A 57,671-nucleotide genomic window follows, 5' to 3' on the forward strand; every position below is an offset into this window, starting at 1 on the left:
CGCGATCTTCGCGAGCGAGCCGCCGAACTTGCCTACCGCCGTACGCGCGGCCGATACGATCACTACGTCAGTCATTTCAGTTTCCTTTTGGCATCGAATGTTAATGCGGTTCAAACCGGCGCCATGCGCTCTCGCGCACACTCACAGGCGCCGCTCAGAAGTCGCGTTCCAATACGTAACGGCCGGGTGCGGCCTCGATGACCGGGTGAGCCTTCGATCCCTGCGCGGCGCCCGCCTTGACCCGCTCGCCCGCGTTTTCGGCGAGCCACCTCGACCAGGTTGGCCACCAGCTTCCGGGATGCTCGGCCGCGGCCTCGAACCACGCATCGGGGTCCTCCGGCAGATGCTCGTCGTCGCTGTCGATCATCCAGAAGCTGCGCTTGTTCTTCGACGGCGGATTGATCACGCCCGCGATATGACCGGACGCGCCGAGCACGAACGTCTGCGGGCCGCGAAGAATCGGCGCGGATGCATAAGCCGATTTCCACGGCACGATATGGTCTTCCCGCGAACCGTAGATGAAGGTCGGCAGCGTGAGGCGCGACAGGTCGATCGGCTCGCCGCACACCGTCAGCGCGTTCGGCGTCCTCAGCTTGTTCTCGAGATACGTGTTGCGCAGATACCAGACGCACATCGGGCCCGGCAGGTTCGTCGAATCGCTGTTCCAGAAGAGCAGATCGAACGCTTGTGGCGTGCGGCCCTTGAGGTAGTTATCGACGACGTAATTCCAGACCAGGTCGTTCGGGCGCAGATACGAGAACGTGTTGGCGAACTCGATACCGCGCATGAGACCGGCAGGCGCGCCGCCCTTGCCGCCGATTGACTGCTCGCGCATCTGCACGTGCGCCTCGTCGACGAAGACGTCGAGCACGCCCGTATCGGAGAAATCGAGCATCGATGTGAGCAGCGTCATCGATGCGGCCGGCTCCTCGCCGCGGGCTGCCGCCACCGCGAGCGCGGTCGCGAGAATCGTCCCGCCGATGCAGAAACCGAGCGTATTGATCTTGTCCTCGCCGGTGATCTCCTGCACGACGCGGATCGTCTCGAGCGCGCCCTGTTCGACGTAGTCGTCCCACGTCTTGTGTGCGATCGACTGATCCGCATTGCGCCACGACAGGATGAACACCTGATGCCCTTCTTCGAGCGCGTAGCGCACGAGCGAGCTCTCCGGCGACAAGTCGAGGATGTAGAACTTGTTGATGCACGGCGGCACGATCAGGAGCGGCCGCGCATACACGGTCGGCGCGAGCGGCTTGTACTGGATCAGCTGCACGAGCTCGTTCTCGTAGACGACCGAGCCTTCCGTAGACGCGATGTTCTTGCCGACGAGAAAACGTGATTCGTCCGACTGCGAAATCTTGCCGCGCTGCATGTCGTTCAGCAGATTCAGCATGCCCTGGCGCAGGCTTTCGCCCTTGCTCTCGATGAGCGTCTTCTGCGCATCGGGATTGAACGCGAGGAAGTTGCTCGGCGCGGCCGCGGCTGCCCATTGCTGCACGGTAAAGCGGATGCGCTCGCGCGTCTTCGGATCGCTTTGCACCGCATCTGCGAGTTCCTGCAGATAGCGTGCATTCAGCAGATACCACGCCGCGGTGAACGCGTAGGCGGGCGTGGTTTGCCATGAGGTATCCGTGAAGCGCCGGTCCTTCAGCGCGGTCGGATCGATGCTCTGCGCGCCCGCCTGCTTGAGCAGTTCGGCGGCATCGCGCGAATAGCTGCTCTGTAACTGATGGAGGCGCTCGGGCGAAATCGCGGCGGTCGGAATCTTCGGCAGCGTGGGCAACCCTTGCATCGCGGAGCCGAAGCCCGGCATGCTGCTCGCGAGCTTCGCGAACTCCACCATGCCGTTCATTTTCGTGAAGTCGGGCATCTGCGGCATGGCGCCCGGCGACGGAAACGCCGCTGGAAATGCCCCGGACGGAAATCCGTTCGGCAACCCGTTGGCGAACGCGGCGAATGCAGCGAACGGCGATGCGGCCGCGTCAGTAGCGGTATTCGTCTGTTGAGTGAATTTCGACCATTGCGCGGGGTCGGCAATGCTGCGCCACGCGTTCAGCCATTGATCGAACGCCTGCTGTACGCCAGTCGTATCGGCAGATGATGCCTCGGCCGAGGTGCTGTCGGTACGGGAGCGGGAAGATGAGGAAGTAGTTTTGGAAGCCATACCCGCTATTGACCTGTGAGTCTCGCAAGACTTGGATTGCTAACGCAGGCATCGCCGGGCTTTCCTCGACCAGCGCGCAAGTTTTGGTGCGCCTTATGCGCGTGGCAAGTTTGAGCCTTGCTACGCCGTGCCCGGATTGAATGAATTCCAGGAACATTCTTGCTCCAGGATGTCAGGCATGTCAATGCTTCGTCCCGATTTTGCCGCAGTGCGATATTTTTTTAATTATCGTTTTCCCCCATCCGAAATATTGCATTTCGGCTGAAATATCGTCATGGCTGAAACGGGTCTCGGGTGCGTTCAAATACGAGCGCCAACCGTCAGTCGGATAGCCAGATCATCGCGGCCATTCGGCCGGTCACGCGATCCCGACGGTACGAATAAAAGCGCTCTTTTTCGGTGACGGTGCAATGCGTGCCGCCGTGGATTCGCGCGGCATCCATGCCGAGGTCGGCGAGACGCAGGCGCGCGAGCGCATAAATATCCGCGAAGTATTTGGCAGGCGTGCCGCCTGCGGGCCTGAATGCAGCTTTCGTCGCGTCACGGCGATGTGCCTGCGCCGCCGCGACGAAAGCATCGAGCACGTCCTCGCCCACTTCGAACGCTTCGGGCCCGATGGCCGGCCCGAGAAACACATTGAGCCTCGATGCGCAGACACCCGCCAGCGTCGCGACGCGCTCACCCGTTTTCTCGACGATGCCGCCGGCGAGACCGCGCCAGCCCGCGTGCGCTGCGCCGACGGCGCGACCGTCGTCGTCGCAAAAGAGGACCGGGAGGCAATCGGCCGTCATCACGACGCACACGACGCCCGCGCGATCCGTCACGCTCGCATCGGCGCGCGTGCGCTCGCCACACGCCAGGCGTTCGATGACCGCGTGCGCATCCTCGACCTGCGTGCCGTGGATCTGTTCGAGCCAGGCGGCGTTGCGCAAGCCCGTCGATGCGAGCGCGCGACGGCGGTTTTCCTTCACCGCCTCGGGCGCGTCGCCCGATGAGAAGCCGAGATTGAGACCGCCCGCGCCGGACGTGCCGCCATCGTAGGGCGCCTCGCTCACGCCGCCTGCGCGCGTCGTGACGAAGGCGCGCACGCGCGGCGATACGCGCCATTGCGGCAACACGCAGTCTTTCGTTTGCAGTTCGGCGGCGTCATTGGTCATGCTTCGTCGTCCTCGCTCTCTTCGTCGTCCCAGTCGTCTTCGTCGCCCTCACCCATCTCGTAGACTTCGACGAACTCCTCGTCCTCATCGAACTCGATTTCCTCGTCCTGTCCGAAGCCGAGCTCTGCCGCGAGCGCGGCGATATCCTCGGGTACGTCCGCGCGCCAATGCACCTCTTTGCCCGTCGCCGGATGAATCAGGCCGAGCCGCCACGCGTGCAATGCCTGACGCGCGAAATCGTGAGGCAGCGGTCTCACGGAACGCTTGCCGCGCGCGTGTCCGTACACCGGGTCGCCGAGCAGCGGATGCTGGACATGCGCGCAATGCACCCGAATCTGGTGCGTGCGACCCGTTTCCAGATCGCAGTGGATCGCGCTGACGGGCTGACCGTGCCACGTCGTCCGGTCGATGGTGCGGAAATGTGTACGTGCGGGCTTGCCAGAGGCAGTCTTCACGACCGCCATGCGCGTGCGCTCGCGCGGATCGCGGCCGATCGGCGCGTCGATCGTGCCTTCGTCGGGCATGTTGCCCCACACGAACGCAACATAGCGGCGCTTGACCGTGCGCGCCTGCAACTGGCGCACCAGGTCGGTCTGCGCCTCGAGCGTGCGGGCGACGACCATCAACCCGGACGTTTCCTTGTCCAGCCGATGCACGATGCCCGCGCGCGGCAGGCCGGCGGCGGCATCGCCGTAACGATGCAGCAGGCCATTGAGCAGCGTGCCGCTCCAGTTGCCCGCGGCCGGATGAACCACCATGCCCGCGGGCTTGTTGATGACGACGAGTGTTTCGTCCTCGTACACGATATGCAGCGGCACCGGCTCCGGCGCGAATGCGAGCTGCTCCGGCAAGAGGTCGGGCACAAGCGTGATCGTCGCGCCGAGCGGCACCGGCTGACGCACCTTCGCGCCCGCGCCGTCGATGCGCACGCGCCCGTCCTCGATCCAGCCCTGCATCCGGCTGCGCGAGAACTCGGGAAAAATTTTCGCGAGCACCTTGTCGAGCCGTTCGCCCGCAAGTTCATCGGGCACACGCGCCTCACGCGGCGCTTCGCGGGCCGCGCCGCCCATCGAATCGGCCGAGGCCGAGTCGTCGCCAGTGGCGCATGGGCTATAATCTTTGAGTTGGTCTTTGGTACGACGAGTACTTGAGCGGGTCATTTGAACGAGATTCGGCGGCGTGAATCGGAAGCCGCGCCGGAAACACAGCTAGTACAGCGAGAATCAGCCAGGAACAGCAAGCACTGATGCGAGCCTTCAACACCATTCATCACTCGATGCTTCAATCGATCAAGTATCTGGCCCTGGCCGCGAGCGTCGCCATCGTAACGGCCTGTCACGGCCTGCCCGAGAAGACCGACGAAACGGCAACGTGGAACAACAACAAATTATATACGGAGGCTCAGGACGCGCTATCCGGCAGCGACTGGGGCAAGTGCGCGAAGTATTTCGAAGCGCTCGAAGGCCGTGATCCGTTCGGCCATTTCGCGCAGCAGGCGCAGATCAACGTCGCGTACTGCAACTGGAAGGATAGTGAGACCGCCAACGCCGATCAGGCCATCGACCGTTTCATCAAGCTGCACCCGGATCATCCCGAGATCGCGTACGCGTACTATCTCAAGGGCATGATCCACTTCAACGACGACCTCGGTCTCTTCGGCCGCTTCTCCGGTCAGGACATGAGCGAGCGCGATCCGAAGTCGCTGCGCGAGTCCTATGACGCATTCAAGGTCGTCGTCGACAAGTATCCGCAAAGCAAGTACGCGCCCGACGCCGCGCAGCGCATGCGCTATATCGTGAACGCGCTCGCATCGCACGAAGTGCACGCCGCCGATTATTACTATCGCCGTGGCGCGTATGTGGCCGCGATCAACCGTGCGCAACTCGCGATTCGCGAATACAGGAATGCGCCGGCGACGGAAGACGCGCTGCACATCATGATGCTGTCGTACCAGAAGCTCGATCAGCCGCAACTCGCCGACGACACCAAGCGCGTGCTCGCCGCGACGTTCCCGGACAGCCCGTATGTGACAGGCAAACGCCGCGCGGGCACCGACAAGCCCTGGTACCAGATCTGGTAAGGCAGGCAACAAAAAAACGGCCGGTTGATAACCGGCCGTGTTTTTACGTCGATGGAAAATGAGGATTCCGACAGTTACTCCGCCAGCTCCGTTTTCCACTTCGCCGCATCGCTGAAGAATTCCCGCACCACGTCGAGTTCGCGCGTGCGCTTGAACGGCGGCAGGCTTTGCCAGATGCGTCGGCCATAAGGCTTGTCGACGAGGCGCGTATCGCAGATCATCAGCACGCCGCGATCCGTCTCCGCGCGAATCAGGCGCCCCGCGCCCTGCTTCAACGTGATGACTGCCTGCGGCAACTGATGCACGGCGAACGGGCTCAGGCCTTTCTTCGTCAGCGCGTCGAGACGCGCGGCGAGCACCGGATCGTCGGGCGGCGCGAACGGCAGCTTGTCGATGACGACGAGCGACAGCGCATCGCCACGCACATCGACGCCTTCCCAGAAACTCTGACTGCCCACGAGAATCGCGTTGCCGTAGGCGCGGAACCGGTCGAGCAGTTCCGTGCGGCTCGCGTCGCCCTGAACAAGCAGCGGATTCTCCCAGCCACGCCGTTCGATGATGTCGCGCAGGCGCGTCGCAATGCGATCCACCGCGCGTAGCGTCGTGCACAGTACGAAGACGCCGCCGCCCGCCGCCTCGATCACGGGCAGCGCCGCCTCGAAGACGGCATCGGTGAATTGCGGCGACGAAGGCTGCGGCAAATTGCGCGGCACGTACAACAAACCTTGCGACGGGTAATCGAACGGGCTCGGCAAGGTCATCGAGCGGCGCGCGTTCAGGCCCATCTGCGCCGCGTAATGCGTGAAGTCGCCGCGCACCGACAGCGTCGCGGACGTGAAAATCCACGCGCGCGGCACGCCCGCACGCTGCTTCGCGAAGATCGGCGCGACCGACAGCGGCGTCTCGTGCAATTGCACCGTGTGCGAGAACACTTCGATCCAGCGCACCATCTCGTTCGGCTCTTCCCTCGCCGCCGTTTTAGCCGTGTCCTCGTCCGCGACGACTGCGCGTTCGAGCGATGTCGGCGGCGTCGTCCAGCCCGCGAGCAGATCCTGCAACTCGCGCGCGCGGCGCACCAGCGCCTGCAGCGATTCTGCCCGCTCGGCATGCGACGACAACATCGCGGCGAGCGCCGAAAGATGCGTTTCCAGGGTGTCGAGCGCTTCGAAGATCGGATGGCCGTCAGGCAACTGGCCGAGCGACAGGCGCACCGAATCCTCCTTGAACGCAAGCCGCACATCGCGCGCCGCACGCTCGAGCGCCGCGCCGAGCTTGGTCCAGTCGGCCGCATCGCGCGCGTGCGAGAGCCCTTCGGCGACGCTATCGCGTGCGAGTTCGAGCAACTGCGTCGTCGAGAGCGTTTCGCCGAAAAAGAGGGTCGCCGTCTCGGGCAACTGATGCGCCTCGTCGAAGATGATGGTGTTCGCCGTCGGCAGCAGCTCGGCCATGCCGGTGTCGCGCAGCATCACATCGGCGAAGAACAGATGGTGATTCACCACGACGATGTCCGCCTGCTGCGCTTCCTTGCGCGCCTGCATCACGAAGCATTCCTTGTAATGCGGGCACTCCTGGCCGAGGCAGTTGTCGCGCGTGGAGGTGACCATCGGCCAGACGGGCGAATTCTCCGGCACGCTTGCAAGCTCGGCCTTGTCGCCGGTGCGCGTGATCTTCGCGAAACGAATGATTTCCTGCAGATGCGAGGTGTCCTGGCGCGACGGCAGGCGGCCGTTGTCGGCGGTGCGCTCGAGGTAGTAATGGCACAGGTAGTTCGCGCGGCCCTTCAACATCGCGACGGACACCGGTACCGCGAGCGCGTCGCGCACGGTCGGGATGTCGCGCTGGAAGAGCTGATCCTGCAGATGCTTCGTACCCGTCGACACGATGACCTTGCCGCCCCACAGCATGGCCGGAACGAGGTACGCATAGGTCTTGCCGGTGCCCGTGCCCGCCTCGACGATGAGCGTGTTCTCGCCGCCGTCGATCGCCGTTTTCGCCGTCGCAATGCCGATGTCGTCGGCCGGATGCTCGTTGGGCGCGTAAGGTTTGTCGGAGGGTCCGAGCTTGCGCGCAGGGCGGCGCTGCGCCTCGAACATCGCGGGTTCGGGCATGGCGCGGCCAGATGCTTCCATCGCAGCCGCGACCGAGCGCGCCATTTCGATCTGCGACGCGCGCGGCCGATAACCGTCGATCGCGCGCGCGAGCAGGCCCTGCGCGGAAAAGATGGCGTCGAGCTCGACGCCGCGCTTGTCGGTCAACGCGAGCGGCGCGCCGGCGTCGTCACTGGATTGTGCGGGTGAGTTCAAGGCGTGCTAAATCCTGCGGGTTTCGGCGCGGCCGCGCACGCGAGGCGCCGACGCCAGCACGAGCCCGCGGCCGGCGCGTTGAGTTCAGTGCGCGTCCGAGTCCAGCTGCAATTGCAGCAGGAGAATGGTGTCCTTCACCTTGAGCTTGCGCTTTTTCAGGCGCCTCAACTCCAGGTCGTCGGTGCCGGACATCTTGTCGATCAGCGTGTCCAGGCTGTGATGCTCTTCCTGCAATTGCGCGATGCGATCGCGCAGCACAGCGGCATCCATGGCGGGTTGTCGGGGTGCGCGCGTGGATTCACTCAAACGCTGCTGCATGCTCACCTCCTTTCATCCTCTTTGCGCGGGCCCGCACGGCGAGCCCGACTGCCCTATTTACCTTGCTGCTGTTGTTGCTGCTGCAGTTTCAGTTGTTCCTGGCGCTCCTGCTCCTGCTGCTGCGCCTTTTCCTGCGCCTTCCTGGCGGCTTCCTTCTGACGCGCTTCGACTTCCGCGCGATGCTGCGCGGCTTCCTGCTGCTTCTGCTCGTAGCGCTGCGCCTTCTGCTCGCGCTCCTGCGCGTCCTGCACGCCGCGAGCGCGCGCGTCCTCGAGCTGCTTCTGGTAATCCGCCTGCTTGCGATCGTACGCCGCCTGGTTGGCCGCGCGCTGCGGCGCCTCGGCGTTGCGCTGCGCGGCGGCCAGCGCGTTTTGACGCTGCTTGTCCTCGTAGGCCTGCTGGCTCGCCTTCTCGATCGCCGCGCGCTGCGGCGCTTCCGCCTCGTATTGCGCCCGCTTGATGGCCGTCTGCTGGTCGCGTTGCTTCGCCCGCTCGGCGCGCTGCTCGTCGTCGAGCGCGAGTTGTTCCTGGCGGATCTGCTGACGCGTTTCGCGCATTTCGTTGCGCGCGTTGTCGATGCAGTGATTCACGAAGAACTTGCTGTAGCAGTCGTGCTGCTTGACGCCGTAGCGGTAGTTGTTTTCTTCGGTGCGATGGTCGAGCACCTTCTGGCGCTGTGCGAACTCGGCTCTCTGCGCGTCGTCGGCAGTTTGTGCAGCCGGCGCGCCCGACGGCGCAGCATCGAGCACGCGCGCGCTCACGGACGTGCCGGAATCGATCGGCTTCGCGGCCTGGGCAAGCGCATGCTGCGACGCGAATGCGCCTGCCGCGCAAAGCAGCGATACCGCCGCGGCGGCCGGCACGTTGGAAAGGCGGAAGTTGGGCAAATGGATGAACGGCAACGTGATAAAGAATCAGGCGCGAAACGGCTTGTGCGATGCCCAAATTCTATCACCGCGGGCCGGAGCGCTCCGCCATTTATGGCAAAATGCCCCGCTCCAGCAACCCGGTCCGAACCTGGCTCGTTGCACGGTCGCCCGCCCGCGGCGCCTCGCTCACGCGAGCCTGGCGACGCGGCGCGGAGTTCGCCGGCGAGCCGCAGACAGCGCAGAAACATGACGGAAACCGTAGCACTCAAGATCGTACAGCGCATTGCCTCCGAACTCACCGTGCAGCCGCGCCAGGTCGCCGCCGCCGTGGAGCTTCTCGACGAAGGCTCGACTGTCCCGTTCATCGCCCGGTATCGCAAGGAAGTCACCGGCAATCTCGACGACACACAGTTGCGCACGCTCGAAGAGCGCCTGCTGTATCTGCGCGAACTCGAAGACCGCCGCGCGACGATCCTGCAAAGCATCGACGAGCAAGGCAAGCTCACCGCCGAGTTGCGCGGGGCGATCGAGGGCGCGGACAGCAAGCAGGTGCTCGAAGACCTCTACCTGCCCTACAAGCCCAAGCGCCGCACGCGTGCGCAGATCGCCCGCGAAGCCGGTCTCGAGCCGCTCGCGCAGGCGCTCTTCGCCGATCCCACGCTCGATCCTCAAGCCGAAGCAGCAAAGTTCGTCGATGCGGACAAAGGCGTCGCCGACACCAAAGCCGCCCTCGACGGCGCGCGCGACATTCTCTCCGAGCAGTTCGGGGAAACCGCCGAAATCCTCGGCAAGCTGCGTGACCATCTGTTCAACCAGGGGCTCGTCACGTCGAGCGTGGTGGACGGCAAGCAAGGCGAGGAAGGCGAAAAATTCCGTGACTACTACGACTACAGCGAGACGATCCGCACCGTACCGTCGCACCGCGCGCTCGCGCTGTTCCGTGGACGCAATGCGGGCGTTCTGAGCGTCAAGCTCGGTCTGGGCGAAGAACTCGACGCGCAGATTCCGCATCCGTGCGAAGCGATGATCGCGCAGCACTTCGGCATCGCCAATCGTGGCCGTGCCGGCGACAAATGGCTCTCCGACGTGTGCCGCTGGTGCTGGCGCGTGAAGGTGCAGCCGCATATCGAAACCGAACTGCTCACGCAATTGCGAGAAGAAGCCGAGCATGAAGCCATTCGCGTGTTCGCGCGCAATCTGAAGGACCTGCTGCTCGCGGCGCCCGCTGGCCCGAAGGCCGTGATCGGTCTCGATCCGGGCTTGCGGACCGGCGTGAAGGTCGCGGTCGTGGATCGCACCGGCAAGCTCCTTGCAACCGACACCATCTATCCGCACGAACCGCGCCGCGACTGGGACGGCTCCATTGCGAAGCTCGCCCGCATCGCGCACGCGACGCAGGCCGAACTCGTGTCTATCGGCAACGGCACCGCATCGCGCGAAACCGACAAGCTCGCGAGCGAGCTCATTGCGAAGCATCCGGATCTGAAGCTCCAGAAGATCGTCGTGTCCGAGGCGGGCGCGTCGGTGTACTCGGCATCGGAGCTCGCCGCGAAGGAGTTTCCGGAGCTCGACGTGTCGCTGCGCGGCGCGGTGTCGATCGCGCGGCGGCTGCAAGACCCGCTCGCCGAGCTCGTGAAGATCGAGCCGAAGGCGATCGGCGTCGGCCAGTATCAGCACGACGTCAATCAGCGCGAACTCGCGCGCTCGCTCGATGCGGTCGTCGAGGATTGCGTGAACGCCGTCGGTGTCGATGCCAATACGGCGTCGGTCGCGCTGCTCGCGCGCGTGTCGGGGCTGAACGCGACGCTCGCGCGCAACATCGTCGACTATCGCGATGCCAACGGGCCGTTCCCGTCGCGCGCGCATCTGAAGAAGGTGCCGCGCCTCGGCGACAAGACTTTCGAGCAGGCGGCCGGCTTCCTGCGCATCAACAACGGCGAGAATCCGCTCGATCGCTCGTCGGTGCACCCGGAGGCGTATCCGGTCGTCGAACGCATTCTCGCGAAGATCAAGAAGCATATCGGCGATGTGCTCGGCAAGCGCGAAGCGTTGACGGGCCTCTCGCCCACTGAATTCGTCGACGATCGTTTCGGCCTTCCGACCGTGCGCGACATTCTCGCCGAGCTCGAAAAACCGGGCCGCGATCCACGCCCCGAGTTCAAGACGGCGACGTTCCGGGAAGGCATCGAGAAAATCTCGGATCTCGTGCCGGGCATGATCCTCGAAGGCGTCGTGACGAACGTCGCGGCGTTCGGCGCGTTCGTCGATATCGGCGTGCATCAGGACGGTCTCGTGCACGTTTCGGCCATGTCCACGAAGTTCATCAAGGATCCGCACGAAGTCGTGAAGGCCGGTCAGGTCGTCAAGGTGAAGGTGATCGAGACCGATGTGAAGCGCCAGCGCATTTCGCTCACGATGCGTCTGGACGACGACTCCGCCGCCTCTTCCGCGAGTGGCAGCGCGGCCGGGGCGCAATCGCGTGGTTCGCAGGATCGTCGTTCGGCCCAGCGTCCGCAGCAGCGCCGCGAACCGGAACCGGCCGGCGCGATGGCCGCGGCGTTCGCAAAACTGAAACGCTGACGCTTCACGCTGCCAACAAAAAACCCCACGTTCTGCGACGTGGGGTTTTCTTTTTGCGCTTCCGAAAAACGAAGCGTCAGATTTCGATCTTAGTTCCCAGCTCGACGACGCGATTTGCGGGAATGCTGAAGAAATCGGTCGGTTTCGCCGCGTTCTGATGCATCCACGCGAACACGCGCTCGCGCCACACGGACATGCCCGGCAACTCCGTCGGCACGACCGTCTCGCGCGCCATGAAGAACGACGTGTCCATCAGCTCGAAGGTCATCGCGTGCGTGCGCGTGATCTGTTCGAGCACGGCCTTCACGTCCGGTGTCTCGTTGAAGCCGTATGCCGCCTTCACGAGGAACAGACCGCCGCCGATGTCCTTCACTTCGAGACGATGCGCATCGTCGACATAAGGAATGTCGCGCGTCTTGAAGTTCATGAAGATGGTGCGCTCGTGCAGCACCTTGTTGTGCTTCAGGTTGTGCAGAAGGCTCACGGGCACGAGCGAATCGCTGCCGGTGAGATAGATCGCCGTACCCGACACGCGATGCGGCGGATGCGCAAGCAAGCCCTGGAGGAACGGCATCAACGGGATACCGTCCGCGGCCGTGCGATCCTTCACGATCATGCGGCCTTTGTACCAGGTCATCAAAAGGAAGAAGAGCGCCCCGCCGATGCACAGCGGCAGCCAGCCGCCCTGCTCGATCTTGAGCAGGCTCGCGCCGAAGAAACCGATGTCGATCATCAGGAACACGGCGATCATGCCGCCGACGAGAAAGCGGTTCCAGCCCCACAGATTCACCATCACGACCGACACGAGGATAGTGGTCGTGAGCATGGTCGCGGTGACGGCGAGACCGTAAGCGGCGGCGAGATTTTCGGAACTCTTGAAGCCGATGACGATGCACAAAATGATGAAAAGCAGCATCCAGTTGACGAGCGGAATATAAATCTGGCCGATAGCCAGCTCGGACGTATGCATGATCTTCATGCGCGGCACGTAGCCGAGCTGGATCGCCTGGCTCGTCAGCGAATACGCGCCCGAAATGACCGCCTGCGACGCGATCACGGTCGCGACCGTCGACAGAATCACGAGCGGCAGCAAGGCCCAGTCGGGCGCAAGCAGGAAGAATGGGTTCTCGATGGCCTGCGGCGAGTGCATCAGCAACGCGCCCTGACCAAAATAGTTCAGCAACAGCGAGGGCATCACGAAGCCGTACCAGCCGTAGCGAATCGGCTTCACGCCGAAGTGACCCATGTCCGCGTACAGCGCTTCCGCCCCGGTCAGCACGAGCACGACCGAGCCCAGCACGATATACGCCTGCAGGACGTGCTGCGCCATGAAAGAAAAGGCGTAATAGGGATTGAGCGCGACGATGATGCGCGGCTCCATGACGATATGCGCGGCGCCGAGCACCGCGAGCGTGGCGAACCACACGACCATGATCGGGCCGAAGAGCTTGCCGACCACCGCCGTGCCGTGGCGCTGAATCCAGAACAGCGCGATCAGAATGACGATCGTGATCGGCAGCACGTACGGAGTTAGCTTGGGCGCGGCGATCTCGAGACCTTCGACCGCCGAGAGCACCGACATCGCCGGCGTGATGACCGCATCGCCGTAGAACATGCACGCGCCGAAGATGCCGAGCATCATCAGCACGCCCGAAACCTTGCCGGACTCCTTCACGCTGCGCAGCGCGAGCGTCGTCATGGCGAACACGCCGCCCTCGCCGTTGTTGTCGGCGCGCATGACGAAGAGCACGTATTTGACGGCGACCACCATGACGATCGCCCAGAAGAGCAAGGAGATGACGCCGAGAATCGACGCCTCTGACAAGCCGATGCCATGCGACGGGCTAAAGGCTTCCTTCAACGAGTAAAGTGGACTCGTGCCGATGTCGCCGAAAACGACGCCAATGGCGGCGAGCGCAAGCGAGTGCAATGGCTGTTTATGCTCGTGCGCGTGAGTCGTGTTAGTCATAAAAGCGATATATCCGTCCAGAGCGGAAAAAAACGAACGCCATTCTATCTAACGTTGCACGCGAAGACGCCTTCTCGCGTGTTGCTCGAGCGCCACGAGAGACGCGTGTGAGAGTGTAGCATCGCGCCCCGCGTGCGTCGGCGGGCGCGCTCGTCGCGATTTCATGCAGGTCAGTCCGCCTTCTCGCAAAAACAAAAAACGCCGTTGCGCCCGGCTTCGTGCCAGGCGAACGGCGTATGTCGCGCGAAACGATCAGGCGTCGATCAAGCGCCCCGTCCGTTTTGCGTGCCGCGCTTGATCCACGCGCCCAGGTTGTGCGGTCGCACCGTGTCCCACTCCTCGAAAGGCTGATGAATCCACGGATTCGTTTCAAGATGCTGAACGTGATAGTCGGGCTTGACCTTGGAGCACGCCTTGTACCAGAGCACCGCCGAGCGCACCGATGTGATCCCCGGATAACGCTCCTTCAGATGCTCCTGCACGCGCGCGAGCGTGACGCCCGAATCGACCAGATCATCGACGAGCAGCACGTTGCCGGACAGATCGCCGCGCGTCATCGTGATGTACTGCGCGATGTCGAGATCGCCCTGCTCCGTGCCCGCTGCTTCGCGGTATGAGCTCGTCGCGAGAATGGCGAGCGGCAGGTCATAAATGCGCGACAGCTGATCGCCCACGCGCAGGCCGCCGCGCGCGAGGCACAGGATCTTGTCGAACTTCCAGCCCGACTCGTGCACCTTCAGTGCGAGGAGTTCGATCAGCCGGTGATATTCATCCCAGCCGACCCAGAGATTCTTGTCGTCGTTGCGCGGGTCCGTCATCGCGATCATGGTGAGGCTCTTTCAAATGCTTAGGTTATATACGAAATGTGGCCGCAGGAGGCGGCCACATTCTTTACAGCGTCCGGTTCTGGTCGAGGCTCTTTAAGCGCTCAGACCTTGAACGGATGGCGAAGCAGGATGGTTTCGTCACGGTCCGGACCGGTCGACACCATGTCGATCGGCACGCCCGCCACTTCCTGCACGCGCGTCAAATACTTGCGCGCGTTTTCCGGCAGCCCGTCCCATTGCGTAATGCCGATGGTGCTTTCCTTCCAGCCGCCGAAGGTTTCATACACAGGCTCGCAGCGCGCCACTTCCGATGCGCCGCGCGGCAGGATGTCAACGAGCTTGCCGTCGAGCGTGTAGCCCGTGCAGAGCTTCACTTCGTCGAGACCGTCGAGCACGTCGAGCTTGGTCATGCACAGGCCCGAGATACCGTTGATCTGGATCGAACGGCGCAGCGCGGCGGCGTCGAGCCATCCAGTGCGGCGCGGCCGGCCGGTGACCGAGCCGAATTCCTTGCCGACAGTCGCGAGGTTCAGGCCCACCTGATCCTGACGCTGGGCGTTATCCGCGTCATACAGCTCGCTCGGGAACGGGCCCGAACCGACGCGCGTGCAATACGCCTTGGTGATGCCGAGAATATAGTTCAGACGCTGAGGCCCGATGCCGGCGCCGGAGGTCGCCGCGCCCGCGACGCAGTTGCTCGACGTGACATACGGATACGTGCCGTGGTCGATGTCGAGCAGCGTGCCTTGCGCGCCTTCGAACAGCAGATTGCGGCCGGCGTGATTTTCGTCGTAGAGACGGCGGGAGACGTCCGTGACCATCGGCGCGAGACGGTCGGCGTAGCCGAGCATCGTGTCGAGCGTTTCCTGGAAGTCGACAGCCTTCGCGCCGAGGTACTGAGTCAGGACGAAGTTATGGAAGTCGAGCGCCTCGCGCAGACGTTCCTCGAACACTGCACGATCGAACAGATCCTGCACGCGCAGGCCGCGACGGGCCACCTTGTCCTCGTACGCCGGGCCGATGCCGCGGCCGGTCGTGCCGATCTTGCCGGCGCCGCGCTTGGCTTCGCGCGCCTGGTCGATGGCGACGTGATACGGCAGAACGAGCGTGGCGGCTTCAGAAATGAACAGGCGCTTGCGGACATCGACGCCAGCCGCTTCCAGTTCGTCGATTTCCTTGAACAGCGCTTCCGGCGACAACACGACGCCATTGCCGATGTAGCAGGCTGTGCCCGCGCGCATGATGCCCGAGGGAATGAGGCGCAGAATGGTCTTCTTGCCGCCGATGATGAGCGTATGGCCGGCGTTATGACCGCCCTGGAAGCGCACGACGCCCTGGGCGTGGTCCGTCAACCAGTCGACGATCTTGCCTTTGCCCTCATCACCCCACTGGGTGCCCACCACGACGACGTTGCGCCCCGGGTTCACATTCACTGCACTGGCAGACATGTTGATTCGTTAGCTGGTTAAAAACGTATTTTACCTATGTTCGCGAAAGGTTCCGAGTTTTTCGGGACGTGTTTCGCGATTTCGTCACGGTCGCGTGATTGGAATGGGCTAAGCAAATTCCCTTATCGATCAAGCGACTGTATTCATCGTCCCGCTTCAGGCGCGCGTTTCGACCGTCCATTTGCCGTCACGCTCGACGAGCACACGGTCGAACGCGAATTCGTCCAGATCGTGGTCGTGGCCGGGCAGCGCCTGGATGACCACTTCGCCCGCGTCGCGCAGTGCGAGAATCGCCGCGCGCAGCGGCTCATCGTGTTTCCACGGCGCGAGGATCGCGCTGCCGCGTGCGTCGACGGGCGAGATGCGCGCCACTTCGCGCAGATCGAGAGAAAAGCCCGTCGCGGGTCGCGCACGGCCGTAGGCAAGACCGACATCGTCATAGCGGCCGCCGCGCGCGACCGCGTTCGGCACGCCATCGACATAGGCTGAGAACATCACGCCGCTGTGATACGCATAGCCGCGCAAGTCCGCGAGGTCGATCATCAGTTCCGCGCCTTCGACCTGGCCCGCGAGGAACGCGAGATCGTCGAGCGCGCGCGCGATCACGGGCAGATTCGGCAAACGGCCACGGGCGATCTGCAGCACCGAAGCGTCGCCATAGAGCGACGGCAATGCCCGCAGCGCCTCGCGCGGCACCTGCCCGAGGTGCGCGGTCAATTCATGCAGGCGCGGCACGTCTTTGCTCGCAAGCGCGTCGTAAAGCGCTTCGCCGAGCGATGCCGCCGCCGGCTCGAGTTCCAGCAGCGCGGCAAGCACGCCCGCGTGACACAGATCGAGACGCACTTTCGTCAGACCTGCGAGATGCAGCGAGTCGAGCATCAGTTGCTGGATCTCAAGATCCGCTTCGAGCCCCGCGTGCCCATAAATTTCCGCGCCGATCTGAATCTGCTCGCGTGTCGCATGCAACCCGCGCGGGCGCGTGTGCAGCACGACGCCCGCGTAGCACAGCCGCGTCACGCCCTGCCGGTTCAGCAGATGCGCGTCGATACGTGAAACCTGCGGCGTGATGTCCGCGCGCAGGCCGAGCGTGCGTCCGGACAATTGATCGACGAGCTTGAACGTGCGCAAGTTCAGGTCGCTTCCGCCGCTCGTCAGAAGCGATTCGAGATACTCGAGCATCGGCGGCATCACGAGTTCGTAGCCGTACGAACGGAAACGGTCGAGCAGGCGTCGGCGCAGCTCTTCGATCTTGCGGGCTTCCGACGGCAACACGTCGGCGATATTCTCGGGAAGTAACCAGGTGGACATCGATACGTTTCCTACGGGACGAGAAGGCTTGGCGCTGGTCGCGCGGCGCTCACGGACTTGAACGGTCAGGGACGAATGAATAAGGACAAGATAGGCGAAATGGCGGCGGCCTGCCGGACGAGGTTCACGTCGCGATCAGCAGCAGAATCAGGCCGAGCACCATGGCGATCAGTCCGCCGATGCGGATATGGTGCAAGGGCCGCTCCGCGATGCGGCGAAAGGTATCGCGCCACGCGGTCGGAAAAACGAAGGGAAACATGCCTTCGATAATCAGCATCAACGCAAGAGCCAGCAGGAACGTCTCGGCCATGTCCAAGGTTTTTTTGATGCCGCGCGACCGGCAAGACGCGGTGCGCGGCGCGGACGGGAATCAGCGCTTCGCCGTCGCCGGGGCCGACGTGTCCGCCGCGCCGCCGGTCGGGCTCTTCATGAAGCGGAAGAAATCGCTGCTCGGGTCGACGACGATCACGTCGCCTGGCTTGAACGTCTTCTTGTACGCTTCGAGGCTCTGATAGAACTGGTAGAACTGCGGATCGCGTCCGTACGCATCGGCCGCTATGGCCGCCGCCTTGCTGTCTCCTTCGCCCTTGATCGACTGCGCCTGGCTATAGGCGTCCGCGACGATGGCCTGCTGCGTGCGCTCCGCATCGGCCTTGATCTTGTCCGCGTCCGCCGTGCCCTTCGCGCGCTCGTTCGCCGCGGCTTGCTGTCGCGCCGCGATCATGCGCTTGTAGACCGAATCGGCGACCGCCGACGGAAAGTCGATGCGCGTCATCTGCAAGTCGACGAGCTGCACGCCAAATGCCGCGGCCGCGCCTTCCACGCTCTTTTGCGCGTCGGCTTCGATTGCCTGCTGATTGCCTAGCGCGTCAGTGAGCGGGCGCTTCGCAAAACTGCTCGCAAGCGCCGCGCGCGCGAGCGCGGTGATGCGCTCCTCGGCCGTCTGCGTGTTCTTCTCGTTGCTTTCGAAGAGTTTCAGGGGATCGGCGACACGATACTTGATCACCGCGTTGACCAGCACTTCGTTCTTGTCCGCGGTCGAGAAACGGTCGGCGCCCGATTCGTCGATGGTGAGCGTGCGTGTGTCGATGAGCGTGAGTGTCTGGAACGGCGGCGGCAGCTTGAAGTGCAGACCGGGGCCTTCGAGACGCGGATTGCCTTCGCCATGCGCGGCGACGACGGCGGCATGTCTTTCGTCGACTGTGAAGATCATCGACGAACCGATGAACAACACGATGACGACGGCGACGACGAGCGCAAAGATTCGATTCATGTTCGCGCTCCTTATTGCAGGTCTTCCGACCGGCTGCGGGAGCGGAACGCATCGCGCGAGCGCAGCGGATCGCCGCCGGCATTCGCGCTTGCGCCGCTGGCGGAGCTTGCCGCGCTGGCGGGTGCGACCGCAGCCGGCGCCGATGCGCTCGCCGTGCCCTGCGCGCGCGCCTGAGGCCCGTCAGTCGCGGCGGCCGCGCCCGACGCAGCTGCGCCGCTCGCGCCTTCGGCCGCGTCCTTCGCCTGCTGCCTGTTGGCTTCGACGAGCTTGTCGAGCGGCAGATAGACGACGTTATTGCCGCCCTTGCTATCGACGAAAACCTTCGTGGTGCGCGAGTAGATCTGCTGCATCGTGTCCAGGTACATGCGTTGACGAATGACCGCGGGCGCCTTCGAGTATTCCGCGTAGACCTCCTTGAAGCGCTCCGCATCTCCCTGCGAGCGCGTGACCTCGCGGTTGCTATAGGCGCGGGCCTCGTCGATCAACTTCGCCGCGTCGGCTTTCGCGCGCGGCAGCAACTGATCCGCATAGGCTTGCGCGGAATCGCGGGCGCGCTCGTTGTCCTGACGCACGCGCGCCGCTTCCTCGAACGCCGACTGCACCTGTTGCGGCACCTGCACGCTTTGCACCGCCACGCCCGTCACCTGAAGACCGGTGCGATAAGTGTCGAGCGAACGCTGAATCGTCTCGATCAGGCGCGCGCGCAGCGCTTCGCGATCCTTGTAGAGCATGTCGTCCGTCGTGAGGCCGCCAGCAATTTCGCGGATCGCCGACTGCGCGGCCTGCGTCACGCTGTCGTCCGCATTGACGCTGCGAAACAGGAAATCGGTCGGCGACTTGATCTGATACTGCACGGCAAAGCGCACGTCGACGATATCCGCGTCGTTCGTCAGAAGCGACGCGTCGCGCACGTTGCCTTGCGACAGCGCGGTGCCGCGCCCGACTTCGACGGAACGAATCTGCGACGTATCGACGATCTCGCTCGACTGGAACGGATACGGCAAACGCCAGTGAATGCCTTGCGAGACCGTCTGACGATACTTGCCGAACTGGGAGACGACGCCGACATGCCCGTCCTGCACGACGAACACGCCGCTGCCCAGATAGATGGCGATCAACACGCCGATGACGATGCCGAGGCCGATCTTCGTGCCACGGCCGTTCTCGCGCGGCGCGCCGTTGCCAGGTTTGCGGCCGAACACCCCGGCGAGGCGGCGATTGAACTCACGCCACATCTCGTCGAGATCGGGCGGGCCTTCGTCCTTGCCGTTGGGGCGCTTGCCGTCTTGCGGGCGCTTGGAGTCGTTTTTCACGCCATTGCCGTCGCCCCGCCCCCAGCGCGGATCGTTGATCGAAAAGACGGCATGCTCAACTTGCCGGATAGTCCGCTCTTTGTAGTCGTTCACTCGGTGATTCACCATTAGACAGCCGGGGTCGATGCCGGGTCGATGCAATTCCGAAGCAACTTAATGTCCGTGCTCGGGGACCTTGTGATCGTCACGTTCGACGGCCTGCCGGTGGTCGTCCGGCTGCGCGTTCGTGTCGTGTATGGCGTTTGACTCGGACTGCGTGGATTGCGTTGCTTCGGACGCCTCGTGCGGCTCCGGAAATTCGGCGAGCACGCTGGGTAGGCCCGCATCGATTTCACCGGTTTCCGCCGTGGCGATTTCGGCGATGGCAGCGCGCAGCGCATCGAGCCCCTGACCCGTGCGTGCACTCAAGAAAACGCGCGAAATATTACCATACTCGTCCCTTTCAACCGCCTCGTCGCGGGCCGCGAGCTCGGGCACCGCATCGATCTTGTTGAAGACGAGAATCTGGCGAATGTTGTCCGCGCCGATGCCGCGCAACACCTCGTTCACCTGATCGATCTGATCGAGGCGCACCGCACTCGACGCATCGACGACATGCAGCAGCACGTCCGCGTGAATGGTTTCTTCGAGCGTGGCGCGAAATGCGGCGACGAGCTGGTGCGGCAATTCGCGGATGAACCCGACCGTGTCCGACACGACAACATGCCCCGCTTCCTCGCCGAGGAACACCCGGCGCGAAGTGGTATCGAGCGTGGCAAAGAGTTGGTCGGCCGCGTACGCCTGCGCCTTGGTGAGCGCGTTGAACAGCGTGGACTTGCCCGCGTTCGTATAGCCGACGAGCGACACCGACATCGTGCGATTGCGCACGCGCTGACGCCGTTGCGTGCCGTGCTGACGGCGCAGTCGTTCGAGCCGCGACTTGAGGGCCTTGATGCGCTCGCCGATCAATCGGCGGTCGGTTTCAAGCTGCGTTTCGCCCGGGCCGCGCAAGCCGATGCCGCCCTTCTGGCGTTCGAGGTGAGTCCACGCGCGAATCAGGCGCGTCGACAGATATTGCAGTTGCGCGAGTTCGACCTGCAGCTTGCCTTCGTGGCTGCGGGCGCGCTGCGCGAAGATATCGAGAATGAGGCTCGTGCGATCGACCACTCGGCGATTCAGCGCGACCTCGAGATTGCGCTGCTGCGCGGGCGCGAGCGCGTGATTGAAAATGACGAGTTCGACGTCATTCGCTTCGCACTGCAGGCGCAGTTCTTCGACCTTGCCGCTGCCGATGAACATTTTGGCATCGGGGCTCGAGCGGCGGCCGGTGAGCGTGACGGCGGGATGAGCGCCCGCACTTTGTGCGAGCAGACTAAGTTCTTCCAGACTGGCTTCGAAATCGATCTTGCCGAAGTCGATGCCGACGAGCGCTGCGTTAATCAAATTGATGTGTTCACGTTTTTGAAGCGACCGGCGAGTTGCTTAATGTTCGCTTTAGAATGGGCAGTTTCGCGCCGGCCGCGACGAGGTTTAGGACGATTCAGCGTCCGGGTGGAAATTCACCGGGCGGGCAGGCACGACCGTGGAAATGGCGTGCTTATAGACCATCTGGGTGACCGTATTTCGGAGCAACACGACGTACTGGTCGAAAGATTCGATGTTTCCTTGAAGCTTGATGCCGTTGACCAAATAGATCGAGACGGGCACGTGCTCTTTACGCAGTGCGTTCAAAAACGGGTCTTGTAACAATTGCCCTTTGTTGCTCATAGCAAACTCCGTGTTTTTTTGCAGGTTGGATATATTGTGGACGAAGAAAAAGAGATCCGCCGACAATCGCTACACTATAGCCGATTTTCGCTGTTTTACGTTTTCCGCACCCCTCGGCCAAATGGCTGACGGCGCCGAAACGTAAGGCTTCACGCGGCTCTCACTCCTTGTCCGCGTAAGGGTTTCGGCTCGACCGAAACTCTATGCGAAGTGGAGTGCCGGCGAGTCCAAAAGTTTCGCGAAAACGCCCTTCCAGATAACGCTTGTATGTCTCCGTCACCGCGTCGAGCGCGTTGCCGTGCACCACGATGATCGGCGGATTTTGCCCGCCCTGATGCGCGTAACGCAGTTTCGGCCGCACCGGACCGCGGCGACGCGGCTGCTGAAATTCCACGGCATCGATCAGCGCGCGCGTGAGCTTCGGCGTCGGCAGCTTGGCCATCGCGGCGGCGTAGGCATCGTCGACCGATTTCATCAACGCGCCGATGCCCGTTTTCTCGAGCGCGGAAACGTAGTGGAATTTAGCAAAGTCCAGAAACTTGAGCTTGCGCGTCAGGTCCGCCTTCGTGCGCTCACGCACATGCGAGTCCAGACCGTCCCACTTGTTCACGCCGACGACGAGCGCGCGGCCCTGCTCGACCACGAAGCCCGCGATGTGCGCGTCCTGCTCAGAGATATCCTGCTGTGCATCGAGCAGAAGGATCACGACGTTGGCATCCGCGATCGACTGCAGCGTCTTCACGACCGAAAACTTCTCGATCGCTTCGAACACCTTGCCGCGGCGGCGCAGGCCGGCCGTGTCGATCAGAGTGTACTTGCGGCCTTGTCGCTCGAAATCAACATAAATCGAGTCGCGCGTGGTTCCGGGCATGTCAAACGCGATCACGCGCTCCTCGCCAATCAGCGTGTTCACAAGCGTCGACTTGCCGACGTTCGGACGCCCGACGATCGCGATCTTGATGCCGTGCTGCGCCTTCTCCTCTTCCGTTTCCTCCGGCTGATCCTTGTACGCGATGTCGAGTGCGTCGTTGATCATCTCGACGACGCCGTCGCCATGCGCGGCTGAGATCGCGCGCGGATCGCCGAGACCGAGCTCGTAAAAGTCCGATGCGACCGCCGAGTACTTCATGCCCTCGGCCTTGTTCACGACCAGGAAGAGCGGCCGGCCGGTCTTGCGCAGATAGTCGGCGATCGACTTGTCCTGCGGCGCAAGTCCGTTGCGGCCATCGACGATGAATACGACGATATCGGCCTCTTCGACCGCCTGACGCGTCTGCCGCGCCATTTCGTGCAGGATGCCGTCCTTCGCCACGGGCTCGAACCCGCCCGTGTCCACGACGAGATACGGGCGTTCACCGCCCACGCGACCTTCGCCGTAGTGACGGTCACGAGTGAGGCCCGGCAAGTCGGCGACGAGCGCGTCGCGCGAGCGCGTCAGCCGGTTGAAAAGCGTCGATTTCCCAACATTGGGGCGCCCGACGAGCGCGATCACGGGTTTCATCTGATTTTGTTCAAGGTTGAACGCAAGGCGAACGCGGAACGGGCGGTGGAAACGTCTCGTTGCGTTCCGCTACGCCGCGCAATGGCTGCGCTTGTCGAAAATTAGCATGGATTCGGCTTGCCGCACGCGAGGCGTGTCGATCGGCCGGATCGTCGGCGGTCGTGCGCCGGTCTTGCCTCGTTGGAGGCTCATCTTGCGCGGCACCTTCGCGCGCCGCGCTCATTCTTCTACCCTGCTTTTGCAGGCGGGTTTTATCGCGATGCGCGCGTGGCGCAACGCTTCTTTCTCGTGCGGTTCGTCGTGGGTGGCGAACCTGCCGCACCGCCGGACCTCGACGGCGCGCTTGCTGCTGACGGCCGCAAGAGCATGTCACGCGCTCCGCGGCCTGCTTTCACTCAGTTGCCCGGTCGGAAACCATAAAGGTCGCCGTCATGCGTCTGAACGACGAGCGTGCTGCCCGCCAGCACAGGCGCCGCGGTGATCGCGCTGCCGTCGGTCGGTGCGCGGCCGACGAGCTGGCCGTTTTCCGTGTTCAGGAAATGCACGAAGCCCTGATAGTCGCCCACGACGACCGCACGGCCCAGAATGTACGGCACGCTGACACTCCGGTTCTTCAACGCATCCGTCTTCCAGACCTGCGAGCCGTCCGCCGCGCGGAACGCGTTGACGACCGACCAGTCGTCGCCCGCCGCGACGATCTGCTCGTCTTGTGCGAGGCCGCTGTCGCTCGAGAAGCTCTTTTCCCACACCGGCTGGCCCGAGTTGGCATCGAAGCAACCGATGCGGCCCTGGAACGTCACCGCGCAGGTCTGCGCACCGACGAGCCCCGGCGCGCCGGTCACGTCGTTGATGCGCTCGACTTCGGTCACACCCTTCGGATACGACACCGGCGCCTGCCAGTAGGCGTCGCCCGTCTGCAGGTTGATCGCCGCGAACGTCCCGCCGGGGAAGCCCGCGAGCACCGCCTGATTGCCGGCGAACGTCATGCCGGCCGCGACCCGCAGGTTCAGCGGCACCGCGCGCAACTGGAAGATCCACTTCTGCTCGCCCGTCTGCGCGCTGAACGCGATGACCTTGCCGTCGATGGTACGCACGATCACGAGATCGTTGCCGACGAGCGGCGGCGAGACGATCTCGCCGGGCGCCGTGGCCGTCCACAACAGCTTGCCGTCGGCACCGAGCACGTCGACCTGGCCCTTCAGACCGCCCACTGCCGTGAGATTGCCATCGCTGCCGACACCCGCGGACAAATCGTCCTTGAGCTTGGTGCGCCAGACGTCCTGACCGGTCTTCGCGTCGATCTTGGCGACGGTGCCGTTCGTGCCCGCGGCGAAGACGTAATCGCCGACCGCGACCGGCGAGAACAGATAGCGGCCCGCCTTGCCGACGCTCGCCTTCCACGTCTGATTGACGTTCAACACCGGCTTGAAGTCCGCGAGCGGTGTCGGCACGCGGCGTTCATCCTTGGTCGACGAGCAAGCGGCCAACAAGACGGTCGTCGCGCAGGCGAGCGGCACGGCGTAGCGTTTCAAAAAAGTCATCGGTGGACGCAACATGAATTGGTGAATTGGGTTGATCGGCGCCGACCGACGCGCCGCTGCATGGCGACGCTGTGGCGGGCGGCTTGATGGACTGATGTGCTAAATCGATCGAAACCGATTGGAACGATGCGGATCAGCCGCCGAGCGCATCGAGCTTGAACTGAACCAGTTGACGCGCGGACGTGTCGTTCTCGGGCAGCGTCTCGAGGGCAACCTTGTAGGCTGCGCGCGCATCGTCGCGTTTGCCTTGTGCCGCGAGCAGGTCCCCGCGACGATCCGCGATCACGCCCTTGAACGCATCGAGCGGTTGATCCGCGAGCAGCTTCAGGCCCGCGTCGTAGTTCTTCTCGTCGAGCAGGACGAGCGCGAGACGCAGCTTCGCGATCTGCTTGTACTCGTCATCCTTCGCGTGATCGATGGCCCATTGCAGTTGCGCCTTCGCACCCGCCGTGTTGCCCGCCATGTAAAGCGACTTTGCGGCCGCGAGCGCGGTCATCTGCGCGTAGCCCGTGCCGCCGAACTTGTCTTCCATGTCCGTCGCCACGCGCGTGACCAGCGCCTGATCGTTGGCGTTCACCGCCTGCTGAAGATGGTCGTAGAGCACCGACGCTTCGGCCGCCTGACGGCGCTGCCAGAAATTCCATCCGTTGTACCCGGCCCCAATGATGAGCGCCACGAGCACAATCCACGTCGTGGTGTTACCCCATTTGGCCCACCAGGCCTTTACGCTTTCAAGTGATTCTTGTTCGTCGTGATAGCTCATCGTCCAGCTATTCCTTCCTGCGTTTCAGTTCCCTCAACGAGCGCCGCGCGCGATCCCGGATCAGTTCGATCCGGCACGCGACGCACGGCAATATGCCTGTACTCAGGCACCCTCGTCATCGGCGGTTGCAACCATCGCATTGATTAGGTATTCGGTCAAGTCTTCCGCCGGAACGTTCACTTGCTCGTTCTTTTGGCCGTCGGATGTTTCGTCGCCCGAACGACGCAGCGGTTTGACGCCGATCATGCCTTGTGCGAGCTCGTCCTCGCCCAGCACCACCGCGAAGGCCGCGCCGCTCGCGTCGGCCTTTTTCATCTGCGACTTGAAGCTCGCGGACGCGCCGTCCGGGCTGCAATGCAGGATGACGTCTAGACCCGTATCGCGCAGACGCTCGGCGACGATGAACGCGTGCTCCGCCGCTTTTTCGCCCTGATGCACGACATACACATCCGTGCCTTCGGCTTCGGGCACGAGTTGTTCCTCCTTCAGCAACTCGAGGATGCGCTCGACGCCCATCGCCCAGCCGCACGCGGCCGTCGGCTTGCCGCCGAGCTGCTCGATGAGGGGATCGTAGCGACCGCCGCCCGCGACCGTGCCCTGCGCGCCGAGCTTATCGGTGACCCACTCGAACACGGTGAGGTTGTAATAGTCGAGACCGCGCACGAGGCGAGGATTGATCGTGAACGGAATGTTGTTCGCCTTGAGCAGACGCTGCACGCCTTCGAAGTGCTTGCGCGACGCGTCGCCGAGAAAATCGACGAGCTTCGGCGCATTCTGCGCGATCTCCTGCAGCGCGGGATTCTTCGTGTCGAGCACGCGAAGCGGGTTCGTATAGAGACGGCGTTTCGCTTCTTCATCGAGCGAATCGACATGCTTCTCCAGATACGCGATCAGTTCCTTGCGATGCGCCGCCCGCTCCTCCGCCTGACCGAGCGAATTGAGTTCGAGGCGGATGCCGGTGAGGCCGAGGTCGTCCCAGAGACGCTGGCACATCATGATGATCTCGGCGTCCGTATCCGGGCCCGCGAAGCCGAGCGCTTCCACGCCGACCTGATGGAACTGGCGATAACGCCCGCGCTGCGGACGTTCGTGACGGAACATCGGGCCGACGTACCAGAGGCGCTTCGGGCCGTCGTAAAGCAGGTTGTGCTCGATGACCGCGCGCACGACCGCCGCGGTGTTCTCCGGCCGCATCGTCAGATGCTCGCCGTTGAGCGCATCCGTGAAGCTGTACATCTCTTTCTCGACGATATCGGTCACTTCGCCGATACCGCGCGTGAACAACTGCGTATGCTCGACGATCGGCGTGCGGATGTTCTGATAGCCGTATGCGCGCAGCATCGACTTGACGGTGGTTTCGAAGAAATCCCACAACGCGGCATCCTGCGGGAGGATGTCGTTCATGCCCTTCACACCGCTCAGTTTCTCGAGCCGTTTCTTCTGTTCAGTCATCTGTCTTCAAAGGGTTGCGGTGGACGTCTCTTCACGCTTGCCTGCTTCTTGCCCGTAGGTGCGCTCGACATAATCGCTGACGATTTGCTGGAACTCCTCGGCGATGCGTTCGCCGCGCAGCGTCTTCACCTTCACGCCGTCGATGAACACCGGTGCCGCCGGATTTTCGCCCGAACCCGGCAAGCTGATGCCAATGTTCGCGTGCTTGGACTCGCCCGGTCCGTTGACGATGCAGCCCATCACCGCGACGTGCATCTTTTCCACGCCCGGGTACTGGTCGCGCCAGGTCGGCATCGAACTGCGCAGGTAAGTCTGAATCTGCGAGGCGAGCTCCTGGAACAGCGTGCTCGTCGTGCGGCCGCAGCCGGGGCACGCGATGACCATCGGCGTGAAGGAACGCAGGCCCATCGTCTGCAGGATTTCCTGGCCGACGACGACTTCGCCGGTGCGCGCGCCGCCCGGTTCGGGCGTGAGCGAGATGCGGATGGTGTCGCCGATGCCCTCCTGCAGCAGCACCGAAAGCGCCGCCGTCGACGCGACGATACCCTTCGAGCCCATGCCCGCTTCGGTCAGGCCGAGGTGCAACGCGAAGCTGCAGCGCTTTGCGAGTTCGCGGTACACGGCGATCAGATCCTGCACGCCGCTGACCTTGCACGACAGGATGATCTTGTCGCGGCCGAGACCGAGTTCGACGGCGCGTTCCGCGGAGCCGATCGCCGATTGAATCAGCGCCTCGTACATGACGCTCTGCAGTTCCCACGGCGTCGAACGCGCCGCGTTCTCGTCCATCATGCGCGCGAGCAAATCCTGATCGAGACTGCCCCAGTTCACGCCGATGCGCACCGGCTTGTCATATTTGATCGCGGCTTCGATCATTTGCGCGAACTGCGTGTCGCGCTTCGCGCCCTGGCCGACGTTGCCCGGATTGATGCGGTACTTCGACAGCGCTTCGGCGCACGCGGGATAGTCGCGCAGCAACAGATGGCCGTTGTAATGAAAGTCGCCGACGAGCGGCACGGTCACGCCCATGCGATCGAGCTGCTCACGGATATGCGGCACAGCGGCGGCCGCTTCGGGCGTGTTCACCGTGATGCGCACGAGCTCGGAGCCGGCTTGCGCCAGTTCCTTGATCTGGATGGCGGTGCCGATCGCGTCGGCGGTGTCGGTGTTGGTCATCGACTGGACGCGCACAGGCGCGTCGCCGCCGATCGTCACGAGCTGTCCGCCCCAGCGCACATCGACCGCGTGCGATGCGCGGCGCGTCAATGGACCGCCGAAGACCGGCTCGGTCGAACAAATCTTGCTGCTGATCAGGGATTGAGCTTCGGATTGCATCGAAAGACCCTTTGGCAACCTTGGCGCCGATGCGGCGCCGGGTGGCGTGGATGAAACCTCAAACGGGCGTCACGGCTTGCACCGTGACGCCCCTGACTTGTCCGGCGCGCACTGAACCGATCGACCTCGCCGACTCAAGGCAGCGAGAGGCGCGCGACGTTTCCGCGTGCGGATGAATAGCGCTTGGCATCGACGGGTTCGTCGTCGACCGACAACGATTCGACGCCCTTCACGTTGCCCACGGTCACCTTGAACGGCGCCTCGCCCTGCACGCGCTGTGTGCTGCCCGCGTGAACGAGACCGGAAAAGAGTTCCTTGCCGTCCTTGCCGCGCACGCTGAACCAGCTATCTTCCTTCACTTTCAATTCGATTGCGCTCGAGCCGCCGCCCGAGACGGCCGGCGCGGACGCCACCGCTACCGCCGGCGCGGTTTTCGCTGCCGATGCGGCCGGCGCGCTCGCGCCCTGCACCGCGGACAGCGTCGACGACGAAGCCGGCAGCGCGTTCGTGCCGAGCGGACGCGGCATCGGCTGCTCGCCGGGCGCCGCCGCCACTTCGGGCAGCGACGCTTCGCCCGTGTTCGCTGCGGCTGCCTCGTCCGGGGTCGGCGCAGACGGTGCGCCCGCAGAGTCGTTCGATGTCGCCGGCGACGTCGACGACAAGCCCATGCCCGTCGTCGCTTTCAGGCGTGCAAGCCAGTTGCTCGATTCACCGCCGGTATGCCACATGACGAGCGCCACCAGGACGGCGATGATGGCCAGTACGCCCCACATCCACGAGCGCTTGCGACCCGACGAATTACCGAGCGGCACCGACACGCGCCCGCGCGGCAGACCCGTGCCTGCCGACGCCGGCACTTTCAGATTGTGCTCGATGTCACCGCTATCGCGCCGGAACGCCTGCGTGAAGAGCGCCGGATCGGCACCCAGAATTTTCGCGTAACTGCGCACGATGCCCGCGGCAAACGTGCGGTCAGGCAACTGACTGATATCGCCCGCTTCGAGCGCGAGCAATTTCGGCGGCGACACCTTGAGGCGCGCGGAGACGTCGTCGATCGACCATGCTTTCGCCTGGCGAAGCTGCGCGAGACGCGCGCCAACCGCCGGTATCGAGTCCAGAGGCCCAGCCTGGCTCGCATTCGACGCCGCCCCTTCCGCGCCAGCCTGACCGTCGTACTGACCGCCGGACCGGTTGCCGGAATGACTGCCGAAAGGCGTCGGGTGCTGCGGCTCACTCATGCCAAATTCCTCGCATCGTTTCTTTCATATAGCGCTGTTGCGTTCTTCGGTTCAAAAACCACGTGAACGATACAACTCCAGCGCCATTGCAGACCGCTTTATAACAAAATGTTCGGCTTTTAGTACCGCATCCAGGCGCTCATTTCGCCTTTTCGCTGCGGCTTGTTCAGTTTTGACACACCGTCAGATCGCCCGCACCTCGATCGTTTTGCTGCCCGCACGGCTCATGCGTTCGGCAAGACGCGTGCGGTCCTGCACCGCACCCGCGAGCTGCCCGCAGGCGGCGTCGATATCGTCCCCGCGCGTCTTGCGCACGGTGGTGACGACACCCGCATCGATCAGAACCTGCGCGAATCGCTTGATCTGCTCGTTCTTGGAGCGCGTCAGGCCCGATTCCGGGAACGGATTGAACGGAATGAGGTTGAACTTGCACGGCACGTCGCGCGTCACGGCGAGCAGTTCGCGCGCGTGCGCTTCGGTGTCGTTGACGCCGTCGAGCATGCAATATTCGAACGTGATGAAGTCGCGCGGCGCGACTTTCAGATAACGCTGACACGCGGCCATCAATTCGCGCAACGGGTACTTCTTGTTCAGCGGCACGAGCATGTCGCGCAGCGGATCATTCGGCGCATGCAGCGACACCGCGAGCGCCACGGGCAAATCGGCGGCGAGACGGTCCATCATCGGCACGACGCCGGAGGTGGACAGCGTCACGCGGCGGCGCGACAGGCCGTAGGCGTTGTCGTCGAGCATCAGGCGCATGGCCGGCACGACGGCGTCGTAGTTGAGCATCGGCTCGCCCATGCCCATCATCACCACGTTCGTGACGACGCGCTCGCCCTTGCCCGGACCGCCGACCTCGCGCCCGAGCGACTTGCGCAACGCGAACTCCGCCATGCGCAACTGGCCGATGATTTCGCCCGTCGTCAGATTGCGGGAGAAGCCCTGCTTGCCGGTGGAACAGAAACGGCAGTTCACCGCGCAACCCGCCTGCGACGAAACGCACAGCGTCCCGCGCGTTTCTTCGGGGATGAACACGGTTTCGACCGCGTTGCCATTGCCGACGTCGATCAGCCACTTGCGTGTACCGTCGGTGGAAACATGGTCGCTGATGATATCGGGCATCGCCATATTGGCGCGGCCCTTGAGTTTCTCGCGCAGCGATTTCGCGAGATCCGTCATGCCGTCGAAGTCGTCGGCACCGTATTGATGGATCCAGCGCTGCAATTGCTTGGCGCGAAACGGCTTTTCGCCCAGGCTCGCGCAGTACGCGGTGAGCCCGGCGGCGTCCAGATCGAGAAGATTGACGGTGGTGCTGCTCGTCATGTCGAGTTCTGCCATTTCAGATTGCGAAGCCCGGACTGTGTCGCCCGGGACCGTTCGCGCCAATTTCTGCTGCTTTCTTACTGCTATTTTTTGCGTCGAGGCGCGATGCGCGCGACGGCCAACAGACCGGCGCGCGGTACAACGCGAAAATTAACGCGAATAGACGTTCACTTCCGGGAAGAAGAACGAGACTTCCTGGCGCGCCGTTTCCGGAGCGTCCGAACCGTGCACGGCGTTAGCGTCGATGCTGTCGGCGAAGTCGGCGCGGATCGTGCCCTTGTCCGCCTTCTTCGGGTCGGTCGCGCCCATCAGGTCGCGATGCTTGGCAATCGCGTTTTCGCCTTCCAGCACCTGAATCACGACCGGGCCGGAAATCATGAACTCCACGAGGTCCTTGAAGAACGGACGCGCAGCGTGCACGGCATAAAACTTTTCCGCGTCGGCGCGCGACAGATGAACCATGCGCGACGCAATGATCTTCAAACCTGCGTTCTCGAAACGGCTGTAGATCTGGCCGATAACGTTCTTTGCTACCGCGTCCGGCTTAATAATCGACAGGGTGCGCTCGATCGCCATGAAAAACTCCAAATAATGAACGGTTTACGGATTAAAACGAATCGACAATTGTAGCACGAAGCAAGGTATGATTGCGATTGAAACCTTACGACGCCGTAAGGATCAAATCCAGCGAGGACTTAACGGTTCGAACGGCCGAATCAGCCTTTGGAACTATTGAATTCGGCGCGTGCCGGGGCCATATTGGAGCCGAACGTTGCGTTGCGACGGGAACCCCGCCTTCCGGCGTACGCACCAAAGTGATCCTCATACTGGCTTAAGTCCGCGCACCTTATCATTCGTGTGTGACGAATGTCGCGGGAAGACCGAACGACAGACAATTGGAGCAAGGAGAAACCATGAACGAATCACCCTACAGCTTTGGCCGTAATGGCAGCGTCACCTCGGTCGAGGTGCGCAACCGCGTGCTGCGCAACACCTACTGGCTGCTCGCGCTCTCGATGGTGCCGACGGTGCTCGGCGCATGGGTCGGCGTCGCGACGGGCTTCTCGCTGTTCGCGGCCACCAGCCCGGCGATGAGCTTCATCGCATTCCTCGCGATCGCATTCGGCTTCATGTTCGCGATCGAGAAAACGAAGGACAGCGGCATGGGCGTGGTCGTCCTGCTCGGCTTTACGTTCTTCATGGGCTTGATGCTCTCGCGCCTTCTGAGCTTCATTCTCGGCTTTTCGAACGGGCCACAGCTCATCATGATGGCTTTCGGCGGCACCGGCGTGATCTTCGCCGCAATGGCGACCATCGCCACCGTCAGCAAGCGTGATTTCTCGGGCCTCGGCAAGTTCCTGTTCATGGGCGTGATCGTCATTCTGCTCGCCGCGTTCGCGAACATCTTCCTGCAGTTGCCGGCCCTGATGATGACGATCTCCGTACTGGCCATCGTGATCTTCTCGGCATACATGCTGTTCGACGTTCAGCGCGTGGTGAACGGCGGCGAGACGAACTACATCAGCGCGACGCTCGCTATCTACCTCGACCTGTACAACGTGTTCACGAACCTGTTGGCGCTGCTCGGCATCTTCGGCGGCAACCGCAACTGATCGGCGGTTTCGAACCGTAGCAACGAAAAACCGGCCTGCGGGCCGGTTTTTTTGTGTCTGAAGCCTCAGCGGCCCGCTCAGTCGCGCTCGAATAACGCGATTGACTCGACGTGCGACGTGTGCGGAAACATGTTCACCACGCCGGCGCCCTTCATCCGGTAACCCGCTTCGTGAACGAGCAGGCCGGCGTCGCGAGCGAGTGTGGCCGGGTTGCACGACACATAGACGATGCGTTCCGGCAACGGGCCGTCGCCGGACTGAGCGATGTCCGCGAGCGCCTTCGAAACGGCGAGCGCGCCTTCGCGCGGCGGATCGATGAGGAATTTGTCGAAGCGGCCGAGCGCGCGCAGATCGTCCGCGGTGACTTCGAACAGATTGCGGCACGCGAACGACGTGTGCCCGTCGACGCCGTTCGCCTTCGCGTTTTCCAGCGCGCGCGCTGTCAGCGCCTCGCTGCCTTCGATTCCGACGACTTCGCGCGACACGCGTGCGAGCGGCAGCGTGAAGTTGCCGATGCCACAGAACAGATCCAGCACGCGATCCGACTTTCTCGCCGCGAGCAGACTGAGCGCCCGGCTCACCAGCACGCGATTGATCTGGTGATTCACCTGCGTGAAATCGGTCGGCTTGAACGGCATGCGGATATTGAATTCCGGCAGCGTGTAAGCCAGTTCGCGATCGAGCGGATAGAACGGATAGACGGTGTCCGGCCCCTTCGGCTGGAGCCACCATTGAACGTCGTGTTCGTCGGCGAAGACGCGCAACAGCGCTTCGTCGGCTTCGGTCAGCGGCTCCAGGATGCGCAGCACGAGCGCCGTCACGTCCGAGCCGACCGCGAGTTCGATCTGCGGCATGCGGTCACGGATCGACAAGCCCGCCACCAGATGACGCAGCGGCACGAGCATCGCGGAAACGTGCGGCGGCAGCACTTCGCAACTCGTCATATCGGCGACATAGCTGCTCTTGCGCTCGTGAAAGCCGACCAGCACGCCGCCCTTCTTCTCGACGTGCCGCACGGTCAGGCGCGCGCGATAACGATAGCCCCACGACGGCCCGTGAATTGGGCGGAACATGGTTTCCGCACGCAGTTTCGACAGATGTTGAAGGTTGTCTTCGAGCACACGCTGCTTCACGGCGATCTGCGCGCGCACGTCGAGATGCTGCATCGAGCAGCCGCCGCAGGTGCCGAAAAACTGGCACTTCGGCTTCGCGCGGATCACGCTCTCGCGCAGCACGCTCACCACCTGCGCCTGCTCGAAGCTCGGCTTCCTGCGATAGCTCGAATAGCTCACTCGTTCGCCGGGCAGCGCACCTTCGACGAAGATGACCTTGCCCGGCTCGCCGTTCTCGTTGACCGTGCGGCCGACGCCGCGCGCTTCCATGTCGAGCGACTCGATTTCGAGTTCAGGCGCGACGAAGTCGGGATCGGGGGTAACGAACTTCGCCGGCGCGGCGCGGCGGCGATTCTGGGATTTTCGAGCGGCTTCAGACACCTGCGTACTTCCTGGCTAACGAATGGGCAAAGGCGAGATTGTAGACGAACGTCACCACGCCGCCGTGGCTACTTCCCGAATGCCGCGAGATATTCGCCCCAATGCGGCGACGATTCCTGCGCGAGCGCGTTCTTCACGAAGTTGATTTCATCGGTGTATTCGTCGGGCGTGAAGCCGCCGCGCATCATCTGAAAACGACAGTACATCAGATACGTGTTGACGACATCGGTCTCGCAATAGTTGCGGATTTCGTCGATCTGGCCGTCGCAATACGCGTCCCAGACCTTGCCGCCGTCCATGCCGAGCTTGCCGGGAAAGCCGCACAGCTTTGCGAGCGCATCGAGCGGCGCGTTAGCGCGCGCCTGATACATCGCGAGCACGTCCATCAGGTCGATGTGCCGCATGTGATAGCGGCTGATGTAGTTGTTGAACTTGAATTCGCGGTCGTCCTGACCGAGATCCCAGTAGCGCGGCGCCGCAATGCCGTGCACCAGCGCGCGGTAGTGGAGCACGGGCAGATCGAAGCCGCCGCCGTTCCATGACACGAGTTGCGGCGTGTACTTCTCGATCACGCGATAGAACGACTGGATCAGCGCGGCCTCGCCGTCGGCGGTGGTGCCGAGCGAGCGCACGCGAAAGCCGCTGTTGTCGCGAAACACGCAGGAAATCGCCGCGACGCGCTGCAGATGATGCGGCAGAAAGTCGTTGCCGACGCGCTCGCGCCGCGCTTCGAACGCATGTTCGGCCACCTCGCGGTCGGAAAGATCGTCGGGCAAATCTTCGAGACGGCGAATGCCGTCGACATCGGGGATCGTTTCGATGTCGAAAACGAGAATCGGAGTCATTGAATCCTGGAGCGCGACGCCCTGCCGGGCGTCGCCAAAGCGTTAAAGCACGGCGTCCTTGCGAACACCGTTGGATGCAAAAAAGCGCTTGAGCCGCACGAGCGCCTCTTGCTGGATCTGGCGCACACGCTCGCGCGTGAGGCCCATTTCGTCGGCGAGCTCTTCGAGCGTCGCAGGCTCGATGTGGTTCAAGCCGAAGCGCCGCTCGATCACATGCCGATGTTTGTCGGACAGGCGCGACAGCCACAGGCGCGTCAGCGATTCGAGCTCGCGATGCTGCACTTCCGCGTCCGGCGACTGGCTCTGGTCGTCGGAGAGAAGGTCGAGCAGGCTGCTGCCCGGGTCGAGGTCGAGCGGCGCGTCGAGCGAAGCCGTGTGCTCGTTGAGCGCGAGGATATCGGTGACTTCCTCCGGCGTCTTGCCAGTGAGATACGCGATATCGTCGATGCTCGCGTCGCGCCGTTCGGGCGCAACGCTGTCGTTCGAATTGGCGGAATTTTTTTCCAGATGGCGCTTCGCGCGCAGCACCTGATTGAGTTCGCGGATCACGTGCACTGGCAGCCGCACCGTGCGCGCCTGATTCATGATCGCGCGCTCGATGCTCTGCCGGATCCACCAGGTGGCGTAGGTCGAAAACCGGAAGCCGCGCGTCGGATCGAATTTCTCGATGGCGTGCATGAGGCCCAGGTTGCCTTCCTCGATCAGATCGAGCAACGGCACGCCGCGGTTGAGATAACCCTTCGCGATGCTGACGACGAGCCGCAGATTACGCTCGATCATCACCTGCCGCGCCTCGAATTCTCCCGCCTTCGCCAGCCGTGAGTAACGCTGCTCTTCCTCGACGGTGAGCAGCGGCTTCACGCTGATTCGATTCAGGTAGTGCTGAATAGTGTCGGCCGTGAGTTCGGCCTGCAGAAGCGAGCGGAAATCGTCGGCGTCCGGTGCGGAATCGTTTGCGCCTTCACCCGGCTCGTCGCTGCTCTTCCCGCGACTGCCGCCTTCTTCCTCGGAGTCGACATCGACATCGACGTTATCGATGTCGTCATCATGAGTCGAAGCACCGTCCTCCACCGACACTTGCAAAGGTCGGCTGATCGTCTCAGTCTCGGCTTGCGGCAGGCGGCGCTTCGTTTTTGGCATGATGGTTTCGCTTTATTGCGGCGGCAAATACTTCAGTGGGTCAACAGGTTTTCCCTGCCGGCGAACTTCGAAATGCAACATCACGCGGTCCGAATCGCTGTTCCCCATCTCAGCGATCTTCTGCCCTTTAGTTACCGCGTCCCCTTCTTTTACCATCAAAGCGCGATTATGTGCGTACGCGGTGAGAAAAGTCGCGTCATGTTTGATGATAATGAGATTGCCATAGCCGCGCAGCCCATTTCCGGAGTAAACCACTCGGCCGTCCGCCGATGCGTTGACCGTATCTCCCACCGCACCGCCAATATTCAAACCCTTGTTCTTCGCGTCATCGAACGTGCCGAGAATCGGTCCTCGCGCAGGCCAGATAAACGCCGGCTGGCCCGTGGGCGCCGTCGCGTTCGCATCCGCGCCGGGCACGCCGGGCGCCGCTGCCGCGCCCGTCGCCGCACCGGGAGCGCCAGGCGTGGCGCCCATGCCCGAATTCGCACCGTAGTACGGCGGCTGCGCGGTCGCGCCCGGCTGCGGCGTCGCGTACCCGTTCGCGCCGTTGAGCGGCTGCGTCTGCACGCCGCCGCCTACGATCGGCGCGGTGGCCACGCCGGGCGTCGCCGCCGCGACATTCGCACCCGGAGGCGCCACGCGCATCAGCTGGCCGACTTCAATCTGATTCGGGTTGGTCAGGTTATTCCACGTCGCGATGTCGTGATAATTCTGACCGTTTTCCAGTGCGATCCGATATAGGGTGTCGCCCGGTTTCACACGGTAATAGCCCGGCGGCGGCGGACCGTTGTCCGGGGTCTGGGCCGCCGTCGTGCTGATGGGCGCGCCCGTTCTGTCGACGACCGGCGCCATGTCCATGCGCGTAGAACACGCCGCCAACGCGGACAACGCCAGCACACACACGCCGCGCTGCGCCGCGCTCAGGCGTTGGCCTGCACTTCCCTCTTGCAAAGCACGCAGGATACTCATCGGGTCAAATCACTCCGGATTTTAAGGGTACAAAAAAGACGCGATCGAGCTGCGCTTCCCGCCATTGCGTCGCCGACACGCGCGTGACGAGCGTCAGCACCTGCGATTGCGCGGCCTGCGATCCGACCGGCGCGACAAGCTTGCCGCCCACGGCCAGTTGATCGAGCAGAGCCTGCGGCACGTCGAGGCCCGCGCAGGCGATCACGATGGCGTCGAAGGGCGCGGCGGCGGGCAAGCCCAGGCGGCCGTCGCCGTAATGCAGCCTGATGTTCGGCACGCGCAGCGGCCGAAGGTTGAGCTTCGCGCGCTCCGACAACGGGCGCACGCGCTCGATCGAATAAACCTCAGCGGCTACCTGCGACAGCACCGCCGCCTGATAGCCGCAACCGGTGCCGATCTCCAGCACCTTGTTCAATGCGCGCCCCGTCGCGACCAGTTCGATCATGCGCGCCACGACGGACGGCTTCGAGATGGTCTGGTGATGGCCGATCGGCAGCGCGGCATCTTCGTAAGCCTGCGCCGCAAGCCCCGGATCGACGAACATGTGGCGCGGCACCACCGACATGGCGTTGAGCACGCGCGGATCGGTCACGCCGTTCGATCGCAGCCGTTCGACCATGCGCTCGCGCACCCGTTCCGATGTGAGCGTCTGCGTGCTCGCCAGCGCGACATTGGGCGCGCCCTTTTTCGGCGCGGTCGCGGCGGCGCTCAGGTCACGCTCGGCGGGACGCGCCGCCGGACGCAATGCGTTCGCGCGCGGTGCGTGAGATACATGATGCGTCGTCGCGCCCTTGCTTGCGGACGGAACCGGTTTCGCTGCGCCAATTGCGGGCTTCGCGGCAGAGCGCACCGGAAAAACGGAGGTGGCCGGTTTCGCGGACGCAGCTGCGGTCGCGGGATTCTTCATCGGCGCGTTCGCCGCGCGCGTTGCCCCCGGCTTCGCCGGTTGCGCGGGCGCCGGCTTGGGTGCCGAAGCGGCGGCTTGCCTGGCGCGAGAATCCTGCGGACGGTTCGCGGGCTTGCGCGGCTCGCGAACCAGATCCGCAAGCGCCAGCGGAAAGCGCTTGGCGCGCTCGTCGCTCATGTGCGACCGCTCCCGGCTCGCGCCCATTCGCGCGTTTCGGTCATGAGCTTCGTATGCGTCAGATCGAGTTGCAGCGGCGTGATCGAGACCAGGCCGTTCGCGACGGCGTGGAAATCTGTGCCTTCGCTCGCGTCGAGTGCGTCGCCCGATGGGCCGATCCAGTAGATCGGGTTGCCGCGCGGATCGCTCTGGCGAATCACCGGCTGCGACGGATGACGCTTGCCGAGACGCGTCACGGTCCACGGGCCGAGCTGATCGTACGGCAGGCTCGGGATATTCACGTTCAGCAACGGATGGCCCGGCATCGGATGCTCGAGAAAATGCGCGACGATCTCGGCAGCAACGCGCGCCGCGTCTTCGAGATGAAGCCAGTCGCGGCCGACGAGCGAAAACGCGATCGCCGGAATGCCGAACATAAAGCCTTCGGTCGCGGCCGCGACCGTGCCCGAGTACAGCGTGTCCTCGCCGACGTTCTGCCCGTTGTTGATGCCCGACACCACGAGATCAGGCCGATGTTCGAGCATGCCGGTGAGCGCAATGTGCACGGAATCGGTCGGCGTGCCGTTCACGAAGTTGAAACCGTTCGGCGCCTGATGCACGCTCAGGGGCCGCGACAGCGTAAGTGAGTTGGACGAGCCGCTGCAGTTTTGCTCGGGCGCCATCACCGTCACTTCGCCGAGCGGCTGCAGGACCTCGTGCAGCACATTGATGCCGCGCGCCAGATAACCGTCGTCGTTGCTGAGTAGGATTCGCATCCGACGATTGTAACCGAGGAAAGTGGCGCGACGACGACTCACAGGCTCGCTCCCGACGTCGTCCCTGCCCTACACTGAGCCGGTTTCAACGCTTTGCACGAGACCCCGCCAAGGAGACGATATGCGCGCCGTACGATGCAACGAACACGGATTACCCGACACCCTTTCGATCGAGACGCTACCCGACCTGCATCCGGAAGCAGGCGAAGTCGTCATCGACGTGAAAGCGGCGAGTGTGAACTTCCCCGACGTGCTCATCATCCAGAACAAATATCAGTTCAAGCCGCCTCTGCCGTTCACGCCCGGTGCGGAGTTCGCGGGCATCGTGCGCGAAGTGGGCGCCGGCGTCACGCGCCTGTCGCCCGGCATGCGCGTGGCCGCCTACACCGCGCAGGGCGCGTTCGCCGAACAGGCGCGCGCGAAGGAAGCGGATTGCATCGCCTTGCCCGCTGATGTCGATCTCGCCGACGCCGCCGCTTTCACGCTCGCTTACGGCACCTCGTATCACGCGCTCGTCGATCGCGGCCAGCTCAAGGCCGGCGACACGCTGCTCGTGCTGGGAGCGGCGGGCGGCGTCGGCATTGCGGCGATTCAGATCGGCAAGATTGTCGGCGCGCGCGTGATCGCTGCGGCGTCGAGCGCGGAGAAGCTCGCGTTCTGCCGCGAGCATGGCGCGGACGACGTCGTCGATTACGCGAAAGAGGATCTGCGCGAGCGCATCAAGGCGCTCTCCGGCGGCAACGGGCCGGATGTCATCTTCGATCCTGTGGGCGGCGTGTATGCGGAGCCCGCGTTTCGAAGCATCGGCTGGCGCGGGCGGTATCTGGTTGTCGGCTTCGCGAATGGCGAGATTCCGAAGTTGCCGCTCAATCTCGCGCTGCTGAAAGGCGCGAGTATCGTGGGCGTGTTCTGGGGCGGTCACATGCAGCGCGAGCACGCGCTCGCCGATCAGGAATTCGCGACGATGGTCGATTGGATCAAGACAGGCAAGCTACGCCCGGTCGTCACGAAGCGCTACTCACTCGACGACACGCCACGCGCCCTCGACGACATGATGAACCGGCGCGTGACGGGCAAGATCGTGATCGAGCCGTAACGCGCCTAGACGCGGCGCGATCGCGCGCCGGGCAGCAGGCCGACGCGGGTCGCCGGGGGTTTCTGGGCATCGCTGAAATCGGCCGCCGAATAGTGGTGCATCGCGCGCGCATGCTTGCCGTGCAGTCTCAGGAACGCGGACATCACACGCCGCACGGTAAGCAGGCGTTGCCACAACCGCTCGCGAAGGCCGCCGAAGGGCAGAAAGGAAGGCGCCAGCACGACCGCGCCCGGCCCCCAGCCGGGACGCCACGAGCGCGCGAGCCCCTGGCGCATGAAAAGCGAAAGCGTGGGCACGCCGATGCACGACGCGAGATGGCCAAGACCCGAATCATTGCCGATGAACCACGACGACTCGGCGATCCATGCCGCAACCTCGCTCAACTGCGGCAGCGCGTTGACTTCGCATCCTTCGTCGGCGATTTCGCCCCGGGCATCCATCTCCGACGGTGCGACGAGAAAGCTCGGCTGGAATTTGCGGCGCACGAGCACACGCGACAGCGCAATGAACTTCTCGCGGCGCCACATCTTTTCGGGATGGCTACCGGTCGGGTGGATGACGACACGATTGGAGAAGCGCCCTCGCATGACGCCAGCCGGCACGACGAGGCCATTCGAGCGCGTCACATCGGCGAGTCCCAGCACGTTCGTCGCGATATCGACGATGCGGTCCAACATGTGCTTCGAGCCGCCGTATTCCGGCAGCGTGGCGAGACAGATCGTCTTGCCCGAACGGCTCAGCGCCGATGCATAGTCGGTCGGCCGAAGCTCGATCACCGTGTCGAACACGCCCTGCCAGGCGTCGCGCCGCCCGACGGTCACTTGCGGAAACCATTCTGCGAGCTGCTCCGCGACCCAGCCGAACACGACGGGCCGATATCCGTTGCGGATGAGATTATCGACGAGGACGAGCCCGATGAGGCTGTCACCGATCGGCGATGGCAATACCACCGCAATCGAACTGTCAGTTCGCAGTTTCATTCTTGTTCTCGCGGGATCGCGCGGATGAGCGCCGCGCTGATACCGCGCAACGGCGCCCGACTACGGAGTGTCGCCCGGCTTGCGTTACGACTTGATGTGCGCTGGCGCTTATTCACCCGGAATCATGGCGAATCTCTTGCGACCCGCCGTACGACGCCTGGTCAGCGGAGCATCATAGCGAGATCGGCAGTGTCCTGCCATAACGGAACGCCTGAACACGGTCCGCCGCGTGTTACCGCGTATTCACGATCGAACGCGTCACGGCGCTTCAGAGCTTCTCGGTCTCGCCGCTCTTCGGCTGCCACTTCATGAGCCGTCGCTCGACGAGCGCGACGAGGCCGTCGAGCACGAGCGCGAACGCGGTCAGCACGAGTATTCCGGCGAACACCGTATTGATGTCGAACGTGCCTTCGGCCTGAAGGATCAGATAGCCGACGCCGCGCGCCGAGCCGAGATACTCACCCACGACCGAGCCGACGAAGGCGAGCCCCACCGACGTATGCAGGCTCGAAAACACCCAGCTAGTCGCACTCGGCAAATAGACATACCGCAACAGTTGCTTGCGATTCGCGCCGAGCATGCGCGCATTGGCGAGCACGACCGGGCTGACTTCCTTCACGCCCTGATAAACGTTGAAGAATACGATGAAAAACACGAGCGTCACGCCGAGCGCGACCTTCGACCAGATGCCCAGTCCGAACCACACCGCGAAGATCGGCGCGAGAATCACGCGCGGCATCGAGTTGGCGGCCTTGATGTAGGGATCGAGAAGCGCGCTCGTCGTGGGCGCGAGCGCGAGCCACAGACCCACGCCCAGCCCGAATACGGTGCCGATCACGAACGCAAGCACCGTCTCGATCAGCGTCACCCACAAGTGGATGTAGATTTCGCCGCCCGTGAACCATTCCCATATGCGCACGAGCACCTTCTGCGGCTCGCCGAAGAAGAATGCGGCCTTGTTGGCGTCGTCGAAATAGAAAGGCGGCAGGAGCGTCGGGCTCGTCAGCGCGTACCACAGCACGAAGCACGCGAGCAGCAACAGCCATTGCCACACGATGAGATTTGCTCGATTCGGGCGCAGCTTGTTCCACATGATCGTATTGTCTTATTCGGCGGCCGGCTTCAGCTGCTGCTGATAGCCCTTCAACACTTCCTCGCGCAGCACGCCCCAGATTTGCGCATGCAGTTCGACGAAGCGAGGATGCGAGCGGATCTCGGCGACATCGCGCGGGCGCGGCAGGTCGATCGCGAATTCGCCGATCGGATGCGTGCCCGGCCCTGCCGCCAGCACGACGACGCGGTCGGACATCGAAATCGCCTCGTCGAGATCGTGCGTGATGAAGAGCACGGCCTTGCGCTTTGCGGCCCACAGGTCGAGCAGTTCGTTTTCCATCAACTGACGTGTTTGAATGTCCAGTGCGGAGAACGGCTCGTCCATCAGGATGATGTCGGGATCGAGGATGAGCGTCTGCGCCATCGCGACGCGCTTTCTCATGCCGCCCGAAAGCTGGTGCGGATAGCGATCGCCGAAGCCGCCAAGACCCACACGCTTGAGCCACGCCTCGCCGCGCGCGTCGGCCTCGGCTTTCGTCACGCCCCGGAACACGAGGCCGGCTGTCACGTTGTCGAGCGCCGAGCGCCAGGGCATCAGGGCATCGGCCTGAAACATATAGCCCGCGCGCCGGTTGATGCCCGCAAGCGTCTCGCCGAACACGCTCACCGTGCCCGACGAAGGCTCGAGCAGCCCCGCCGACACGTTGAGCAGCGTGGACTTGCCGCAGCCGGTCGGCCCGACGACGGACACGAACTCACCCGGCGCGATCGCAAGACTCGTATTGCGGACGGCCGTATACCGATCCTTGCGATTCTCGCGCGACGAGAACGTGCAGGTGACATCCTCCAGCGCGAGCGCGTGTTTAGAAGTCGACGACATCGGTCAGACCTTGACGGTGGCGAGCGCCTTCTTGACGAAGTCGTTGGTCCAGGTCTTCGACAAGTCGATCGGCCTGCCCTTCACCGTTTCGTCGAAGGCTTGCAGCGTCTTGAGCGATGTCGCGGGACCGTCCGCGGGCATCAGGCCGTCCGGGGACAGCGCCTCCTTCACGTGTTGCCACGCGTCGAGATAGAGCGCGCGATCGCCGAGCAGATAGCTTTCCGGCACGGTCGAAATCAGATCCTTGCCCGATGCCGTTTGCAGCCATTTCAGCGCGCGCACCATCGCGTTCGTGAGCGCCTGCGTCGTGTTCGGATTCTTTGTGATGAAACTCTGCGATGCATACAGGCATCCGGCCGGCATGTTGCCGCCGAACACTTTCACGGTATCGGCGAGCGTGCGCGTGTCGGAGACGATGCGGATATCGCCCGCGCGATCGAGCTTGGTCATCACCGGATCGAGGTTGGCGATGGCATCGATCTGCCCGGACTGCAGCGCGGCGATCGCGCCCGCCCCCGCGCCCACGCCGATGAACGACACATCGGTCGCCTTCAGTCCGGCCTGCGCGAGCACGAAGCTCGCCATGATCGACGTCGACGAGCCCGGCGCCGTCACGCCGATCTTCTTGCCCTTCAGATCCGCGACCGATTTGTAGTTCGGCATCGCCTTCTTCGACACCGCAAGCACGATCTGTGGCGCGCGTCCCTGCAACACGAACTCACGGAAGTACTGATTCTTCGCCTGCAGCAAGAGCGTGTGCTCGAACGCGCCGGACACCACGTCCGCGCTGCCGCCGACCGCCGCCTGCAGCGCCTTCGCACCGCCCGCGAAATCGGCGATTTCGACGTCGAGCCCTTCGTCCTTGAAGTAGTTGCGGCGCTCCGCGATCGTGAGCGGCAGATAGTAGAAGAGATTCTTGCCGCCGACCGCGACCGATACCTTGGCCTGCTCCGGCTTTGCCTGGGCAAACGCGAGCGGCATGGCCGTCCACGCCCCACCCGCGAGCGCGGCGCCGCTCGCGATGAACGTTCTGCGTTTCATCGTTTTTTGTCTCCTGGTTTTATCGTTGTCAGCGCTGTTACGGCCGTTGTCTTCTGATCGAAGCTCAGATCACCTTGGCCGCCCGCAGCCGCGCAATATCGTCGGCATCATACCCGAGCGTTTGAAGTACTTCATCCGTGTGTTCACCGAGTTGCGGACCGAGCCAGCGCGTTTCACCCGGTGTCTCCGAGAGCTTCGGCGTCACGTTCGGCAGCGTGATGTCCTTGCCGTCCTGCCACGGAAAGCGTTGCAGCATCTGGCGCGCGATGTATTGCGGATCGGTGAACATGTCGGCGACGCTGTAGATGCGCCCGGCCGGCACGTCGGCGGCGTTGAGCACGGCGAGCGCCTCGTCGATGCTGCGCGTCGCGAGCCACGCGCCGATGGCGTCGTCGATTTCCTGCGTGCGCGGCACGCGGCCGTCGTTCGATGCGAGCGCGGGATCGTCCGCGAGGTCCGCGCGATCGATCGCGTTCATGAGGCGCTTGAAGATCGGATCGCTATTGCCACCAATCACGATGCTGCCGTCGCGGCACGGATAGGTGTTCGACGGCACGATGCCGGGCAGCGACGCGCCGGTGCGCTCGCGCACCAGTCCGTACACGCCGTACTCGGGGACCACGCTCTCCATCATGTTGAAGACGGCTTCGTACAGCGCGACATCGACGACCTGCCCCTTGCCGCCGTTCACCTGCCGATGATGCAGCGCCATCAGCGCACCGATCACGCCATGGAGCGCTGCGATCGAATCGCCGATGGAAATGCCGATGCGCGGCGGCGGCAGCTCCGGATAGCCAGTGATATGCCGCAATCCGCCCATCGATTCGGCTATCGCGCCGAAGCCCGGCCGGTCGCGGTACGGGCCGGTCTGGCCATATCCGGAAAGCCGCACCATCACGAGACCCGGATTCTCGGCGGACAGCACGTCATAGCCGAGCCCGAGCTTTTCGAGCAAACCGGGCCGGAAGTTCTCGACGACGATATCGGCTTCCTTCGCGAGCCGCCGCACGATCTCCTTGCCTTCCTCGGCCTTGAGATTGACCGTCACCGATTTCTTGTTGCGAGCCTGCACCGCCCACCAGAGCGAGGTCCCGCCCACTTCGGGATAGAGCTTGCGCCACTTGCGCAGCGGGTCGCCGCCGTTCGGGTCTTCAATCTTGATGACGTCGGCGCCGAATTCGCCCATGAAGCGCGCGGCGAACGGACCGGCGATGAGCGTACCCAGTTCCAGCACCTTGACGCCCGCGAGTGGTCCCGTCGTTGCGCTCATGGTTGCGTCTCCTTTTTTTGCTAGTTCTTTTACAGCGGAATGTCGAGCGGCTTGAAACGTGGCGTGCCGTCGGCGAGCGTCTCGTTGAACATCTGCGCCGGACGCACCCACAAGCCGCGTTCGTGCGGCCACAGATGTTCGTAGACGATCATGGCTTCCTCGGTCTCCGAGTGCCGCGCGACGCCGATCACGCGATAAAGACCGCCCTTGTAGTGACGGTGGGTCGCAAGCGCGAGAGCTTCGGTTTCTGTCATCGGTAGTGTCCTGCTGATGGTCGTGTTCAGACCGAGCGGCGATCGAGCATCGCGCGCGCGATCGTCCCTGCATCGACATATTCGAGCTCGCCGCCGACGGGCACGCCGCGCGCGAGCCGCGTCACCTTCAGCCCTTTCGACTTGAGCGTCTGCGCGAGATAGTGCGCGGTCGCCTCGCCTTCGTTCGTGAAGTTGGTGGCGAGCACCACTTCCTGCACCACGCCGTCGAGCGCGCGATTGATCAGGCGCTCGAAATGGATTTCCTTCGGCCCGATGCCGTCGAGCGGACTGAGCCGCCCCATCAGCACGAAATAGAGCCCGCGATACGTGAGCGTCTGCTCGAGCATGATCTGATCAGCGGGCGTTTCGACGACGCACAGCAAGGCCGGGTCGCGTTCCTCGTCGCCGCAGACTTCGCAGATTTCAGCTTCGGTGAAGGTGTTGCACTTCTCACAGTGCCTGAGATGCTCGGTCGCGAACAGGAGCGAAGCGCCGAGCTTCTCGGCGCCCGCGCGGTCGTGCTGCATCAGGTGATACGCCATGCGCTGCGCCGACTTCGGTCCGACGCCGGGTAGCGCGCGCAGCGCCTCGACGAGCGCCGACAGGGCGGAAGGTTGTTTCATGTGTCCTCATGACGCGCCGAATTCGCTTCGGCGCGCGCGGTTAGAACGGCAGCTTGAAACCCGTCGGCATCGGCATGCCGGCCGTCATGCCGCTCATTTTCTCCTGCGTGGTGGCCTCGGCCTTGCGCACGGCGTCGTTGAACGCGGCGGCGACGAGGTCTTCCAGCATGTCCTTGTCGTCGGCGAGCAGGCTCGGGTCGATCTGCACGCGACGCACGTCGTTCTTGCAGGTCATCGTCACTTTCACGAGACCGGCGCCGGACTGGCCCTCGACCTCGATCTGCGCGAGCTGGTCCTGCATCTTCTTCATGTTTTCCTGCATCTGCTGAGCCTGTTTCATCAGCCCGGCGAGTTGGTTCTTCATCATGGTTCGGCTCCTTACTGGAAAACGTGTGACGAAAGCGCGCGCGATACGCGCTCGGAATTCAGTGCTTGCGCGCAGCGTCGAAAAAAACGCCGCGCGCTTCGATTCATGACGGATTCGCGCCCGATGCGGAGATCGGCTTGATCGAACCCTGCACGATGCTCGCGCCGAAATCGCGGATCAGCGATTGCACGAACGGGTCCTGCTTGATCTCCTGCTCGGCTTCCTGCTGGCGTCGCGCCCGGTCGGCGGCATCGAGCGCGGCGGCGGTGCGGCGCACGGGCGCGACATTGACGCTGACTTCGATTGCGCGGCCGAGCTTTTCGGCAAGGGCGGTCTTGAGCTTCGAGACGTGCGAGGCGTCGGTGTACATCTGCACGGCGACCGCGAGCGTGACGGAATTCGCGTCGCACGCGGTCAGTTCGCTGTTGAACGCGAGTTGATAGGCGACGCCTTTAAGCGGCAGGCTGACGGCGAGCGCGGCCCATTCGATCGACACGCCGAGTGCATCGAGCGGAACTGCGGGCGGCAGCGGCGTCGTATCGATGACGGGCGCAGGCTTCGCGGCCGGCTCGGCGCCGAAGCGCATGTCGTCCGGACCGCTCTCGAACGCGGGCACGAAGCCGTCGTCCGGCGGCATGAAGTATTCGTCTTCCGATCCCGCCGGCGGATAGTCGTCGGGCGGCATATCCTCCCACGGCGGGACGACGCCGGACTTGCCGGCCGCAGGTTTGGACTCAGGCGCGGCGGGCGCTGGCGGTGCGCGACGGGGCGCGGGCACCTGAACTTGCGCAGCGGGTTTCGCGACAGCTTTGGGCGCTGCCGGAGCCGCCGCTTGCGCAGCCGGTGCGCCGCGTGCACCCCGATCGGAGGAAAGACGCATGCCGGCGCTGCGCAGCACTTCGAGCGCCGCACTCGCACCGCCCGCCGCGCGCGACGCCGCGACATCGCGCTCGGATGCGGGCACGGTTGCAGGCGCGGCTTCCTCGACGGCCTGCCGTGCGGCGCTGGGCACCGGTGCAGGTTTCGCCGTGACCGGCTCAGTTGACTCGATAACCGGCGCAGGTTTCGCGCTTTCGACCGGCTGCGTCTCTTTCGCCTTTACGATGACGGTTTCGGCCGGAGGCGTCGGCGCCTTCGCTACGGGCGCGGGTGCGATCGCCCGCTCGGCCATCGCGCCCGCGAGCGACGCGCTGCGCGCGGGCTTCGCGCCCGAGGGCGCGCTCACGGCGACGCCGCCGCCCGGTCCGCCCGCCGGCTCGAAGGCGAGCATGCGCAGCAGCGTCATCGTGAAGCCGGCGTATTCGTCGGGCGCGAGACCCAACTCGCCGCGTCCGACCGTTGCAATCTGATAGAAAAGCTGAATCTGCTCAGCGGAAAGAATCTCGGCGAAGCGGCGAATATCCGCGGCTTCCGGCCATTCATCCAGCACCGACGACGGCGCGAACTGCGCCCACGCGATGCGATGCAAGAGACTCGCGAGATCCTGCAGCGCGGTCGAGAAAGACAGGCTGCGCAGCGCCATTTCGTCGGCGATCGCGAGCACGCCGGCGCCATCGCCAGCGGCGAGCGCGTCGATGAGCCGGATCAGATAGCTTTGATCGAGCGCGCCGAGCATGCCGCGCACGGCTTCCTCGGTGACCTGGTTGGCCGAATAGGCGATGGCCTGATCGGTGAGCGACAGCGCATCGCGCATGCTGCCGTCCGCCGCGCGCGACAGCAGACGCAGCGCCTGCGATTCGAACGCGATGCTCTCCTGCTGAAGAATGTTCTCCAGATGCGACACGATATGACCCGCCGGCATCTGCTTCAGATTGAACTGCAGGCAGCGCGAGAGCACGGTGACCGGAATCTTCTGCGGATCGGTCGTCGCGAGGATGAACTTCACATGCGGCGGCGGCTCCTCCAGCGTCTTCAACATCGCGTTGAAGGCGTGGTTCGTGAGCATGTGCACTTCGTCGATCATATAGACCTTGAAGCGCGCGTCGACGGGTGCGTACACCGCGCGTTCGAGCAGCGCGGCCATTTCGTCGACACCGCGATTGCTCGCCGCATCCATTTCGACGTAATCGACGAAGCGGCCTTCATCGATTTCCCGGCACGCGCGACACACGCCGCACGGCTTCGAGGTCACGCCGGTTTCACAGTTGAGCGCCTTCGCGAAGATGCGCGAGAGCGTCGTCTTGCCGACGCCGCGCGTGCCCGTGAAGAGATAGGCGTGATGCAGGCGGCCGCCGTCGAGCGCGTGCGTGAGCGCACGGACGACGTGCTCCTGGCCGACGAGCGACTCGAACGATTTCGGCCGCCATTTGCGTGCGAGAACTTGATAGGTCATGCGCGAAATTGTATCAGCAACGACCTTGCGCAAACGCCGCTCCAAAAGGCTGCCGAGGCGCGCGGAGGAAGGTGCGTACCCGCGAAAATACAACTCGCGACGACGCGCGACACAAAGAACGAATCAGGGAAAACGAGAGAGGAACGACAGAAGAAAGCGGAAGGTGACGAGCCCGACCCTCGGCACTGGTGGAAAGCGGCTGTGGCTGCTTCGTTCCCGACCTGACCAGGTTGACCGCGCCACCATGCGAGGAGGCCCGTCACGTCGAATCATAACACGGGGCCGGGCGCGCCCGGAAGCCACGCGTGAAATGCGCGGACCTTTGTGACGCCCTCTTGCGCTTCGTGTCGTCGCCCTCAGATGCGGCCTATCGGCTCCCGGCAACGGATAGCAAAGTAGGCTAAGATGACATTTGAATAACCCGGATGTGGTGCATTTTGCCCTTCGACGGATCATTCGCCGCCGTTCGCGAGCCGTTCTGGCGCACGGCGTGCGGGCCGAATACTGCCCGTTGGCGACGAAAATTTTTTTCAGTTTTGGTGTATCGTGGCGAGCATTCAAACGCGGGCCTCGAAACAATAGAGGTATTCAGACAATGAGCGAATCAATCAAGCACATCAGCGACGCTTCTTTCGAACAGGATGTCGTCAAGTCGGATAAACCGGTCCTGCTCGACTTTTGGGCGGAGTGGTGCGGTCCGTGCAAAATGATTGCCCCGATCCTCGATGAAGTCGCGAAGGATTATGGCGATCGCCTGCAAATCGCGAAGATCAACGTGGACGAGCATCAGTCGACGCCGGTGAAGTTCGGCGTTCGCGGCATCCCCACGCTGATCCTTTTCAAAAACGGCGCGGTCGCCGCGCAGAAAGTCGGCGCATTGTCCAAGTCGCAATTGACCGCGTTCCTCGACAGCAACCTGTAACGGCATCATCGGCGGGCGTCGGCATCCCAGACGCCTGCCTCTGGCATTCGTATCGCCGCATCGGCACAACCGAGCAGCGCGACCGGAATGCAGCCGATGTTGTCACGCGACAACATCGGCCGACAAGCCCCGCCCAAAGCCCACCCGAGGCCTGCGTGGCGTATGCTATGCTAGAATCACAAGAGTTCAAGAAGTATTAAGTCTCGAGCGGTTCCGCTCACCTCTTCTCCCAAATCTTTCTGTCGCACCTCTCTCCCCGGCGGGAAATCCGTATGCATTTATCCGAGCTCAAGTCTCAGCACGTGTCTGCACTGATCGAGATGGCCAATGGCCTCGAGATCGAAAATGCGAACCGCCTGCGCAAGCAGGAACTCATGTTCGCGATTCTTAAAAAGCGCGCCAAGGCCGGCGACACGATATTCGGCGACGGCACGCTCGAAGTGCTGCCCGATGGCTTCGGCTTTCTGCGCTCGCCCGAGACCTCGTATCTCGCGAGCACGGACGACATCTATATCAGCCCGTCGCAAATCCGCCGCTTCAATCTGCACACCGGCGACACGATCGAAGGCGAAGTACGCACGCCGAAAGACGGCGAGCGTTACTTCGCGCTCGTGAAGGTGGACAAAGTCAACGGGCAGCCGCCCGAGGCCTCGAAACACAAGATCATGTTCGAGAACCTCACGCCGCTGCATCCGAACAAGCCGCTGCCGCTCGAGCGCGAAATGCGCGGCGAGGAAAACGTCACGGGCCGGATCATCGACATGATTTCGCCGATCGGCAAGGGCCAGCGTGGCCTGCTCGTCGCGTCGCCGAAGTCGGGTAAAACCGTGATGCTCCAGCACATCGCGCATGCGGTGAAAGCCAATCATCCGGACGTCATTCTGTTCGTGCTGCTCATCGACGAGCGCCCGGAAGAAGTGACGGAAATGCAGCGTTCCGTGCGCGGCGAAGTCATCGCCTCGACCTTCGACGAACCCGCCGCGCGTCACGTGCAGGTGGCCGAAATGGTCATCGAAAAGGCGAAGCGTCTCGTCGAAATGAAACATGACGTCGTGATTCTTCTCGACTCCATCACGCGTCTCGCGCGCGCCTATAACACCGTCGTGCCCGCATCGGGCAAGGTGCTGACGGGTGGTGTCGACGCCAACGCGCTGCAGCGTCCGAAGCGCTTCTTCGGCGCGGCTCGAAACATCGAGGAAGGCGGCTCGCTCACGATTATCGGCACGGCGCTCATCGAAACGGGCAGCCGCATGGACGACGTGATCTACGAAGAGTTCAAGGGCACGGGCAATATGGAAGTGCACCTCGAGCGCCGTCTCGCGGAAAAGCGCGTGTATCCGTCGATCAACCTGAACAAGTCGGGCACGCGCCGCGAGGAACTGCTCATCAAGCCGGACCTGCTGCAGAAGGTCTGGGTGCTGCGCAAGTTCATCCACGACATGGATGAAGTCGAAGCAATGGAATTCCTGCTCGACAAGATCCGTCAGACGAAGAACAACGCCGAGTTCTTCGACATGATGCGTCGCGGCGGAGGCTGATCCGGCTTCGCAACTTCAGCACAGAAAGCCGCCTGTTTCGTCAGGCGGTTTTTTTGCGCCTTGCGACGGCGCCGCTCCGTACAATCCGGTCTATCGAAGCGACCTGAACGACCGATGGCCAACCTCTTCTCCCGCTGGTTCGGCGCGCAACGCCGCGAGCGCGCGCTGCGCAAGTACGCGATCGACGACGACCTCTGGCAGCGCACACTGGACGCATATCCGTGCTTCGGCCATTTGAACGGGGTCGACCTCGGACGCTTGCGCGAAACCGCGAGCCTTTTCATCGCGCAAAAGCAATTCTCGACCGCGCACGATCTCGAACTGACCGATCAGATGATCGTCTCGATCGCCGCGCAAGCCTGCCTGCCGGTGCTCAACCTCGACCTCGACCTGTATCGCGGCTGGGTCGGCGTGATTGTCTATCCGGGCGAGTTCATCATCAGAAAGACAGTCGAAGACGAAGACGGCGTCGTGCACGAGATCGAGCACGATGCGAGCGGTGAGGCGTGGGAAGGCGGTCCTGTCGTGCTCTCATGGGAGGACGCGCAGATGGTGGACGGTTCGGACGCCTACAACGTCGTGATCCACGAGTTCGCGCACAAGATCGACATGGTGACGGGCGTAGCCGACGGACATCCCCCGCTCTTTCGCCGCTGGCACGCACCGCTCGACACCACCGTCTGGTCGGATATCTTCGACAACGCCTTCGACCAGTTCTGCGCGCGCGTGGACGCGGTGCCGCCGCGGCGCTGGAGCCGTTTCGAGCGCGAATCGCTGATCGATCCTTACGCTGCAGACCATCCGTCCGAGTTTTTCGCGGTGTGCAGCGAGGCGCTTTTCGTGACGCCCCAGGCGTTCGAAGCCGAGTATCCCGAGCTTTATCGGCTGCTCGCGCGCTACTACCGGCAGGACCCGGCGAGCGTCGGCGCGCTCGACGCGTGACTTCCGCCGGAACGCCCGAAAAAGATGTCAACCGACTGACTTTCTGGCATAATCGCCGTTTTTCGACCCTAGGCAAGTGACTCGCGCGGCACTGCAAGCAAGTGCAACGGGTTGGCTACCGCCAGATATCAGGAAAGACCATGAAACAAGGCATTCACCCGGATTACCGCGAAGTCCTGTTCGTCGACATGTCGAACGACTTCAAGTTCGTGACCCGTTCGACCATCCAGACGCGCGAGACCGCCGAATTCAACGGCAAGACCTACCCGCTCGCGAAGATCGAAGTGTCGTCGGAATCGCACCCGTTCTACACCGGTCAGCAAAAGATCATGGACACGGCGGGCCGCGTCGAGAAGTTCAACAACAAGTTCGCGCGCTTCTCCACCAAGAAGTAAGTCGGGCTTCGGGTTCAGCAAAAAAGGGCAGCTTTGGCTGCCCTTTTTTGTCGCTGACGGTTTCGCGTCATCCTTTCGTCGTCCATGCGGCGCCCATCGGCACCGCCTTTGCTGCATTTGGTAAGCGTTGTTGCGCGCGGTGACGGGAGCATCGACGAACCGCCCTTAACGCCGCCACGCGACTACAATGCCGGTTGCTCCAGCCCCAGGCTCGCCTCGCGCGAGATCAGCGGACCGTTTTCCATCAAGCCATCTCGCATGCGATCTGTCGTTCGTCTGACCGCCTCCGCCACCAGCGCCCTGCCGCGCTGGCTGTTGCTCGCCATCTGCATCACCTACGCGTCGTTCGGTCTCTTCGGCCGCGACCCGTGGAAGAACGAGGATGCGGCCGGCTTCGGCGTCATGTGGACGATGGCCAACGGCGACGCACGCGACTGGCTGTTGCCGAACCTCCTCGGCAAGGCGCCCACCGCCGACGGTCCGCTGATGTACTGGCTCGGCGCATCGGCCATTCGTCTGTTGAGCCCCTGGGTCGATGCGAGCAACGCCTCCCGCGTCGTGACGGGTCTGCTCTTCTGTCTGGCCTGTGCGTTCGTATGGTATTCGGCCTATCTGCTCGGCCGGCGCGACGAAGCCCAGCCCTTCAAGTACGCGTTCGGCGGCGAACCGGAGCCCCGCGACTACGGCCGCACGCTCGCCGACGGCGCACTGCTCATCCTGCTCGCTTGCTTCGGCCTCGCCGAGCGCGGTCACGAAACCACGCCGCAGCTCGCGCAGTTCGCCGGCACCGCGATGCTCCTCTACGCGCTCGTGCGCAGCCTCGACAAGCCGATCCACGGCGGCCTCGTGTGGGGCCTGGCGATCGGCGTGGTCGGACTGTCCAGTTCGCCGGTGCTCGTGTTCGCGCTCCTCCTCTGCACGCTCGCGATGACGATCATCGTGAAGCAGGTGCGGGCCGCGCCGCTTCTGATTTACGGACTGCCGGTCGCCATCGTGCTGATCGCCGCGTGGGTGCTGCCAACGCTGCACTACTTCCCTGACGACGGCGAATGGTGGCTGCGTCAATGGTGGCGCAACAGCTTTTCGTACTTCTCGGGCACGCCCGGATCGATCTTCGGGTACGCGATCAAGAACCTGCCGCTCTTCACGTGGCCCGCGTGGCCGCTCGCGCTCTGGGCGTTCGTCAGTTGGGGCGGGCTGCGCCGCTCGCCGCACGTCGGGGTGCCTTTGTCGATCATCGGGCCGCTGCTCGTGCTGGTCGTCCTGCAGGCGCACGAAACCAACCGGCTCTTCATGCTGCTCCTGCCGCCGCTTTCGGTGCTCGCGACCTTCGCGTTGCCCACGTTGAAGCGCGGCGCGATCAACGCGATCGACTGGTTCGCGATGCTGAGCTTCACCATCATCGGCTCCTTGGTGTGGCTCGTGTGGACTGCCGGCATGTTCGGTTTTCCCGCGTCGATGGCGCGCAATCTCGCGCGTCTCGCGCCGGGCTTTCATCCCGAGTTCAAGCTGATTTCGTTCGCGTGCGCGGTGGCCGTGACGGTCTGCTGGTTTCTGCTCGCGCGCTGGCGGCTCGCGCGTCATCCGAAGGTGCTCTGGCGCAGCGTGGTGCTGTCGAGCGCGGGCACGACGCTCATGTGGGTGCTGCTCATGACGCTGTGGCTGCCGGTGGTGAACTACAGCCGGACGTACCGCGACGTGGCCGAGCAGATCGCCGATCACCTCCCGCCCGACTATACGTGCATCTCGCCCGTGCGCCTGGGCGACGCACAGATCGCCACCTTCGCCTATTTCGGCGGCATGCACTTCGCGTTCGACGAGGACTGCGACGTGATCCTGCGTCAAGATCCGGCGGACTACGGAGAGCCGTCGTCGATGTCCGCGTTCCAGTGGAAGCTCGTGTGGGAAGGCCGGCGCGTCGCCGACCGCGACGAGCGCTTCCGCCTGTACGTGCGCATCGAGCGCCCCACGCCGCCGGCGAAAAAACCGCTGCGTCCGAAGAGCCTGCGCCGGACGCAGTAACGCGATGCGCGCGATCCCCACATACCGCGGCACGACCGGCATGTTGAGCGACGTGCGCAAGATCGCCGCGCTCGCGTGGCCGGTGCTGATCGGCCAGCTCGCGGTGATCGCGTTCGGCGTGATCGACACCGCGATGGTCGGCCGCTTCTCCGCGACGGATCTGGCCGCGCTCGGCCTCGGCGGCTCGGTCTATATCTCGGTGTATATCGGCCTGACGGGGATTCTCGTCGCCTTGCAGCCGATCGCCGGGCAACTCTTCGGCGCCGGCCGCGAAAGCGAGATCGGCGAGGAAACGCGTCAGGCGCTGTGGCTCGCCGCTGCGCTCACCGTGATCGGCTTCGTGCTGCTGTACTTCCCCGAACCGCTGCTCTCGCTCGCGAAAAGTCCGCCCGCGCTGCACGACCGCACGGTCGACTATCTGCGCATCCTCTCGTTCGGGCTGCCCGCGAGCCTCGCGTTTCGGGTCTACAGCTCGCTCACCAATGCCGTCGGCAAGCCGCGGCTCGTGATGTTCCTGCAGGTCGGCGGACTATTGCTCAAGGTTCCGCTCAACACGTGGTTCATCTTCGGCGGCGCAGGCGTGCCCGCGCTCGGCGGCCCGGGCTGCGCGCTCGCGAGCACGCTCATCAACTGGGTGCTCGCGATCGTCGGCATGACGGTGCTCTTCAGGTTCGAATTCTTCCGCCCGTTCGGCATCTTCTCGCACTTCTGCTGGCCGGTCTGGCGGCGTCAGCTCGCGCTCCTGCGTCTTGGCATTCCGATGGGTCTCTCGTATCTGATCGAAGTCACGTCGTACACGTTCATGGCGCTCTTCATTTCGCGCTTCGGTACCACGACGCTCGCCGGCCATCAGATCGCGGGCAATCTCGGCGCGGTGCTGTACATGACGCCGCTGTCGATCGGCATTGCGTCGTCGACGCTCGTCTCGCAGGCGCTCGGCGCCGGACGCTACGACGATGCCCGCTCGGTGTCGCGGCACGGCATCGGCATGGCGTGCGTGCTCGCGCTCGCGTACGGCGTGATCCTGATCGCGGCGCGTCCGCATGTGATCGCGGCCTATACGCCGGATGCGAACGTCATCGCGGCCGCGATGCCGCTCGTGCTCATCATCTTCTTCTATCACTTGTGCGACGCACTGCAGATCACCACCGCGTTCGTCCTGCGCGCGTACAAGGTGACGCTCGTGCCGACTGTCATCTACGCCATCGCGCTGTGGGGCATCGGGCTAGGCGGCGGCTATCTGCTCGGCTTCGACGTGGGCGGCGGCGTGCCCGAATGGCTGCAAGGCGCGCGCGGCTTCTGGATCGCGAATTCGGCGAGTCTGGGCGTCGCGGGCGTCGGCCTGTTTCTCTACTGGCGGCGCGTGAGCTCGCGGCACTTGAACAATGTCGACGCGACCTGAGCCGCTCGGCTCGCATCCAATGCGCTGATTTGTGTAGAAAAACATAAGCGCTTCGCTTCATCGGAAAGATTGACGTAAGGCTCCAGTAGAATTTCGCGTCGAGGAATGCCCGGAGCGAGCGGATGAGCCGCATTACAACGTCACAAAAAAAATGGATTCTCGCCGCGACCACGCTGATCGCCGCGCTGGGACTGGGCGCCGCGTTTCATCGCGCCGATGCCGCGCGCATCGCGAGCGTGTCGCCGCAAGGCAAGGTCGCGCAAGTGCGGCAGGTCGTCGCCAAATTCGACGAACCGATGGTCGCGTTCGGCAATACAGCAGCGCCAGCGCCCGGCAAGCTCACCTGTAGCGGCGCAAGCGCGTCGGCCACGGCGGGCTCGCAGCGCTGGATCGACGCCAAGACCTGGGCCTTCGACTTCGAGCACGATCTTCCGCCCGGCGTGCATTGCGCCCTCGATCTCGCGGACGGCCTCAAGTCGGTGGCCGGCAACGCGCTTTCCGGCCCGCGCCGCTTCGCGTTCCAGACGGGCGGACCGTTCGTCACGCGCGTCATGCCGAGCTACGGCGACATCGAAGAAAATCAGGCTTTCGTGCTGCGCCTGAACGGACCCGCGACGCAGGCATCCGTGCTCGAGCATGTCTGGTGCGAATCGAACGCGCTCGGCAACCGGATTCCGGTGCGCCCGGTCGATGACGCCACCCGCGCCGCCCTGCTCGAACATTTCCGGCTGGATAAGGAAAGAGATCGCGTGCTCACGCTCGCGTGCCAGCAAACGTTGCCGTCGGCGACCAAGATGCAGCTCGTGTACGGTGCGGGCGTGACGGGTCCGGGCGGTATCGCCAACGACGTCGAAAAGCGCTTCGACTTCACCGTGCGCGAGCCCTTCACGGCGAGCTTCTCGTGCGAGCGCGAGAACGCACAAGCGCCGTGCACACCGCTTCGCCCGCTGCGGCTGAATTTCAGCGCGCCGATCAGCCGCGCCGACGCACAGAAGTTCGTGCTGCATGGGCCCAAGGGCAACGCCTCGCCCAGGTTCGATGCGACCGACAAGGACGCGGAATTGAGCGCCGTCGAGTTCGCCGCGCCGCTGCCCGAACGCGCCGATCTCACCATCGAGGTCCCCGCGAATCTGAAGGACGTGAGCGGCCGCACGCTCGCGAACGCCGATCTCTTTCCGCTCAAGACCACGACCGCCGCGATGCCGCCGCTCGCGAAGTTCTCGTCGGGCACGTTCGGCATCATCGAGCGATTTGCCGAACCGGGCATGCCCGCGATGCTGCCGGTCACGTTGCGCCACGTCGAAGCGGACTTGCATGTGCAAGGGCTCAATTCGGGCACGTCGCACATCACGAAGCTCAAACTCGACGCCGACACCGACATCCGCCGATGGATGCGCGCCGTCGACCTGTTCGACGGCATGTCGATGTCACGCTCGACGATCGAGGAGCGCATGCCGGCGATGCTGAACAACGGCATCGAGCCGGTCATCATCCCAAATAGCGACGGCTCGTCGTCCAGAGATCCGCAAATCGATATCCGTTCGCTGTCGATGCTGGCGAAACAACGCGGCGTCGAAACCCTCACGCTGCCCGCTGTCGATCCGAAAGCGCCGCGGCCGTTCGAAGTCGTCGGCATTCCGCTCACGAAACCCGGTTTCTATGTCGTCGAAATGGGCTCGCCCGCGCTCGGCGCGTCGCTGCTCGGCAAGAGTCAGGCGATGTACGTGCGCACGTCGGTGCTCGTCACCAATCTCGGCGTGCATTTCAAGCAGGGACGCGAGAACAGCCTCGTGTGGGTGACGACGCTCGACAAAGGCAAGCCCGTCGCCAACGCCGATATTCGCGTGACCGACTGCAACGGTGACGAAATCGCCACCGCAAAGACCGATGCACAGGGCCTCGCGAAGATCGGCAAGCCGCTTGCCGCCACACGGGAATGCAACGAGCACAGCCTCGCATGGGGCGGCTTTTTCGTGTCGGCGCGCGTGAACGATCCCGTCTCCGGTCCGGACATGGCCTTCGTAACGTCGGACTGGAATCGCGGCATCGAATCGTGGCGCTTCAACGTGCCGACGGACATGAGCGCGAGGCGCACGACCCGCGCGCATACCGTGTTCGACCGGACGCTCCTGCGCGCCGGTGAA

Annotated in this window: 49 protein-coding genes and 1 other RNA gene (1 of these 50 running past the window's edge); 11 read left to right on the top strand and 39 right to left on the bottom strand. The window is 63.7% G+C overall.

The features are described 5' to 3' along the window. Positions 1-154 precede the first annotated feature (154 nt). From phaC to NCR38_RS07335, 3 genes are all read right to left on the bottom strand, one after another. Positions 155-2,164: a class I poly(R)-hydroxyalkanoic acid synthase gene (gene phaC / locus NCR38_RS07325; protein ID WP_250476699.1), complete on the bottom strand. Its 2,010-nt coding sequence runs from the start codon at positions 2,162-2,164 to the stop codon at positions 155-157. A gap of 320 nt (positions 2,165-2,484) precedes the next feature. After that, positions 2,485-3,321, bottom strand: a complete 837-nt coding sequence (gene pgeF / locus NCR38_RS07330) for a peptidoglycan editing factor PgeF (RefSeq protein WP_250476700.1) — start codon at positions 3,319-3,321, stop codon at positions 2,485-2,487. Beyond that, the gene (locus NCR38_RS07335; RefSeq protein ID WP_409219267.1) at positions 3,318-4,481 is read right to left on the bottom strand and encodes an RluA family pseudouridine synthase; all 1,164 of its coding nucleotides are present in this window, start codon (positions 4,479-4,481) and stop codon (positions 3,318-3,320) included. Before NCR38_RS07335 ends, pgeF begins: the two co-directional genes overlap by 4 nt. Before the next feature lie 86 nt (positions 4,482-4,567). Here NCR38_RS07335 and NCR38_RS07340 point away from each other — a divergent pair, with 86 nt between their 5' ends. Next, positions 4,568-5,401: an outer membrane protein assembly factor BamD gene (locus NCR38_RS07340; protein WP_061120336.1), complete on the top strand. Its 834-nt coding sequence runs from the start codon at positions 4,568-4,570 to the stop codon at positions 5,399-5,401. Positions 5,402-5,475: 74 nt separating this feature from the next. Here the strand turns inward: NCR38_RS07340 and NCR38_RS07345 are convergent, their stop codons facing one another. The 3 genes from NCR38_RS07345 to NCR38_RS07355 all read right to left on the bottom strand — a co-directional run bounded on the left by NCR38_RS07345 (position 5,476) and on the right by NCR38_RS07355 (position 8,924). After that, positions 5,476-7,704, bottom strand: a complete 2,229-nt coding sequence (locus NCR38_RS07345; protein ID WP_250476702.1) for an ATP-dependent DNA helicase — start codon at positions 7,702-7,704, stop codon at positions 5,476-5,478. Between the two features lie 84 nt (positions 7,705-7,788). After that, positions 7,789-7,974: a DUF465 domain-containing protein gene (locus NCR38_RS07350; RefSeq protein ID WP_061120338.1), complete on the bottom strand. Its 186-nt coding sequence runs from the start codon at positions 7,972-7,974 to the stop codon at positions 7,789-7,791. A gap of 101 nt (positions 7,975-8,075) precedes the next feature. After that, positions 8,076-8,924: a colicin transporter gene (locus NCR38_RS07355; protein ID WP_250476703.1), complete on the bottom strand. Its 849-nt coding sequence runs from the start codon at positions 8,922-8,924 to the stop codon at positions 8,076-8,078. A gap of 213 nt (positions 8,925-9,137) precedes the next feature. Between NCR38_RS07355 and NCR38_RS07360 the strand changes: the two genes are divergently transcribed. Continuing rightward, on the top strand, positions 9,138-11,471 hold the full coding sequence (locus NCR38_RS07360; protein ID WP_250476704.1) for a Tex family protein: 2,334 nt from the start codon (positions 9,138-9,140) through the stop codon (positions 11,469-11,471). A gap of 76 nt (positions 11,472-11,547) precedes the next feature. Here NCR38_RS07360 and NCR38_RS07365 read toward each other — a convergent pair whose 3' ends face one another. The 17 genes from NCR38_RS07365 to ndk form a co-directional block, all read right to left on the bottom strand. After that, positions 11,548-13,440, bottom strand: a complete 1,893-nt coding sequence (locus tag NCR38_RS07365) for a potassium transporter Kup (RefSeq protein WP_061120340.1) — start codon at positions 13,438-13,440, stop codon at positions 11,548-11,550. A gap of 263 nt (positions 13,441-13,703) precedes the next feature. After that, positions 13,704-14,267: a phosphoribosyltransferase gene (locus tag NCR38_RS07370; protein WP_061120341.1), complete on the bottom strand. Its 564-nt coding sequence runs from the start codon at positions 14,265-14,267 to the stop codon at positions 13,704-13,706. A 101-nt stretch (positions 14,268-14,368) separates the two neighbouring features. Further along, positions 14,369-15,715 carry an adenylosuccinate synthase gene (locus tag NCR38_RS07375; protein WP_061120342.1) on the bottom strand — a complete coding sequence of 449 codons (1,347 nt, stop codon included), beginning with the start codon at positions 15,713-15,715 and terminating at the stop codon, positions 14,369-14,371. A 156-nt stretch (positions 15,716-15,871) separates the two neighbouring features. Further along, positions 15,872-17,023: an ATP phosphoribosyltransferase regulatory subunit gene (locus NCR38_RS07380; RefSeq protein ID WP_061120343.1), complete on the bottom strand. Its 1,152-nt coding sequence runs from the start codon at positions 17,021-17,023 to the stop codon at positions 15,872-15,874. 124 nt (positions 17,024-17,147) lie between these two features. After that, positions 17,148-17,333, bottom strand: a complete 186-nt coding sequence (locus NCR38_RS07385) for a DUF2065 domain-containing protein (protein WP_409219268.1) — start codon at positions 17,331-17,333, stop codon at positions 17,148-17,150. Between the two features lie 60 nt (positions 17,334-17,393). Further along, positions 17,394-18,296, bottom strand: a complete 903-nt coding sequence (gene hflC / locus NCR38_RS07390; protein WP_250476705.1) for a protease modulator HflC — start codon at positions 18,294-18,296, stop codon at positions 17,394-17,396. Positions 18,297-18,307: 11 nt separating this feature from the next. Next, the gene (gene hflK, locus NCR38_RS07395; protein ID WP_061120398.1) at positions 18,308-19,702 is read right to left on the bottom strand and encodes an FtsH protease activity modulator HflK; all 1,395 of its coding nucleotides are present in this window, start codon (positions 19,700-19,702) and stop codon (positions 18,308-18,310) included. Positions 19,703-19,762: 60 nt separating this feature from the next. Next, positions 19,763-21,031 carry a GTPase HflX gene (hflX, locus tag NCR38_RS07400; protein ID WP_061120346.1) on the bottom strand — a complete coding sequence of 423 codons (1,269 nt, stop codon included), beginning with the start codon at positions 21,029-21,031 and terminating at the stop codon, positions 19,763-19,765. Between the two features lie 87 nt (positions 21,032-21,118). After that, entirely contained in the window at positions 21,119-21,355 is a 237-nt protein-coding gene (gene hfq / locus NCR38_RS07405) for an RNA chaperone Hfq (RefSeq protein WP_006999489.1), read from the bottom strand. A gap of 160 nt (positions 21,356-21,515) precedes the next feature. Beyond that, positions 21,516-22,856: a ribosome biogenesis GTPase Der gene (der, locus tag NCR38_RS07410; protein ID WP_061120347.1), complete on the bottom strand. Its 1,341-nt coding sequence runs from the start codon at positions 22,854-22,856 to the stop codon at positions 21,516-21,518. Positions 22,857-23,251: 395 nt separating this feature from the next. Next, positions 23,252-24,397: an outer membrane protein assembly factor BamB gene (gene bamB / locus NCR38_RS07415; RefSeq protein WP_061120348.1), complete on the bottom strand. Its 1,146-nt coding sequence runs from the start codon at positions 24,395-24,397 to the stop codon at positions 23,252-23,254. A gap of 133 nt (positions 24,398-24,530) precedes the next feature. Beyond that, positions 24,531-25,160, bottom strand: a complete 630-nt coding sequence (locus NCR38_RS07420) for a tetratricopeptide repeat protein (protein WP_061120349.1) — start codon at positions 25,158-25,160, stop codon at positions 24,531-24,533. 102 nt (positions 25,161-25,262) lie between these two features. Then, complete coding sequence (gene hisS, locus NCR38_RS07425) at positions 25,263-26,612, bottom strand: histidine--tRNA ligase (RefSeq protein ID WP_061120350.1); 1,350 nt, start codon at positions 26,610-26,612, stop codon at positions 25,263-25,265. A 6-nt stretch (positions 26,613-26,618) separates the two neighbouring features. After that, positions 26,619-27,947 (bottom strand): flavodoxin-dependent (E)-4-hydroxy-3-methylbut-2-enyl-diphosphate synthase, encoded by a 1,329-nt coding sequence (ispG, locus tag NCR38_RS07430; protein ID WP_250476706.1) that lies wholly within the window; start codon positions 27,945-27,947, stop codon positions 26,619-26,621. A gap of 134 nt (positions 27,948-28,081) precedes the next feature. Next, a complete protein-coding gene (locus NCR38_RS07435) occupies positions 28,082-29,185 on the bottom strand; it encodes a RodZ domain-containing protein (RefSeq protein ID WP_250476707.1) in 1,104 nt (367 codons plus the stop codon). A gap of 183 nt (positions 29,186-29,368) precedes the next feature. Beyond that, the gene (rlmN, locus tag NCR38_RS07440) at positions 29,369-30,511 is read right to left on the bottom strand and encodes a 23S rRNA (adenine(2503)-C(2))-methyltransferase RlmN (protein ID WP_250476772.1); all 1,143 of its coding nucleotides are present in this window, start codon (positions 30,509-30,511) and stop codon (positions 29,369-29,371) included. A 150-nt stretch (positions 30,512-30,661) separates the two neighbouring features. After that, the gene (gene ndk, locus NCR38_RS07445; RefSeq protein WP_061120353.1) at positions 30,662-31,087 is read right to left on the bottom strand and encodes a nucleoside-diphosphate kinase; all 426 of its coding nucleotides are present in this window, start codon (positions 31,085-31,087) and stop codon (positions 30,662-30,664) included. 338 nt (positions 31,088-31,425) lie between these two features. Here ndk and NCR38_RS07450 point away from each other — a divergent pair, with 338 nt between their 5' ends. Continuing rightward, positions 31,426-32,124, top strand: a complete 699-nt coding sequence (locus NCR38_RS07450; protein ID WP_061120354.1) for a Bax inhibitor-1/YccA family protein — start codon at positions 31,426-31,428, stop codon at positions 32,122-32,124. A gap of 77 nt (positions 32,125-32,201) precedes the next feature. Here the strand turns inward: NCR38_RS07450 and rlmD are convergent, their stop codons facing one another. The 6 genes from rlmD to surE all read right to left on the bottom strand — a co-directional run bounded on the left by rlmD (position 32,202) and on the right by surE (position 38,410). Then, positions 32,202-33,617, bottom strand: coding sequence for a 23S rRNA (uracil(1939)-C(5))-methyltransferase RlmD (rlmD, locus tag NCR38_RS07455; RefSeq protein ID WP_061120355.1), 1,416 nt, complete (start codon positions 33,615-33,617; stop codon positions 32,202-32,204). A gap of 68 nt (positions 33,618-33,685) precedes the next feature. Beyond that, positions 33,686-34,462, bottom strand: a complete 777-nt coding sequence (locus NCR38_RS07460; RefSeq protein ID WP_061120356.1) for a 3'-5' exonuclease — start codon at positions 34,460-34,462, stop codon at positions 33,686-33,688. A 42-nt stretch (positions 34,463-34,504) separates the two neighbouring features. Beyond that, a complete protein-coding gene (gene rpoS, locus NCR38_RS07465; protein ID WP_061120357.1) occupies positions 34,505-35,602 on the bottom strand; it encodes an RNA polymerase sigma factor RpoS in 1,098 nt (365 codons plus the stop codon). Positions 35,603-35,614: 12 nt separating this feature from the next. After that, a complete protein-coding gene (locus NCR38_RS07470) occupies positions 35,615-36,571 on the bottom strand; it encodes a peptidoglycan DD-metalloendopeptidase family protein (RefSeq protein ID WP_061120358.1) in 957 nt (318 codons plus the stop codon). Positions 36,572-36,575: 4 nt separating this feature from the next. Further along, positions 36,576-37,655, bottom strand: a complete 1,080-nt coding sequence (locus NCR38_RS07475) for a protein-L-isoaspartate(D-aspartate) O-methyltransferase (protein ID WP_061120400.1) — start codon at positions 37,653-37,655, stop codon at positions 36,576-36,578. Beyond that, on the bottom strand, positions 37,652-38,410 hold the full coding sequence (gene surE / locus NCR38_RS07480; RefSeq protein ID WP_061120359.1) for a 5'/3'-nucleotidase SurE: 759 nt from the start codon (positions 38,408-38,410) through the stop codon (positions 37,652-37,654). Before surE ends, NCR38_RS07475 begins: the two co-directional genes overlap by 4 nt. A gap of 121 nt (positions 38,411-38,531) precedes the next feature. Between surE and NCR38_RS07485 the strand changes: the two genes are divergently transcribed. Next, positions 38,532-39,506: an NADPH:quinone oxidoreductase family protein gene (locus NCR38_RS07485; RefSeq protein ID WP_250476708.1), complete on the top strand. Its 975-nt coding sequence runs from the start codon at positions 38,532-38,534 to the stop codon at positions 39,504-39,506. A 5-nt stretch (positions 39,507-39,511) separates the two neighbouring features. On the opposite strand, the gene NCR38_RS07490 is transcribed toward NCR38_RS07485, so the two are convergent. The 10 genes from NCR38_RS07490 to ffs form a co-directional block, all read right to left on the bottom strand. Further along, positions 39,512-40,486, bottom strand: a complete 975-nt coding sequence (locus NCR38_RS07490; protein ID WP_250476709.1) for a glycosyltransferase family 9 protein — start codon at positions 40,484-40,486, stop codon at positions 39,512-39,514. Positions 40,487-40,754: 268 nt separating this feature from the next. Next, the gene (locus tag NCR38_RS07495; RefSeq protein ID WP_035501024.1) at positions 40,755-41,579 is read right to left on the bottom strand and encodes an ABC transporter permease; all 825 of its coding nucleotides are present in this window, start codon (positions 41,577-41,579) and stop codon (positions 40,755-40,757) included. A gap of 12 nt (positions 41,580-41,591) precedes the next feature. Continuing rightward, the gene (locus tag NCR38_RS07500) at positions 41,592-42,419 is read right to left on the bottom strand and encodes an ABC transporter ATP-binding protein (protein ID WP_250476710.1); all 828 of its coding nucleotides are present in this window, start codon (positions 42,417-42,419) and stop codon (positions 41,592-41,594) included. Positions 42,420-42,422: 3 nt separating this feature from the next. Then, positions 42,423-43,460 carry an ABC transporter substrate-binding protein gene (locus NCR38_RS07505; RefSeq protein ID WP_250476711.1) on the bottom strand — a complete coding sequence of 346 codons (1,038 nt, stop codon included), beginning with the start codon at positions 43,458-43,460 and terminating at the stop codon, positions 42,423-42,425. Positions 43,461-43,524: 64 nt separating this feature from the next. Next, positions 43,525-44,730 carry a CaiB/BaiF CoA-transferase family protein gene (locus NCR38_RS07510; RefSeq protein WP_061120365.1) on the bottom strand — a complete coding sequence of 402 codons (1,206 nt, stop codon included), beginning with the start codon at positions 44,728-44,730 and terminating at the stop codon, positions 43,525-43,527. A gap of 29 nt (positions 44,731-44,759) precedes the next feature. Further along, the gene (locus NCR38_RS07515; protein WP_035501030.1) at positions 44,760-44,984 is read right to left on the bottom strand and encodes a DUF1653 domain-containing protein; all 225 of its coding nucleotides are present in this window, start codon (positions 44,982-44,984) and stop codon (positions 44,760-44,762) included. 26 nt (positions 44,985-45,010) lie between these two features. Next, on the bottom strand, positions 45,011-45,607 hold the full coding sequence (gene recR / locus NCR38_RS07520) for a recombination mediator RecR (RefSeq protein WP_250476712.1): 597 nt from the start codon (positions 45,605-45,607) through the stop codon (positions 45,011-45,013). Positions 45,608-45,647: 40 nt separating this feature from the next. Then, positions 45,648-45,974 carry a YbaB/EbfC family nucleoid-associated protein gene (locus NCR38_RS07525; protein WP_250476713.1) on the bottom strand — a complete coding sequence of 109 codons (327 nt, stop codon included), beginning with the start codon at positions 45,972-45,974 and terminating at the stop codon, positions 45,648-45,650. Positions 45,975-46,077: 103 nt separating this feature from the next. Beyond that, a complete protein-coding gene (locus NCR38_RS07530; RefSeq protein ID WP_250476714.1) occupies positions 46,078-48,306 on the bottom strand; it encodes a DNA polymerase III subunit gamma/tau in 2,229 nt (742 codons plus the stop codon). Between the two features lie 162 nt (positions 48,307-48,468). Then, an RNA gene (ffs, locus tag NCR38_RS07535) (signal recognition particle sRNA small type) lies at positions 48,469-48,567 on the bottom strand. A gap of 334 nt (positions 48,568-48,901) precedes the next feature. Between ffs and trxA the strand changes: the two genes are divergently transcribed. The 7 genes from trxA to NCR38_RS07570 form a co-directional block, all read left to right on the top strand. After that, complete coding sequence (gene trxA, locus NCR38_RS07540) at positions 48,902-49,228, top strand: thioredoxin TrxA (protein ID WP_008349330.1); 327 nt, start codon at positions 48,902-48,904, stop codon at positions 49,226-49,228. 272 nt (positions 49,229-49,500) lie between these two features. Next, entirely contained in the window at positions 49,501-50,766 is a 1,266-nt protein-coding gene (gene rho, locus NCR38_RS07545) for a transcription termination factor Rho (protein ID WP_035501035.1), read from the top strand. Between the two features lie 114 nt (positions 50,767-50,880). After that, positions 50,881-51,708, top strand: coding sequence for a zinc-dependent peptidase (locus tag NCR38_RS07550; RefSeq protein ID WP_250476715.1), 828 nt, complete (start codon positions 50,881-50,883; stop codon positions 51,706-51,708). Between the two features lie 140 nt (positions 51,709-51,848). Further along, positions 51,849-52,103, top strand: coding sequence for a type B 50S ribosomal protein L31 (locus tag NCR38_RS07555; protein ID WP_050326712.1), 255 nt, complete (start codon positions 51,849-51,851; stop codon positions 52,101-52,103). A 258-nt stretch (positions 52,104-52,361) separates the two neighbouring features. Beyond that, positions 52,362-54,125 carry a glycosyltransferase family 39 protein gene (locus tag NCR38_RS07560; protein WP_061120369.1) on the top strand — a complete coding sequence of 588 codons (1,764 nt, stop codon included), beginning with the start codon at positions 52,362-52,364 and terminating at the stop codon, positions 54,123-54,125. Positions 54,126-54,165: 40 nt separating this feature from the next. Next, the gene (locus tag NCR38_RS07565) at positions 54,166-55,527 is read left to right on the top strand and encodes an MATE family efflux transporter (RefSeq protein WP_061120401.1); all 1,362 of its coding nucleotides are present in this window, start codon (positions 54,166-54,168) and stop codon (positions 55,525-55,527) included. Between the two features lie 122 nt (positions 55,528-55,649). Further along, on the top strand, positions 55,650-57,671 hold the start of the coding sequence (locus NCR38_RS07570; protein ID WP_250476716.1) for an Ig-like domain-containing alpha-2-macroglobulin family protein. 4,008 nt of this gene lie beyond the right edge of the window; the window shows 2,022 of its 6,030 coding nt (coding positions 1-2,022); the start codon lies at positions 55,650-55,652; its stop codon lies beyond the right edge, outside the window.

It is taken from the genome of Caballeronia sp. INML1 (genome assembly GCF_023631085.1).
In the GTDB taxonomy this organism is placed as follows: Bacteria; Pseudomonadota; Gammaproteobacteria; order Burkholderiales; family Burkholderiaceae; genus Caballeronia; species Caballeronia turbans.

Coding starts and splice junctions, on each gene's coding strand:
- NCR38_RS07420 (WP_061120349.1), bottom strand. CDS start 25,160: ATGAGCTATCACGACGAACAAGAATCACTTGAAAGCGTAAAGGCCTGG.
- ispG (WP_250476706.1), bottom strand. CDS start 27,947: ATGCAATCCGAAGCTCAATCCCTGATCAGCAGCAAGATTTGTTCGACC.
- NCR38_RS07450 (WP_061120354.1), top strand. CDS start 31,426: ATGAACGAATCACCCTACAGCTTTGGCCGTAATGGCAGCGTCACCTCG.
- NCR38_RS07335 (WP_409219267.1), bottom strand. CDS start 4,481: ATGACCCGCTCAAGTACTCGTCGTACCAAAGACCAACTCAAAGATTAT.
- trxA (WP_008349330.1), top strand. CDS start 48,902: ATGAGCGAATCAATCAAGCACATCAGCGACGCTTCTTTCGAACAGGAT.
- NCR38_RS07510 (WP_061120365.1), bottom strand. CDS start 44,730: ATGAGCGCAACGACGGGACCACTCGCGGGCGTCAAGGTGCTGGAACTG.
- der (WP_061120347.1), bottom strand. CDS start 22,856: ATGAAACCCGTGATCGCGCTCGTCGGGCGCCCCAATGTTGGGAAATCG.
- NCR38_RS07475 (WP_061120400.1), bottom strand. CDS start 37,655: ATGAGCGACGAGCGCGCCAAGCGCTTTCCGCTGGCGCTTGCGGATCTG.
- recR (WP_250476712.1), bottom strand. CDS start 45,607: ATGAAACAACCTTCCGCCCTGTCGGCGCTCGTCGAGGCGCTGCGCGCG.
- phaC (WP_250476699.1), bottom strand. CDS start 2,164: ATGGCTTCCAAAACTACTTCCTCATCTTCCCGCTCCCGTACCGACAGC.
- surE (WP_061120359.1), bottom strand. CDS start 38,410: ATGCGAATCCTACTCAGCAACGACGACGGTTATCTGGCGCGCGGCATC.
- NCR38_RS07460 (WP_061120356.1), bottom strand. CDS start 34,462: ATGACTCCGATTCTCGTTTTCGACATCGAAACGATCCCCGATGTCGAC.
- NCR38_RS07565 (WP_061120401.1), top strand. CDS start 54,166: ATGTTGAGCGACGTGCGCAAGATCGCCGCGCTCGCGTGGCCGGTGCTG.
- NCR38_RS07560 (WP_061120369.1), top strand. CDS start 52,362: ATGCGATCTGTCGTTCGTCTGACCGCCTCCGCCACCAGCGCCCTGCCG.
- NCR38_RS07525 (WP_250476713.1), bottom strand. CDS start 45,974: ATGATGAAGAACCAACTCGCCGGGCTGATGAAACAGGCTCAGCAGATG.
- NCR38_RS07470 (WP_061120358.1), bottom strand. CDS start 36,571: ATGAGTATCCTGCGTGCTTTGCAAGAGGGAAGTGCAGGCCAACGCCTG.
- rlmN (WP_250476772.1), bottom strand. CDS start 30,511: ATGACGAGCAGCACCACCGTCAATCTTCTCGATCTGGACGCCGCCGGG.
- rho (WP_035501035.1), top strand. CDS start 49,501: ATGCATTTATCCGAGCTCAAGTCTCAGCACGTGTCTGCACTGATCGAG.
- NCR38_RS07360 (WP_250476704.1), top strand. CDS start 9,138: ATGACGGAAACCGTAGCACTCAAGATCGTACAGCGCATTGCCTCCGAA.
- hisS (WP_061120350.1), bottom strand. CDS start 26,612: ATGACTGAACAGAAGAAACGGCTCGAGAAACTGAGCGGTGTGAAGGGC.
- NCR38_RS07500 (WP_250476710.1), bottom strand. CDS start 42,419: ATGTCGTCGACTTCTAAACACGCGCTCGCGCTGGAGGATGTCACCTGC.
- NCR38_RS07380 (WP_061120343.1), bottom strand. CDS start 17,023: ATGTCCACCTGGTTACTTCCCGAGAATATCGCCGACGTGTTGCCGTCG.
- hfq (WP_006999489.1), bottom strand. CDS start 21,355: ATGAGCAACAAAGGGCAATTGTTACAAGACCCGTTTTTGAACGCACTG.
- bamB (WP_061120348.1), bottom strand. CDS start 24,397: ATGACTTTTTTGAAACGCTACGCCGTGCCGCTCGCCTGCGCGACGACC.
- NCR38_RS07495 (WP_035501024.1), bottom strand. CDS start 41,579: ATGTGGAACAAGCTGCGCCCGAATCGAGCAAATCTCATCGTGTGGCAA.
- pgeF (WP_250476700.1), bottom strand. CDS start 3,321: ATGACCAATGACGCCGCCGAACTGCAAACGAAAGACTGCGTGTTGCCG.
- NCR38_RS07350 (WP_061120338.1), bottom strand. CDS start 7,974: ATGGATGCCGCTGTGCTGCGCGATCGCATCGCGCAATTGCAGGAAGAG.
- NCR38_RS07370 (WP_061120341.1), bottom strand. CDS start 14,267: ATGATCGCGATGACGGACCCGCGCAACGACGACAAGAATCTCTGGGTC.
- NCR38_RS07375 (WP_061120342.1), bottom strand. CDS start 15,715: ATGTCTGCCAGTGCAGTGAATGTGAACCCGGGGCGCAACGTCGTCGTG.
- NCR38_RS07365 (WP_061120340.1), bottom strand. CDS start 13,440: ATGACTAACACGACTCACGCGCACGAGCATAAACAGCCATTGCACTCG.
- NCR38_RS07485 (WP_250476708.1), top strand. CDS start 38,532: ATGCGCGCCGTACGATGCAACGAACACGGATTACCCGACACCCTTTCG.
- NCR38_RS07555 (WP_050326712.1), top strand. CDS start 51,849: ATGAAACAAGGCATTCACCCGGATTACCGCGAAGTCCTGTTCGTCGAC.
- NCR38_RS07550 (WP_250476715.1), top strand. CDS start 50,881: ATGGCCAACCTCTTCTCCCGCTGGTTCGGCGCGCAACGCCGCGAGCGC.
- NCR38_RS07490 (WP_250476709.1), bottom strand. CDS start 40,486: ATGAAACTGCGAACTGACAGTTCGATTGCGGTGGTATTGCCATCGCCG.
- NCR38_RS07515 (WP_035501030.1), bottom strand. CDS start 44,984: ATGACAGAAACCGAAGCTCTCGCGCTTGCGACCCACCGTCACTACAAG.
- NCR38_RS07385 (WP_409219268.1), bottom strand. CDS start 17,333: ATGGCCGAGACGTTCCTGCTGGCTCTTGCGTTGATGCTGATTATCGAA.
- NCR38_RS07530 (WP_250476714.1), bottom strand. CDS start 48,306: ATGACCTATCAAGTTCTCGCACGCAAATGGCGGCCGAAATCGTTCGAG.
- rpoS (WP_061120357.1), bottom strand. CDS start 35,602: ATGCCAAAAACGAAGCGCCGCCTGCCGCAAGCCGAGACTGAGACGATC.
- ndk (WP_061120353.1), bottom strand. CDS start 31,087: ATGGCGATCGAGCGCACCCTGTCGATTATTAAGCCGGACGCGGTAGCA.
- NCR38_RS07340 (WP_061120336.1), top strand. CDS start 4,568: ATGCGAGCCTTCAACACCATTCATCACTCGATGCTTCAATCGATCAAG.
- NCR38_RS07505 (WP_250476711.1), bottom strand. CDS start 43,460: ATGAAACGCAGAACGTTCATCGCGAGCGGCGCCGCGCTCGCGGGTGGG.
- hflC (WP_250476705.1), bottom strand. CDS start 18,296: ATGAATCGAATCTTTGCGCTCGTCGTCGCCGTCGTCATCGTGTTGTTC.
- NCR38_RS07435 (WP_250476707.1), bottom strand. CDS start 29,185: ATGAGTGAGCCGCAGCACCCGACGCCTTTCGGCAGTCATTCCGGCAAC.